Origin of the sequence: Thiomicrorhabdus sp. Milos-T2 (assembly GCF_000702325.1) — a bacterium.
In the GTDB taxonomy this organism is placed as follows: Bacteria; Pseudomonadota; Gammaproteobacteria; order Thiomicrospirales; family Thiomicrospiraceae; genus Thiomicrorhabdus.
Genome location: NZ_KL370891.1, coordinates 1,631,306 through 1,688,976, shown reverse-complemented (window position 1 = coordinate 1,688,976; position 57,671 = coordinate 1,631,306). Strand labels below are relative to the sequence as shown.

Sequence of the window (57,671 nt, the reverse complement as noted above, 5' to 3'; positions counted from 1 at the left end):
CTGAAATTAAGTGTTCAGCACCTACATGTTGTGCCGCAAAAGCATCGGCTTCAAATTCGTGTTTACGACTTTTAAATGCACCAATAGGTCCCAGAAAAAAGAACATAACCGGTATCGCGGTCATAAATAATAATAGAGCAATAGCGGGTGATTGACTGACCATTCCTAAGCCTGAGTAAAACTCGGGTAATTGAATGAGCCAGCCCAATAACGCTAAACCAATTAAGCTATAAGCGGTACCTTCAATTAAACGTTTACGAATATGACCATGCTTAAAATGCCCTAATTCGTGTGCAAGGACGGCCTCTACTTCTTCAGGTGTAAGGCTTTCTAATAAGGTATCAAAGAAAACAATACGTTTGTTTTTACCCATGCCGGTAAAGTAGGCGTTACCATGACCCGAGCGTGATGAACCATCCATAACAAAAATACCATTAGACTCAAAGCCTGTTCGTTCTAATAAGTTGGTGATTCGTCTTTTCATTTCCTCATCTTCAAGCGGTGTAAATTTGTTGAATATAGGCGCAATCCATTTTGGGTATGCCCACATAATAATTAACTGAAAACTCATCCAAACAACCCAAGTATAAAACCACCAGGCCTGGTCGATAAATTGAGTCATTATGCTTAATATCACCCATATTAATGGTAGGCCAATTACCAATATTAGTACCCATTGCTTGAATAAATCACTAATAAATTTCATTGGAGTGGTTTTATTAAAACCGTACTCAGCCTCAATTTTAAAGGTACTTAATAAAGTAAATGGAAGGTGAAGAATAGACAAAATCCATAAGGTGGAAAGCAAAAAACCAACTTCTAGCCAGATATTTTCAAGTCCGCTTTGTAGCCATGCAGAATAGATACTTTGAAAACCTCCCCCTAAAGTCATTAACCATAAAATAGCGGCATCATAAAATAGCCCTAAACGGCCAAGTTGTAATTTTGCACGGCTATAATCAGCGGCTTTTTGGTGTGCCTCTAAACTTACTGTTTGACTAAAGTCTTCAGGTACTTGATTACGGTTTTTTCCAATATGAAATTGATTTTTAATGTTTAACCAAACTTCAATAAAGAGGTTAATAAATAGTGCGCTTAAAAAGAGCGTGGTAATCCAATTCATAATCTGCCTATTTCTATGTTTATATCTGTTTTTTGATGATTCCTGATTGTGGGAATCAATGTGTTTTCTGTTTAAATTCTACGTTAAGATAAGCGCATATTGTATGTTAAGAGCTAGTGTCGTGATAGGGAATCCTTTAAAAAAAGCGTAAAGCTTCTAATTTGAGACCTCTGTAAGAGTCAAAGAATGGTTAAAAAGATTATAGTTCTTTGTCTTACATCCCTCGACTCGTGCAAAAGTCCCTATTTCAACCGCCTTTAAAGCTCTACTGAAGTGATGAGAGATAAAAAAATGAAGTCAGAAAACAATTTAATTTGGATTGATTTAGAAATGACCGGGCTTGAGCCTAAAACCCATAAAATAATTGAGATAGCGACGGTTGTTACCGATAGTGAGCTGAATGTTTTGGCGGAAGGTCCTGTTATTGCCGTTAAAACTGAACAAGCTGAATTAGATTTAATGGATAACTGGTGTGTGACTCATCATGGTAAATCGGGACTAACTCAACGAGTGCAAGAGAGTCAGGTTTCAATGCAAGAAGCTGAACGTCTTACCATTGAGTTTTTACAGAACTATGTTCCTGCGGGGAAATCTCCGATGTGTGGCAATAGTATCTGTCAAGACCGACGTTTTATGGTTGAACAGATGCCTTTATTAGAAAGATTTTTTCATTACCGAAATTTAGATGTAAGCACCCTTAAAGAACTTTCGCGTCGTTGGGCTCCAAAAGTGTATCAATCACATAACAAGAGTGGGGCGCATTTAGCCTTGGCAGATATTATGGAATCAATTGATGAGCTAAATCACTACCGTAAATATTTGCTAAGACCTGAGTATCAAAAATAATAATCCTTATTTAATTTTAAATCCTTAAAGTGATTGATAATCATAATAATGAAATGAGTCTTGAGCTGCAATTTAATGCCAAAAATAGGTTAAAGACCTATTAACGAGAGCGTTTATATTGCAAGTAAGTATTAAAACATTAATATTTAAGGCTCTTTTGTCACAAAAACTGTCTAAAAGTCTTTAGTTGTGGTTCTAAAAGGTTACAAAATCTTATATAATTCCTCCCTTCCCGCTTTAAAACATTAAGTGGTGATTTTTAACTAATATTAGGTATTTTTCTGCGTTTGAATTCCAAGATTTTATCTTGCTATTTCTAACCATAGACCTTTGCAGCTATTCTTGTGTAAAGCTCTTAGTTTGTAAAAATACCCCATTACTAAGAGGAACTAAGTTGTGGAAATGACTGGTGCCCAAATCCTGGTACATTATCTTCAGGACGAGGGGGTAGAGCATATATGGGGTTATCCAGGTGGTGCAGTATTGCCCATCTATGATGCCCTTGATACTGACGGTGATGAGTTAAATCATATTTTAGTGCGTCACGAACAAGCAGCAGTTCATGCTGCTGATGGTTATGCGCGTTCTACAGGTAAACCAGGAGTGGTCCTTGTAACTTCGGGTCCTGGTGCGACCAATGCCGTTACAGGTATTGCAACCGCTTACATGGATTCAATTCCAATGGTATGTATTACTGGTCAGGTGCCTACGGCATTGATTGGTTTGGATGCATTCCAAGAAATTGATACCGTTGGGATTACAAGACCAATCGTAAAACACAACTTCTTAGTTAAGGATGTTAACGAACTTGCTGATACGCTCAAAAAAGCGTTTTATTTAGCAACAACGGGCCGACCTGGCCCAGTTGTAGTTGATATTCCAAAAGATATCCAAACCGCCAAAAGCTCCTATGTATATACACAAGAAGTTGATATGCGCTCCTATATGCCTGTAACAAAAGGCCATAGCGGACAAATTAAAAAAGCTGTTGAAATGATGCTTTCAGCTAAACGTCCTATTTTATATTCTGGTGGAGGTACTGTTCTAAGTGATGCTTCGGCTGAACTAACAAAACTAACCCACAAATTAGGTTTCCCAATTGTGCAAACCTTAATGGGATTAGGGGCTTTCCCAGCTTCTGACAAACAAGCGTTAGGAATGCTAGGAATGCACGGGACTTATGAAGCAAACCTTTCAATGCATAACAGTGATTTGATTATTGCTATTGGTGCTCGCTTTGATGACCGTGTAACCGGTAATTTAGAGAAGTTTTGTCCTGACGCTAAAATCATTCATGTAGATATTGATCCGGCATCAATTTCAAAAAATGTGATAGTCGATATACCGATAGTTGGTCCAGTTAAGCAAGTGTTAACTGAAATGAATGCCATTTTAGATAAAACTGAGCTTAAATCAGATGAAGCGGCGTTGGCTGACTGGTGGACGCAGATTGAAGAGTGGCGAGCAACTAAGTGTCTGCGTTATGACACAACAGGCTCTAAAATAAAACCACAAGCTGCGGTTGAAGCGGTATGGGAAGTCACTAATGGCGACGCTTACGTTTCTTCAGATGTTGGGCAACATCAAATGTATGCTGCTCAATATTATCCATTTGATAAACCTCGTCGTTGGATTAATTCGGGTGGATTAGGAACAATGGGCTTTGGTCTGCCTGCAGCAATGGGTGTACAAATGGCTTTTCCTGATGCTGTCAGTATCTGTGTAACGGGTGAAGGCTCTATTCAAATGAATATTCAAGAGCTGTCAACTTGTCTACAGTATGGTTTACCCGTCAAAATCATTTGCTTAAATAATGGTTTTCTAGGTATGGTTCGTCAATGGCAAGAGTTCTTTTATGAGCGTCGTTATTCAATGTCATACATGGACTCGTTGCCTGATTTTGTCAAGTTAGCCGAGTCTTACGGGCATGTTGGTGTTCGAATTGATGATCCTAAAACAATGAAAGAACAACTTGCAGAAGTTTTCTCTGATAAGAATAAAGACCGTTTGGTTTTTGTTGACATCATGACGGATCAACAAGAAAACGTTTACCCAATGATTCCTGCTGGTGCAGGTCTTAATGAAATGATTTTGGTATAGGTGTAAAGCAATGAAACATATTATTTCAATGTTAATGGAAAATGAATCAGGAGCGTTGTCTCGTGTTTCCGGTCTGTTTTCAGCACGCGGCTATAACATTCATGCGTTAACTGTTGCACCAACTGAAGACGATTCAATCTCTCGATTAACGTTAGTAACGAGTGGAACGGCGGCTCAGATTGAGCAGATTGTTAAACACTTGAACCGCTTAATTGATGTTATAAAAGTACTAGATTTAACGGAAGGAGCGCACATTGAGCGTGAACTCATGTTAATTAAACTTTCTGCAACAGGTCAAATGCGTGATGAGTACAAACGTTTAGCAGATATTTTTAGAGGCGATATCGTGGATGTAACGGCAACCACTTACACCGTGCAAATGGTGGGTGAATCTAAAAAGTTAGATGCTTTTATCAGTGCAATTGATCCTGTGTTGATTTTAGAAACGGTACGTTCAGGTACTGTTGGCGTTTTACGTGGAGAAAAGTGTTTACACGTATAGCTAAGTCGTTGATAATGCCCGCATAACTTTAATGGGCATTTCAAACCCTCAATTTTTTAATTTTAAAAGTAAATATTAATTAGTAACAAGCAATACCTTTTTAAAGGTGTGCAATTAAAGTAAGGATATAACAATGCAAGTTTATTACGATAAAGACTGCGATTTATCAATCATTCAAGGTAAAAAAGTAGCTATCATTGGTTTCGGTTCTCAAGGTCACGCTCATGCAGCTAACCTACAAGATTCTGGTGTTGATGTCACTGTTGGTCTTCGTGCAGGTTCTTCATCAATCGCTAAAGCAGAAGGTTACGGTCTAAAGACTGCTGACGTTGCTACTGCGGTTGCAGGTGCTGACGTTGTTATGCTTCTTACTCCAGATGAATTCCAATCAGTTCTTTACAAAGAAGAAATTGAGCCTAACATCAAGCAAGGTGCTGTTTTAGCTTTTGCACACGGTTTTGCAATCATCTATAACCAAGTGGTTCCTCGTAAAGATTTAGATGTAATCATGGTTGCTCCAAAAGCTCCTGGTCACACAGTACGTTCAGAATTTGTTCGTGGTGGTGGTATTCCTGATCTTATCGCCGTACAGCAGGATGCTTCTGGTAATGCTAAAGCAATCGCTCAATCTTATGCTTCAGGTATTGGTGGTGGTCGTACAGGTATCATCGAAACCACTTTCCGTGATGAGTGTGAAACTGACTTATTTGGTGAGCAAGCGGTTCTGTGTGGTGGTGCTGTTGAACTTGTTAAAGCTGGTTTTGACACACTTGTTGAAGCTGGATATGAACCAGAAATGGCATACTTCGAGTGTTTACACGAGCTTAAGTTGATTGTTGACCTAATGTTCGAAGGTGGTATTGCTGATATGAACTACTCAATCTCAAACAACGCTGAGTATGGTGAGTATGTTACTGGTCCACAGGTTATCAACGATGAGTCTCGTGCGGCAATGCGTCAAGCACTTAAAAATATTCAAACAGGTGAATACGCTAAGCAATTCATTCTTGAAGGCCAGTCTGGTTACCCATCAATGACTGCTGCGCGTCGTAACAACGCTGAGCATGGCATTGAAGTAGTTGGTAAGAAACTTCGTGGCATGATGCCTTGGATTGCGAGTAATAAAATCGTAGACCAAGACAAAAACTAAAAAGGTTTAGTTTGTTCGATTTCTGTGTTGCTTCCTGAGTCGTGTACTTTAGGTACACTTCCCCAGAAAGCGCCTTGAACTCGAACAAACTAATTCCTTTTTGATTAAGAGCCAGCTTTACGCTGGCTTTTTTGTTTTTATGGGCTTGTTTTGCCAATCTCTGCGTTGGATTCAAACTCGTTTACTTGTTGTAAACTTCGTTAGAATCCGCCTTGACCTTGACAAAAACGCTCGCTAAAAATGGTTTGTTTTAAAACCCTGTAAATCTTTTAGGTTTATGGGGTTTTTTATTGCCTTGTGGTTAGGATTTGAAAATTGACAAGCCTGCTTGTTTTGCGAATTTCTGCGTTGTTTTAAGCGTCACTTAGTTTACTAAGCTTTAGCATTAACCGCCTTGACCTTGACAAAAACGGTCGCTAAAAACTTTAGTAAAAGAGAACCGGCTTTCGCCGGTTTTTTTGTACCTGATTTTTGCGTTTTTTTCTGAGTCGGTATACAAAGTACACTGCACTCAGCAAGTGCATTGAACTAGAATAAACTATTTCCTTTTTAGGCACAGGAGCCAGTATTTTGCTGGCTTTCCTTGTTTTAAAGAGTCATTAGGCCTGGTGCTGAATAAGTAGTTCAAATGATTATAGCGAGGGCGTAAGGTTGGAGTATTCTATGAATGGAAGCAGTTAATGACAGCTTGAACCGCTTCTTCAGGGTTGGTTAACTCGGTTGTATAGGCGTTAATTTGATCTTTAGCCAAACGTTGTTTTAAACCGTCTCCTAAGCCTTGGGTGATAAAGGCGTTAATACCGTTTAAAGGATGTTGAGGGTTCTTTGATAAAGGGCCTGAAAAATTTTTGAATACTTGTTCTTTACTAAGCTTAATATGGTACTGATTCATAATTTCACCATCTTCAACTTCAAAAATTAAATAACCAGGGCATTTACCTGCATGACCTGCGATTGTTTTTGCATTAGGGCTTGTGATAGCTATTTTCATATTTATATCCTTGTGTATTTTAGAACAGTGCGTCTAGAGGGCTGTTGCGAAGTGGTTTGTTGTCATTACCTATGGTAACAACGGTAGTTTTTGCAATCGCCATCAGTGCCTGTGTTTGTGTGTTGTATATTTTCTGTAGAAAACAAACTTTTAACCGAGATATTTTTTCTGGCTCAACGGTAATTTGAAATTGATCATGCGCTTTTAAGGAGGCTTTATATTCAATCTCTATTTTTGCGACCATTAGATAGATACCTTGTTTCGCTAACACTGCAAAATCAATATTGTGATGCAGTAAAAAACGGTGGCGAGCATGCTCAAAATAGTGCTGATAATGAGCATTGTTCACCACGCCTTGAATATCACATTCATGGTCCCGAGCATCCATTTTTAAACTGAATATATTAGTGTTTGTCATTACAAATCTGCTTCAGATATACGGCTTTTACCGTTTTAGCTAAGAAGTTGAGAATTAAAACAAACAGCACTACATGGATGGCTATGGCGATATAAAGATAAAAATTGGAATGTGCGACTTGCGCCATTTTATAACTGGCAATTGCCATTGCTGCTAAGGGGAAGGTATATGCCCACCAGGACAAAGCAAATGACAGTTTAATAAATTTTCCAACTGATACCATCATGAGTAAAGTCATAGATAAGCCAAAAAAGTATAAGACCATTCCAAACTGATTAAGTTCGTGATTGTTTAACGCTAAGTAGGAGATAAATCCAACCGCTGGCGGTGCAATAAAGATGAATAGTGTTGGAATTAATCTTTCTTGTATGGGGGCGTGAAAAATAATTCTATTCACTAATATTGACTTAACAACCAGCCAAAAAATGATTCCGATAGAGAAAAAGAACCAACTTAATTCAATGGGAGCATGGTGAACACCAGCAATTGGCACAATGATGTTACCAACAATTGGGATGAACCAGGCCGGGTTAGAGTGCTCTGGCGTAAAGAAGTCATGATGTACCCAGTTATAAAGTACCCAGTAGGTTAGTGAAAGTTGTAATGCTGCCCCGATAATCCATGTGTATTGAGATATTTCAATGTAACCCAAAGCATAAAAAGCGATACTCAATAACAATAAGCTAATGCTGATTGTTGGAACAAAGTTCATTTTAACAGGGTGTTCTAATTCAGCAATGACTTCTTTAGGAAAGCGCATGACTTTATAGCTGTACATTAAAATTAAAATCACCATTAACACTAAAGTAAATACGAATGAAATTTTAGAAAATATTGCCGTGGTTTCATAAACTTGAGCTAAGCTTATAAAGGCAATGCTTAAGCCTGTTAGCCCCATAATCATGCCAAAAAAACTAGCAGGAAAGTAGGCTAGGTTTTGTAATCTTTCAATCATGTTTCTTCCTTTGTTAAAGTTCTTAATACTGCGTTTTGTTTAGTAGTTTTGCTTTAAAGACAAAACTACCAAATGGGATGAGTGAAGCGATGAAACCTATTAAGCCATGGCTTGCTTTTAGTTGAGATTTAGCCACTGCAATAACGATTGTTAAATTAAAGACTATAAACAATATACCGTGGATTGGTCCAATTATGGATACGGCTTCTGGCATGTCTAACATCCGTTTTAAAGGAACGGCAATGAACAGGAGTAGTAAGAGGGATGAGCCTTCAAGTAAGGATAAGGTTCTTAATGTTTTCATAGGATTCTCATGTTTGTAAATCGTTTAATAACCTTATGATTAGAAAGGCATTATCAGGGGTTATAACCAAAAAAACCTCTCAAAACAGTTGTTCTGAGAGGCGACTTTTAGGAGAGTCTAGTTGAAGCGAGTGTAAATAAATTTAAACTGCAACTACCGTCATGGTACTTAACCACCACATTAATGCAATTGAACCAAACGTTAATATTAGACCCCAAATAATTGCTTTGATACCATTCATAACCTTGTCCTTTTATTTACTTAGAGATGCATAGTAATCCGCAAGTGCATGGATTTCTTCATCGGTTAAGTCATGGGTAAACTGCCCCATACCTTGGTTAATATCGTTGGTACGATGTTTGATTTTATAGGCTTTCATGGTGCGAATAAAGTAATGGGCAGTCTGTCCCGCGAGAGCAGGTGTGATTTCATTACCTTCACCATGAACACCGTGGCAGGATGCGCAGGGTGTAATCATTCTTTTCACATCGCCTTTTCTGACCAAACGCTCAGTTGAAGAGGATAAAGCCTGTGCTGGCGCTTTAGACTGCAAAGTTTGTTCGGCATAAAAATAGGCTAAGTCAGCCATATCCTGCTGTGTCAAACTTTGGGCTGCGGCAATCATCACTGCAGATTTACCATGACCTTCATTACGTAAACCAGATTGATAGTCCTTTAAGGTTTTAAAGGTGTAGTCAATGTTGTTCCCTGCAAGGCTTGGCGCATTACGTGAGGGGGCGACACCGTTTTCACCGTGACAAGTCATACACAAGGCTTGTTTATGTAATTCTGCCCCTTTTGAAATATTTCCATTAGGAATATTATTTTGTGTTTGGTGCCACTGTTGTAATGTCCATGCTTGCGCTTGTGGCGCGGCGTGTTCATTGGCAGATGCTAATTGGGTAAACCCAGTTGTGAGTGCTAAGGCACTAATTAATAAAGTTTTCTTCATTTTGTGCTCCTTAGCTATAGATGTCTTTACGGAAAGTACGTTGCCAGTTTTTCGCCACTTCAGCACGAATATGACGATAAAATGGGTTTTTTGTCGGATCAGACATGATATAGCTTTCTTCAAAAGGCTTGTTGTTCCCCGCATATCGGAAAGTTTCTGCAACGGTCATTCCCCAATCGTCTGCAGCCAACGCCACACAGTTATTGGTAATAAACGGCGTTCCAATATCTTTGCCTGTCAATTCAGCGTGAATTGCTTTAGTGACGACCTTGGCTTGGTTACTGGCAATATAGCCTGTTTTAGGCATGGGGTCAGCGGCGGCGGAATCCCCAATGATATACACGTCTTTATCCCGTTTAGTTGAGAAGTCTTTTGAGTTAAATGGTGCCCAATCACCTTCAGACAAGCCATTCATTCGCACGAAAGAACCGGCCATTTCTGGTGGGATGATATTAATGACATCCCCTTTGTGAACCTGTCCGTTAGCCGTTGTTAGGGTACGGTTTTTGGTATCTAATTTGGTGACATGACCACCCGATTTTTTAGAAATCCATTCGATGCGCGCATCAGGAGTGCCTAGTCCATGCATTTTTTCCCAGTAATCAAGATAGACGTCATGGAAAATAAAGTCATCTTTTGAATCTAAAATAATCACCTTAGCCGTTGGGTTGACGGTTTTTAATTTATTAGCGATAAAAGAGGCACGCTCGTAAGGGGCGGGAGGGCAACGATAAGGGTCAACCGGTGAAGTAATCAACACGGTGCCACCTTGTGGAAGCGCGTTAATTTGATCTCTTAATACCAGTGTTTGTGGTCCAGCGTGCCAAGCGGCAGGGAAGTTGCCTTCTGCCAATTGTTTACTGAAGCCTTCAACGGCATCATATTTAAAGTCTGGGCCAGGAGAGACGATTAGCTTGTCGTAAGATAAAACATCTCCTTTGGCGAGTTTCAGCTTTTTGGCCGCATAATCAATTTCAGTCGCTCGATCTTGAATGATATTGACCGCATAGCGTGATTTCAAGGTGTTGAAATCAACCGTTAGACTTTCAAGAGTATCAAAGTCTGCAACCACTTCATTACTGCCTGGACAAAAAATGTATTTTGGCTCTGGTTCAACAATGGTGATGCGAACGTCAGGGTTAAGTAATCGCATATATTTGGCGGAAGCCGCACCCCCCACACCACCTCCAACAATAACAATGTGTGCACTTTTACTGGCAAAGGCCAAGCTTGATGCACCCATTAAGCCAGTACTCAAGGCTGTGGTACCAAAAAGTTTAATCAGGTCGCGTCGTGTTATTTTATTCATGACTGTGCTCCTCTGCATGCTGCTTGATTGACTTGTTCCAATCTGGACGAGTCCATTGTTCAGGTTTTTGCTTGGCAAAGAAATCTCCCATTGCCTCAATCTCTTCATCAGAAAAAACGTGGGCGACGTCATGCATCACAATCGATGGAAACTTATTTTCACGATATTCTTTCATCAATTTGATGAAGTTGTTCTTGTCCATACCGGCTAGAGGCGGCATGGCTTCATTAAATTCTGCGCCGTTAGTCCCGTGGCATGCTGAACAGTTATCGCCCAGCATTTCTGCTGAAGGCATAGGGTATTCAGCGCGTAGCTTTGCGTTTTCTTCTGCAGAAATGCCGCCCGTTAGCGCAAAGCTAGCCGGTGCTTGCAGCATGCAAGTAAGACCAGTCACGGCACTTAATAATAGTAATTTTTTCATAATCCGTTCCTTTTCCTATCTTGCCCACACATAAAAACCAACAACAAAGAACTGCAATACCCAAAGGGCAACAATCCAGATGGAAAGCGTTCCCAGTCTGTTAACAAAGGCACTTGGTGTATAGACACCCACCGTTTGACCGGCTTTCCAAGCAACGGTTAGGAAGTAAGAAAGTACCACGCCACCCACAATGGCAAAGGTTAAGAAGAACATTCCTGTTGAATACCAGTCCATTACAATTTTATAATCCATGAAATCGTAGTGGAAGAAACCATTTAGGATGTCGTAACGTAGCATTTCGCGAACGATTGCAATGGTTAAGCCAGCGACCAATGCAATTGGCAGCGCCATGTAACTACACATGTTGTATGAGCTACCATTAAGACGAATGGCTGACCAAATAGCAGGTAGAAGCACAGCAACACCGCCTAAGATTCCCCAAAGAGACGTGGCAAAATTCCCTGCTGTTTCAGGAACCGTCATCATCCATGCAACATAAAAAACGAAGGCAATAACCGAACCAATGGCAATCCATTTTTTACCCACATTGGCAGCAAAGTCTAGGTATTCCATATCGGCATCAGCACGTACCATTTTAAAGCGACGATAAGTAACCAACATGCCACCTACCACAGGAATCGCCATGCTGATAAAGAATGCAAAACGCCATAAGTTATATGCATGTAATTTTGTACCAGAATAATCAAGCACGCCATTTTGTTGGTACCAGTCTTTCCAAAGTTCAGGATGCAACATTTGTGATGATAGGCTGTGCATAATAAACCCAACCGTTAGCAACAAGGCAACACTAATCAGCATCCAAGCCTTACCTTTAGGTTCTTTGGTTTTATCTTTTTCTTTGCTATTCATGAAGTAATAACCATACATCGCCCAGTAGGCAAAGATAAGAATAACGATAAACGCGATGACCCATACCGCTGATAAAACGTTAGAGGCATACCAGTTTGGGTCATACACCACTTGCACAAACAGCAAGGGTGCCACGCCAATAACAATGGCTACCGAAACGGAAATCTTAGAAATTTCTAGCATTGCGGCCCCTAAACGACGCCATTTTGCATCATTTTTAAAGGCGCCAAAAATGGTAATGGCTGAAGTTCCTAACATGAGTTGAACAAATAAAATATGTAACGCAAACGTGAGTACCCCTAACCCAACAAAAAGAATGGGGTAAGTGGGGACACCTGCTGGATTACGCAGGGCGTAAAGCATATCAGTGACCTGAGTGACTTGAGAAGCATCCATTATTTCACCTCCTGTGAGATATTTGCAGAGGCAACTTTATCCATTGACATTTTTTCAGCCAATGCACGATTACGGTCGTTCACTTCTTGCTTGATAGCAGCAACGACAGCACCTTGCCCTTGATTTTTATTCATGACTAAATAAGCTGACAATGCTTCGACTTCTGAATCCAGCATTGGCATTTTAGGCATATAAGCGATATTACCCGTTGTTAAAACACCCTTAACATAGTTTTCCATTCGTGCTTGTGTAATGCCTTCTTGGAAGTAACGGTGAAGAGGACGAATCCCTGTTTTACTCGGTGAGTGACAATTAGAGCAGTAAACCATCGCGATATATTGACCTGCTTGGATTTTATTATCAGCAGTCACCGTTTTTAGAGCGTCAGGCGTAAAAGGGTGGGCTTTTAAAATCCCAACTTTTTCAATGGTGGGCAATTGTGATTTAATGTTCATACCTGGCACGTCTCTACCAATCACCTGGTTAGAGTAAACATACTGACCCGCAACCCAAGGTTTACGCATAGATTCACGAGCCGTTTCTTCAGGCCATAAACCGGCAACCAGAATAATCACGGTCATTGCACCGGCAAAGCCTTCAATCAAGACTTGAGGGCGAAGCATGGTAATCACAAAGTAGGTTAAGGTTCCTGCTAATACAGCCATAATACTGGGCACAAAATAGCTTGGTAGACGGTTTTCCATCACCAATAAAGCTTGATCAGGCACGGCGGTTAAATACCATTGGAATAAAAGGGCGCCGGTCACCGTTGAAACAATCCCTAACCAACCCAATTTACGAGCCATCTCTTTCTTAAATGCAGGGTCTTTAATGCCTGCGACAACGATTCCACCGACAACTGCCGTCATGGTGAACATAAAGGCGACACGCATCCCCATTTGAATAAAGGTATTTGTGCCGTAGAAACCGTTTAGATAACCGCCTTCCGTAAACCATTGTTCTTTTCCAGGCAGCATCATGAAAGACAGAATACCCACAATGATAATCATGGTGGCAAAGGATGAAATACCGAAAATTACAGAAATTTTCATATGGGTTTTCTTATCGACTTTACCGACGAGATACACAATCATGTAAACACCGACAACCTCGATAACAAAGAAGACCCATTCAGTCGCCCATTTCCAAACGAACGAATGAATTAAGGCGCCAATTCCATTCGGGCTGGCTACAGTAGTGGAATACCATATGCCTGGGCCCGTAATCGAACCGGCAACATAGGTAAAGACCATTAAGAAAAGACCGTATTTCTTAATAAAATCAATCAGGTCATCACGATCTTCTCGGTAAGCTTTATGAGAGAGATACGCAAACAATAGAGCTGCACCCACTGATGTGTGAGAGGCAAGTACGTGGAATGTTGCAATCAGCGCGACAACCCAGCCAGAACCAACAGTCGGTTCAAACCACGTAGGATAAAGACTAATCAAATCCATGTGAATTTCCTTATTATTAATGGGGTTTATGTAGCATAAACTAAATTTATGTCAGGCGCTGATTGTAAGGAACTAAATGGTAAAATAAAATTCAAAAAAATTTATTGTTGATGATATTAAAATACTTATGATGTTGATTTTTAGTCATTATATTTTAAGAGTGATGCGAAAAAATCACGAGTTTTGAGATTGTTAATTGAATTTAGTGTATTGAAATCAACGAAAGGTAACTTGATTGTAAATCTTTGATATGAAGTCTTTTTTTGAGTAGGAATTGTAAACAAAAGGTGAAAAAATGTTTAGACTTAGCCTAAAAAGTCCGCAACTATTGGGCGGATTTTTTAGGCTGAAGTTAGAGGTTAATAGCCTTTTTGAGTGATAGCCTTTTTATTCATTCATCAGCTCTTGAAAAGGTCTAAATATATTTGGGTAATGTACTATAGGTTTAAATAAAAACTGTTTCATGTTTAAAAAGTAAACTTTATTTAAAAAGTAAACTTTGAATTAGAGTGGGATGAAATTAATGGTTTTAAATCTGTTTCAAATAAGGTTTCAGTTTCCCACTCTTGGTCGCTAATACGAGTAATGACTTGAGCGGTCATTGCTGGGGCATTACCTGTAACAATGGCAAGTCTACCACCCAAATTAAGTTGTTCTTTGTAGCTTTGTGGAACAGTAGGGGTTGAACCTGTTAGTACGATAACATCGTATTTGTGTCCATCTTCCCAGCCATTAGCGGCGTCACCAGACAGGAGCTCAATGTTTTGGTAACTCGCTAATCGGGTTTTTGCATGATTTAAAATATCTTCGTATAGTTCGACACTGGTAACTGATTTACCTAAATTTGCCATGAGAGCTGTTAAGTAACCAGAGCCTGTACCAATTTCTAAGACACAATCATCTTCATCAATATCTAGAGCTTGCAACAGACGGCCTTCAATCTTAGGCGCCATCATGAATTGTTCATGACCAATAGGGAGCTCAATATCTGAATAGGCAAGTTCTTCATTGCCAGCTTCTACAAATAGGTGACGAGGAATATCCATGATTAAATCTAGGATTTTAGGGTCCAAAACATCCCAAGGGCGGATTTGCTGTTCTACCATGAAAAAGCGCGCTTGATCTAGATTCATTGTGTATATCCTTTAGTTAATCTTTTTTTATGGTGCAAGGTTAATCGGTTGATTGAAAGTAACCTTAAAATTAAAACCGAATGATTATATCTAATTACGTCAATTTTATAAATGTTTGTTAGATGAATTACCATCGTATTCTCTATAAAATAGATGTTTTTATGGGTATCATGACCAAATTACCTATTCAAAATATATTAAGAGACGGTTAAATTGAACCAAAACTATATTGATTATAAAAATCAAAAATCACCTTTTATAAGCTATAAAGAGTCTGATTTAAAACCTTATCAAAAACTTGAAAAAATGCAAAAACTACCAGGCCTGTATGAAGACAGTAGTAGTGATATTTGGTTAATAGAGGGGCTTGAATATATTGATAGATTGAAAGGTGTGAAGTCTGCCGTTGTTAAAGCTTATAACAAGCAAGCTACGGCGACTGATTTTTGGTTGGGTATGGATGCGTTATTTGGTTTGACTTTGTGTCAGTCCTACCAAAATGCGCATTTTAGTTATCCATATTTGTCGCAAATTACTCATTTACGTATTCCTTGTGTCTTCGATTCTCTAAATAGCAAACAAGCCTGTGCGGTGGTTTTGGAAAAACTTCCTGGAGAATTTTTATCGGGTACTAGGGTGAATAATGATACGGTCAAACAATTGAGCCAATTTATGGCTGACTCGCATAGCCATGCAGTCGAAAATATTGGTTTGATTTCAAGTAGAGAACATTCAGCAAACACTCGTAATCAATTAGAAGATTGGCAAGCACGTATAAAACTCACAATTAATAAGCTGGCTAACTCGCTAAATGATAATTTTGATTCGACATCAAAAAAGGCAGGATATATAAAAGAGTCTATAGAAGGGGTTAGTAATATATCGTTAAGTAAAATTGTACCGTTAATGATGGATTTGAGATGGGATCAGTTTGCTGAAGAAAATGGGGTTGTAAAGGGTATCTACGATTTAGATTGTTTCGTGTTTGCTCCGATAGAATTAGATTTTATTATTTTAGAATATTTATTAACGACCGAGCAGTTAACAATATTTGTTGAGCAGTATGCTAAAGCAATGAACGACAAGGCTTATATTCCTGATTTAACTGAGGTACGAAACGTTTATAGAGTGTTATTATTTTTAATGAATGTTTTAGGTGAAGAAGATATTGAAAAATGGATGGCTCAGCCGTGTTTTTTTAATGGAAATCACGGCTAAGTGGCTTTAGGTTGATATTTAATGAATTTGCAGTTTCTTCCAGTTTAAATACCCATAAACAGCAAGTATTAGATATACGCCAAACATAATGATGGTGACATAAAATCCTGTCTGCCAGTAAAGTGCAATAGCAAAACTATCAATCACTATCCAATAAATCCAATTTTCAATCACCTTACGAGCCATAAGTACGGTTGTCATGACTGAAAACACCATAACAATGGCATCTAAATAAGGTAACCGAGTATCCGCAAAAGAAGCTGAATAATAGCCAATTAATCCAGAAGTTACCAGGCCTGATAGAATGTAGATAATATGAAACTTTAAAGGACGACGACTAATCTCAACCGTATTATCTTCTTGCCCATTTTTTCTCCATAAAATAAAGCCATAAACCGCCATCGCCATATAGTAAAAATTCAAAAGGGCTTGCATAGGAAGTTGGCCTTCCCAAAACAATACCGTATAAATAACCGTGCTAGCTAAAGCCGCAGGCCAACACCAAATAGACTCTTTAGCCGCTAAAATGACATATAAAATCCCCAAGCTTGCTGCTAACCATTCCCAACCCGATTGAGCTAAAGCCGCTTCAATGATTGCAGTGAGTAATGAATTATCCACAAGAATCAATTACTGCCTTTTCACGGTCAGTACCAATTAACTTAATAACAAAAATGGTTTCAGGAATTTGTTCTAATACGTTTAAAATTTCAGTATTAAGCGTGCTCATCACATCTTGGTATTCTCCGTATATATGAGTTGACATACTGTTACGTTGTACAGAAACATTAGGATGTTGTTCTAATGCATCGATAAAATCGATAATCGGTTGGCAGTATTCTTCACGGAGAGGGTACATACTAATATCTACAGAGGTTTTCATATTTGTTCTCTTTATTTTTATTAGACTTTTTGTCTTTTAGAAGTTTAATCTCAGAAGGTTAAATTTTTAATTTTTGCGCCTTCACGACGACAAAGGTGCCTTGGTCATGGCCAGGTAAAATATCGGTGGGGGCGTGTTTGTCTGAAGAGGGTAACACAGTCTGCACCGATTCCATGATTTCAAATTCAGCGGCCTTTAAAAATTGGCTGATGTCGTTAAAGCCATAAAAAGTGGCGTCACAAAAAAAGGGATCATTGTGCTTATTGGCTTCATAGAGTTTGCCCAATTCAGAGTTTTTTTCTAAATAGGCAATCACAATCGCACCTTGGTCGCTAATGACTCTGGCCGCTTCTTGATAAGCCCTTTCAGGTTGGTCCAAGAAACAAGTCGAGGTCACAAAGACAGCGAAATCGAATTCATTGTCCTCAAAAGGTAAGGTTTCCGCCACCCCTTTGACCATATTTAGCCCGCGGTTTATTGCTATTTCACGCATGGCATCAGCCGGTTCTAACCCGGTGCGAATATCAAGTGGCAGGGTAAAACGCCCGCTACCGGCGCCAATTTCAATTCCTTTGCCAGATGGAAGCAATCTTTTTAAAGCATCAATTTCCGCTTGATAAAGCGCTGGGTTTTCATCAAACCAAGCATCATAACTCGAAGCATTGGCTTCATATCCTTGGGTATTTGGCATCATGTACTCCTAAATTTTAGGGAAAAATCTAGAGATCTTTGCACGAGCATATTCTCGTGTAAAGGTCTCTTAGTGACACCCGCCAGACAGCTTAATCACAAAAACACTTTTGGGTATCACCCGTAAAGTCTTGCCCATTTCAGCTTCTAATAAGGGCATGATGACACCATAATCCCCAAAAATAAAACTACTCATCTTGCCATACTCCACTTCAAGCGAAGGGTGTTGACTTAAGCGAGTTAAAAACTCTGAAATAGGTTGACGATATTCCTGGCGTAACGGGTAATAGCTAATTTCAACAGAAATTTTCATGGGGGCATCCTGAAATAAAAAATCACCTTAATTGGTGATTTTTTAATATTTAAATAACCTTGTTTAGAAGAAGGCTCTAGCCGTGATTCCAAATTGTCTAGGGTCACCTAATTTTATATAGGTTTCTTCTATGCTATAAGTCGGTTCATTGGCGAAATGAAAACCTCTAGTCGCATAACGCTCGTCAGTTAAGTTTTTGCCCCAGAGGTAAACTTCCCAGTCATTTCCTTCATAGCCCACTCTTGCATTGTAAATGGCATAGGCAGAAGACTTTTCAGGATGGGAGTTGCTGAAATAAAAACTGTCCATGCCCTGTGTGTCGACTCTAAGGAAAATGCCTTGGTTGCCTCTATATTGTGCGCCAAGTGTATATTGATAACTGGGGGCGTGGGCTTGGTCTCTATCAGATATTTCTGTCAGAACGCCAGATTTTGAAGTGCCTTTGATATCAGTTTGTAACAAGCCTAAAGCGGCAAAAATTTTGTAATTGGGTTTGGGTGTCCAATCTATACTTGCTTCTAAACCATAGTTGGTAGCAGAATCAAAATTTTCTTTATAGAAAACATAGTTAGTACCAACGTATGTATAGCCATCAAACTGTGGGTTCTGTCTGTCCATGTAAAATAAGCTGATGTTTGTTTTTAGCTGGTTGTTGGACAAGCTGGCTTTATGACCAATTTCGTAGTTCATAAGGGTTTCACTTTCGAACTGAATTAAGTTGCTCTCTGTTGGAGCTAACCCGGTGTTAAAACCGCCAGCCTTATACCCACGAGAAATGCTCGCATAGGCTTGGCTGTGATTATCGATTTGTTTGCTAAGACTTAATCCGCCACCCCAAAGCACGTCATCAGGTGAATAGTTTTCATTGTTGTTATCAGAATAGGTCATGCTTTGTTTTTCAATTCTAAGGCTAGGAGAAAGTGTCCAGCCTTTTTGAAAGTCTATGTCTAACTGACCATAAGTCGCCATTTTATTTAAGGTATAGTCACTGATTAAGTTTGTACCGTAATTGTCTGTTGTGTGATTGTTTTCGTCGAGTTTGGAACCATAAAAACCAATTAACCAGTTTGTTGTTTGATTAAAAATTCGAGATTTAGGGGTCGAGACAAATCTTAAATCCTGAGTGAGGGTTTGACGTTCTTTTTCGTTCGCAAAAAAGTAGGTGTTGTCTCCCGTAGTATGATAACCCGGATAAACCCAGTCGCCATCATAACTATATAACATGTCAGAATTTGCAATCGCGGTGGTGCTTTCAATTAAAAAGTTGGGGTTTGCCTTTGATTTTAACTTGAATGCTGCCGCAGAACTTCTTTGGGTATCTTTTCCAGGTTCATCTGACAGCGTCGTCAAGGTATTGTCTAAAGACCAAGCATCATAGCCATTGTCTAGATTGGCGTGCATCAAGGTTAAGTCAGCTTGTGTATCGTCATCTGGAAAAAAACGAAACTTGGCTCGGGCATTTAATTCATCATGACCGTTGGTATCACTTTTCCCAAGGGTGGCATTATGTCGAAAACCATCATCCTGTGTTTTTTGAATCGCGATTCTATATTGAGGTGCCTTGTCATCTTTCGAAAATGCCCCAGTTGTCATGATCCCCACTTGGCGAAGGCTGTCTTGTCCAACCGTTGCTTCAACCGAGCTTTCTCTTTCTGCTTGGGGATCGTTGGTTTGGATGTTAATTAAACCGCCCAAAGCACTCGCGCCATAGCGAGTTGATTGAGGGCCTCTAAGTATTTCAACTTGTTTGGTATCAAATAGATTACCTGTCATTCCTATACCACTAAAATCAATATCGTCAATGGCAAAGCCGATACTAGAATTTGGTGAGCCAGTATATTCACTTCTTTCACCAATACCCCGAATTTGAATATGTCTGGCACGAGAAGATTCACCAGAAATATTAACATTTGGCGTTTTCAGTAGAATATCTTCAATGTGCTCCGCACCTTGGTCTAAAATTTCAGGTTCTTCGGTCACTGAGACGCTCGCGGCAATTTCTTGAGTAGAGGCGTTGCGTAAATCTGCACTCACCGTAACAGGTTTTAGTTCGGTTGCCGCTATGGCAGGTTGAGAGAGGGCGAGGCCGATGGCCAATGAAAGGGGCTTGCGTTGTAGCATTTTTGTTCCTTTTAAAATGTTTAAAAGGACAGGACTCACAGGGAATTTTTGCAGCTGCCTAAGTTTTTTAAACTTGGCAAACAGTCCCTGTAATCAGCCTGTCCCTACGCCAGTATTAACTGGATCAGGTTCATAGGGTTGTTTAAAAAACTCTCAGGCATACTTAATAATTTAAGCAACCACCCCTAGGCAATTGCAAGTTATTATGCCTGTTTTCGCTTAAAAATCAATCTTATTTTTATAGGCTTATAAAAAAATGGGGTTTTACTGTGTTAGGAGTTTTAGGTTGATTTCGGGTTAAAAACAGAGGAATAAACTTGCGGATGTTTGTAGAGGTGGGTAGTATTTCTTATTAATTGTATTTATTTGTATTTTTTTACGGCTGTTTTTATTGTCTCCAGCGCTAATTTTAAGTAAATTTTATATAGGATTTTTTATGTCAGCCACAGCTAACCCCAATGTTAGTCGAGCCATTATAGAAAGGCTTAAGGCTCTGGATGATTTGCCACATTTTCCAGATGCCTTGGTTAAGCTAGAGCGTGCAATTTCAAGTGATGAAGCCCTAGAGCTTAAAGATATTGTTCAGCTTATTGCGCAAGACCCTAGGTTAGCCGCGGGTTTAATTGGTGTGGTGAACACGGCTAAATATTCAACAGGGGTGCCAATTGCAGATTTGTCTGAAGCCATTGTTAGGGTTGGGATTAAAGATGTTCGTGTGATGGCGCATGCTATCAACTATAAATCTTCATTTAAATCCAAGCCACCATTTAGTGAAAAGCATTTTATGAAGCACGCAATGCTTTCAGCGTTTGTGGCTCAAAAGTTAGCTAAAAACCTTCATATTGATACAGGGGAGGCTTTTTTATCAGGGTTAATGCGAGATATTGGTATTTACTTGTTGGCCATTGAAGATCGTGAGAAATATTTAGAGGTCATTAGATTGGCTGATTACCAAATAGATAAGCTACCCCAGTCTGAAAACAAAGTGTTTGGTACTTATCATGCATTGATGAGTGCTCGGTTGTTGCAACAGTGGAAGTTTCCTAAAGGTGTGATTATGGGGGTGGCTTTTCATCATACTCCATCTAAAGCGGAACCCGCTTTTCAGGCAAATGCCTATTTAACCTTTTTATCAGAACAAGGGGTTTTTAGAGCAGGTTATGAGAATGGAATAGCTGATCTTACGGATGAAGAGCGCGAGGCACCTTCAGAAGCATTATTAAATGCGTTGGAGTATTTTGGGTTAGCAATTGAAAGTTATGATGAATTAATTCATGAAGCGATTGATGAGGCTCAATCAATGGGGATGTAATATGTCTCTAATGAAAGGCGCTTTTCAAAAGTTGGTGAATGTATAAGAAATTTAGAAGATTATTGCCTAAATAAAGTTAAACCGTTTTACTGAAATTTTGTTTTACGCTTGATTTGTATAAAGTTCTTAGTTGATATTAATTCTTTTAAGTCATTAATTTAAAGCACCAGGCCTGGTGCTTTTTTTGTTTATAAGGTTTTAAATTGAGTTTTAATTGATTAAGGCGTTATAAAAGTTTTATGCCTGGGCTAAAAATTTATTTATTTACGTCAGTAAAATGCTAAAATAGCGGGCTTAATTTTTTAACGATGTAATTATCACAGATAAGAGAATAAATCGATGCCAATCATTACGTTACCAGATGGTTCTACTAAACAGTTCGACGACGCTATTTCAGTTATGCAAGTGGCTGAAAGTATTGGAACGGGACTTGCAAAAGCGACGGTAGCGGGGCGTGTTAACGGCCAGTTGAAAGATGCGTGCGACTTGATTACAGAGGATGCATCGTTAGAGATTGTTACCATGAGAGATGAAGACGGCGTTCATATTATGCGTCACTCTTGTGCGCACTTATTGGGGCATGCATTAAAGCAATTGTTTCCCGATGTAAAAATGGCAATTGGACCGGTTGTTGATAACGGTTTTTATTATGACATTGATATGGATTACAAAATTACGCCAGACGATTTAAAGCAAATTGAAAAGCGTATGCAAGCCTTAGCAAAAACTAAATATGCTGTTGTTAAGAAAATGCTTTCACGCGAAGAAGCCATCGCAACCTTTGAGGCTCGTGGTGAAGACTATAAATTAGAATTAATTCGTGACTTACCAGATGAAACAGAATTTGGATTTTATTTTCACGAAGAATACGTTGATATGTGCGTAGGGCCTCATGTTCCTAACATGGGTTTTATCAAAGCACTTAAGTTAACCCATGTGGCGGGAGCTTATTGGCGTGGTAATTCAGATAACAAAATGCTGCAACGTATTTACGGTGTGGCTTTCCCAGATAAACAATCATTAAAAGATTACTTACATATGATGGAAGAGGCTGAAAAGCGTGACCATCGTAAGTTAGGTAAAACATTAGATTTATTTCATGTTGAAGATTTAGCTCCAGGGATGGCTTTTTGGCATCCTAAAGGTATGACTTTATACCGCATCGTTGAAGAGTATATGCGTGGGCAGTTAGTTGAAAATGACTATGACGAGATTCGTACACCATTTATTTTAGATCGCTCGCTATGGGAAAAATCAGGTCACTGGGATAAATTTAAAGACAATATGTTCACGACAGAAACCGATAACCGTGATTATGCGGTTAAACCAATGAACTGTCCTGGACACATACAGGTATATAACCGTCACTTAACGAGTTATCGTGATTTACCAATTCGAATAGCAGAATTTGGTACTGTACATCGTAATGAGCCTTCTGGAACATTACACGGCTTAATGCGTGTACGTTCGTTTACACAAGATGACGCTCATATTTTCTGTACAGAAGAACAGATAAAAGAAGAGGTTCAAGCCTGTATTGATTTGGTGTTTGAAACCTATGCTGATTTTGGATTTGATAACATTGCGGTTAAATTCTCAACACGCCCAGAGCAACGAGTAGGTGCTGATGCGGTATGGGATTTAGCTGAAAAAGCACTTGAAGATACTCTTAAAGATGCGGGTCTTGATTATAAATTACAGCCTGGTGAAGGTGCGTTTTACGGCCCTAAGATTGAATTTCAATTAAAAGATTGTATTGGTCGTGTTTGGCAGTGTGGAACGATTCAGCTAGATTTTTCAATGACTCAAGCAGAACGCTTAAATGCTGTTTACATTGGACAAGATAATGAAAAACATCATCCTGTTATGATTCACCGTGCAATTTTAGGTTCACTTGAACGTTTTGTTGGTATTTTAATTGAACATTATGAAGGACGTTTCCCAACTTGGTTAGCTCCAGTTCAATGTGTTATTGCTCCAATTGCCGACGTCCACAGTGATTATGTGGTTAAAATGACTAAAAAATTGAAAAAACATGGGTTTAGAGTCGAATCGGACTTGAGAAATGAGAAGGTAGGGTTTAAAATTCGCGAACACACAATGCAACGTGTTCCATATATTTTGGTTGTAGGAGACCAAGAAATGGAAAATGATACTGTCAATGTTCGTGCAAGAAACGGAGAAAACCTAGGATCTTATGATTTCGAAGCACTTGTTAGTATGTTAACAACAGACATTGCACAACTTGGTCGAGTCATTGAAGATTAGAAATAATCTTGCTCGAACAAAAATGCATTGAAAAGATTAAATTAACTGGAGGATATAGCTATAGCAATTAGAAGAGGTCGTGGTAGACCGCAACAACCAGAAGCACCAAAAGACAGAATTAACAAAGCAATATCAGGCACTCCTGAAGTGCGACTGATTGATGCGCAAGGCGAACAAGCCGGCGTTGTATCAATTAAGGATGCATTAGCTCAAGCAGCTGAAGCGGGTTTAGATCTGGTTGAAATTACTGCGAAAGCTAATCCACCTGTTTGTAAAATCATGGACTATGGTAAATACCTTTACCAGCAGCAGAAAAAGCAGCATGAAGCTAAGAAAAAGCAGAAGCAAGTCCAGGTTAAAGAAGTTAAGTTTCGCCCAGGAACTGAGGAGGGAGATTATCAGGTCAAACTACGCAACCTGATGAAATTCCTAGAAAAGGGAGATCGTGTCAAGGTAACTATATGGTTCCGTGGCCGCGAAATCACTCATAAGGAACTGGGACTTAAAATGTTGGAACGTGTTAGGGATGATATTCAAGAGGTTGCAACCGTTGAACAAATGCCTAAGATGGAAGGCCGTCAAATGCAAATGATGGTTGCTCCAACAAAGAAAAAGTAATTTTAAGTCGTTTATAACGTTTTAAGTTGCTACACAACAGCTGGGGTTTGTTTATGAGTTTAAACAAATTTCTGGTGCAGCTCCCTCAGTGCTGTTCGTTGTTCCAAGAATGAATCTAAAATAATTTCGGTTATTTGGGTTTAATATAAAACTGAAGTGGCTCAATTTATTGAGTGACACTTAAATGCGGAGTTTCATGCAATGCCAAAGATGAAAACAAATAGTAGTGCTAAAAAGCGCTTCTCAAAAACTGGCTCAGGTCGTTTCAAATGTAAACAATCTCACCTTCGTCATATTCTGACTAAGAAGTCGACTAAGCGTAAGCGTCAACTTCGTTCTGGAAGTATGATTCACGATCACGATGTAGCGATGGTTCGCCGCATGCTACCGTTCGCTTAATTGGAGATTTGAGAAATGGCAAGAGTTAAAAGAGGTGTCATCGCACGCCGTAGACACAATAAAGTATTAAAAGCAGCTAAAGGTTATTACGGAGCGCGTAGCAAAGTATTTCGTGTTGCTAAGCAAGCAGTAATCAAAGCAGGTCAATATGCATACCGTGACCGTCGTACTAAAAAACGTCAGTTCCGTCGTTTATGGATTGCGCGTATTAACGCAGCAGCTCGTATGAACGATATGACATATAGCCGTTTTATTAACGGACTAAATGTTGCCGGTATCGCAGTAGATCGTAAAGTACTAGCTGACATTGCAGTTCATGATGCAGCAGCCTTTACTGCAATCGCTGAAAAAGCAAAAGCAGCATTAGCTTAATTTGCTTACTGGTTTAAGCCAGTAATTTAATAGGGGACTTTGGTCCCCTATTTTTTTTATTCAATTAAGTTTTAACAACTTGAGACCTTTGCACGAGATAGGTGCGAAAGAAAAATAGACGTAAGTACCCCTTGAGGGTAAAAAATTTGCCTGATTCTCGACTTACCCCTTCGGGCGTCGAGTTCTTCGTTTGCGGCGGAAAACGCAGGGAATAGCTAGCTATTCGCAAGGTTTCCAACAAAAATCAGGTGAATTTTAACCATTTTTACTCGTGCATACTCTCGTGCAAAGGTCTCAACTTATAAAATCAGTAGCTAAGTAAGATTTTATTAATCACATGAATTACTTTTCATTTGATTAGTGAAATGTTTCCTATCTATTAAACCGTTTTGGGACATTTATTAAATGCAAGAACGCCTTCAAAATATACTTTCTCAAGCGCAAGAAGCGGTTGCAGAAGTAACTGAATTAAGTAAATTAGACGAGCTTCGAGTTCAATTCCTTGGAAAAAAAGGTGGATTGACCGAAATGATGAAAACATTAGGAAAACTCTCTGCAGAAGAGCGCCCTAAAGCTGGTCAAGTCATTAACGAAGCAAAACAAGCAGTACAAAGTTTATTAAACGCTAAAAAGAAAGAGTTGGATGATGCCAAACTTGCTCAAAAATTAGCGGAAGAAACGATTGATATTACGCTACCAGGTCGAGATGCTGATATTGGAAGTCTTCATCCTGTTACTCGTACTTTAACGCGTATTGAGACTTTATTTGCTAATGCTGGGTTTGATGTTGAAACCGGGCCAGAAATTGAAGATGACTGGCATAACTTTGAAGCGTTAAATATTCCTGAAACGCATCCAGCCCGCGCAATGCACGATACCTTCTATATCAATGAAAACACAGTTTTAAGAACGCATACCTCAGGTGTGCAGATTCGTACAATGGAAAACAAGCAACCTCCTTTAAGAGTGATTGCTCCAGGTCGTGTTTATCGTTGCGATTCTGATCAAACTCATACGCCTATGTTTCATCAGGTTGAAGGGTTAATTATTGAAAAAAATTCAAGTTTTGCACAGTTACGCACCTTAATTATTGAGTTTTTACGTAAGTTTTTTGAAGATGATGAACTTAAAGTTCGTTTTAGACCTTCTTATTTCCCTTTTACAGAGCCATCTGCAGAAGTTGATATTGCCACCAACCTATTTGGTGATGGTCGTTGGATTGAAGTGTTAGGGTGTGGAATGGTTCATCCAAATGTACTCAAAAATGTAGGGATTGACCCTGATGAATATACTGGACTGGCCTTTGGATTAGGTGTTGAACGTTTAGCAATGCTACGTTACAACGTTAAAGACCTACGTCAATTCTTTGAAAACGATTTACGTTTTCTTCAACAGTTTAAATAACCAGGCCTGGTGAGAATAGAAATATGAAATTTAGTGAAAATTGGCTAAGAGAGTGGAGTAATCCACAATGGAACACTCATGAATTGTCTGAAGGATTAAGTTTAGCAGGCCTTGAAGTTGATGGTATTGAACCTGTTGCTGGTGAATTTACCAATGTGGTAGTCGGTCATGTTCTTTCAGTTGAAAAACACCCAGATGCAGACAAATTAAACATTACACAAGTTGATGTTGGTGAAGAAGAACCGGTACAAATTGTTTGTGGTGCTAAAAATGTGGTTGCTGGCATGAAAGCTTGTTGTGCTAAAGTTGGTGCAGTGCTTCCAGGTAACTTTAAAATCAAAAAAGCTAAGTTACGTGGCGTTCCTTCGCACGGAATGTTATGTGGTGCCACTGAAATTGGTTTACCTGATGATGGCGTTGATGGTTTATTGGTTTTACCAAACAATGCCCCTGTAGGCCAAGATGTTCGTGAGTACTTAGATTTAAATGATTCAAGTATCGATGTAGATTTAACTCCAAACCGTGCGGATTGTTTTAGTATTTTAGGTTTAGCACGTGATGTTCATGCGATTAGTGGTGCGCCTTTTAATCAACCTTTTGAAGATAAAGAGTTGGCTGGCACTTCAGCTTGTTCTCAAAACATTGTGGTTTTACAGGAGCAAGCGTGTCCTAAATATTTAGGTTGTGTGGTTTCTGGTTTTGATACAACGGCTCAAACACCTTCTTGGATGGTTCAAAAACTCCAACGTTCAGGTCTTCGTTCATTAAGTTTAGTGGTGGATATTACCAACTATGTATTAATGGAACTTGGTCAGCCTATGCATGCTTTTGATTTGGATAAGCTTCAAGGCGATATTCAAGTTCGTATGGCCAATGCGGGCGAAAAGTTGGTGACTCTAGACGAAAAAGAAATCAGCCTTTCAGATAATACCTTAGTGATTGCTGACGATAGTGGTGCGGTTGCCTTAGCGGGTATTATGGGCGGTCTATCAACATCAGTGACGGATACAACGAGTAAAATCTTTTTTGAATGCGCTCACTTTTCACGTTTAGCAATTACTGGCCAAGCACGTAATTATGGATTACACACGGATTCATCAATGCGTTTTGAACGTGGTGTTGATCCAATGCTACCTGAGCGAGCATTAAATCGTGCGCTCCAATTGTTTACTGAAATTGCCGGTGGTGAAGTTTCTGCATTTAACTCTGTTATTTCAGAAGATTATTTACCAAAACCTGCGGTTATTGAACTGCGCCGTGAGACTATTGCCAGTCGTTTAGGGGTTGCAGTCGAAAATGAGCAAGTAGAAAAAATCTTTGTTGATCTTGGTTTTGAGATTCAAATCAGTGATTTAGGTTGGACAGTGACTTCTCCATCATTCCGTTTTGATATGGCGATTGAAATGGACTTAATTGAAGAAATTGGTCGCGTTTATGGTTATAACAGCTTACCAGAAACGCCGGTTATGGCACCAATGACACTAAATGAGCTACTTGAATCTGAACAGTCTTTGAACGCACTTAAAACAGGCTTAGTACAACGCGGTTACAACGAAGTGGTGACCTACAGTTTTGTTGCTGAAGACAAGCAAAAATTAATTGCTCCTGATTTACCGTATGTTGTGCTTAAAAACCCAATTTCAGATGATATGAAAGCTATGCGTACCACTCTGTTTACCGGCTTGCTTCAAAGTATGGCTTACAATCAAAATCGTCAGCAATCTCGTGTACGTTTGTTTGAAACGGGTCTAGTCTTTTATAAAAATGATGCTGACTCTACGGGTGCAACGCAAGTTCCTATGTTTGGTGGTGCTATTGTTGGTTCAGCAAACATTGCTGGTTGGGATGTAGAAAATCGTAACGTTGATTTTTATGATATGAAAGGGGATGTTGAAACCCTTCTAGGCATGAGCCATAAAGCAGATAAAGTAAGTTATGAAACCTGTACTAACCCTGCATTACATCCAGGGCAATCAGCCTCTATTACTCTAGACGGTAAAGAGATTGGAGTCATGGGGCAATTACATCCTCAGTTAGTCAAAACCATGGGTGTGAGTGGAACGGTATTTATGTTCCAAATACGTCAAGATGCACTCCTAAATATGGATGTACCTAAGGCATCTGCAATTTCTAAATTTCCAGAAGTTCAGCGAGATTTAGCTTTTGTGATGGATGAATCTCAATCTGTCCAATCTTTAATTGACTGTGTAAATTCTGTTAAATCAGATATTTTGCAGTCGATAGATATTTTTGATATTTATCGTGGCCAAGGGATTGAGGATTCACAAAAAAGTATCGCAATTACTTTGCGTATACAGCACCAAGACAGAACTTTACAAGATGAAGAAGTCGAGAACTTAGTTTCTGAAGTATTAACGGCGGCCAAAGCCATTAATGCCGAACTTCGATAAATAGAGACCTTTGCACGAGACTATGTGCGAGTAAAAATGGTTAAAATTCACCTGATTTTTGTTGTACCCCAAGGGCACTTCCGTTGGGCGACAACTTGCGAATAGCTAGCTATTCCCTGCGTTTTCCGTCGCAATCAGGTAAATTTTTTACCCTCAAGGGGTACTTACGCCTATTTTTCTTTCGCACCTATCTCATGCAAAGGTCTCAAATATAAAATAAACGAACAAATAAAATAAACGTAATAGGAAAAAATATGACGTTGACCAAAGCTGACATAGCGCAAGACTTAGCAGAGACATTTGGCTTTAATAAGCGAGAATCTAAAGAGTTAGTAGAACAGTTTTACGATGAAATTAGTGATGTATTAGTTTCAGGTGAGCAAATAAAATTATCAGGATTTGGTAATTTTGAATTACGTGACAAAGCACCTCGTCCAGGACGTAACCCAAGAACGGGTGAAGATGTTCCCATTTCTGCGAGAAGAGTGGTAACATTTAAGCCTGGACAAAAATTGCGTGCTCAAATAGACAATCATGGTCAAGCCTAAGAATCAGAGTCAATTTGCTGAGCAACTTGAAATAGAGTTGCCAGATAAAAAGTACTTCACCATTGGTGAAGTCGCTGACATTTGTCAGTTAAAATCTCACGTTCTGCGTTACTGGGAGCAAGTTTTCCCTCAGCTTGAACCCAGTAAGCGCCGTGGCCGTCGCTATTACCAAAAAAATGATGTTATTTTGGTACTAGAGATTAAAAGCTTATTGCATGATCAGGGATTTACCATTCCTGGAGCAAAATCCCGTCTTTCTAAAAGAGATGTGGATTTGTCAGATGCTTCTTTAAATGTTGAACAAAAGACTACGGTTGAAGAACTTCAACAAATGAAAAACGAATTGATAGAATTCAGGAATTACATTCAAAAGCGTTATTAGTTTTGAATGATTTTAGAATTTAATTGATTCTAAAAGTAACCAGGCCTGGTAAAATAACGAACTTCAAAAAACACACCTAAAACTTTTATTTAGCCATCTTTTATTCACTAAAAGAACAAAAAAGAATGTTAAATAAAATTCTATATCGGAATGTAGCGCAGCTTGGTAGCGCACTTGTCTGGGGGACAAGTGGTCGCAGGTTCAAATCCTGTCATTCCGACCACTTATTTTCTCAATATTCAAATAGAGACCTTTGCACGAGAGTATGTACGAGTAAAAATGGTTAAAATTCACCTTATTTTTGTTTTACCCCAAGGGCACTTCCGTTGGGCGACAACTTGCGAATAGCTAGCTATTCCCTGCATTTTCCGCCGCAATAAGGTAAATTTTTCCTCATTTTTCTTTCGCACCTATCTCGTGCAAAGGTCTCAAATAAAAACAACTAGTTAACTTTTTCTAGCCACTTTCGGGCAGTTTTAAGTCAATTAATGACGACTTTTTTTCTGTTCAATTTCAAGTTGAATCATATCTTTTAAAAGTGAAGACGCAAGTTCTTCATTATGTTTTAAACTGGCGTTTAAAAGATGTTTCCACGTTTCACTGAGTTTTTTCTCTAACTGTGAATTATCCATAACTAAACTCCTTATTTAAGTTATTTAGTTATATTTTATTACTATTTACTGTAAATATCAAATTTTTCTATCAAGAGTGATAAGTCTAGGTAGTGAATACGATCTTAGAGGGTGCAAAATATTCCTAATTTTGGGGTTGATTTTGTACTGAAAATCAAAACTATTTGTTTATTGAGACCTTTGCACTAGATAGGTGCGAAAGAAAAATGAGGAAAAATTCACCTGATTGCGGCGGAAAACGCAGGGAATAGCTAGCTATTCGCAAGTTTTTCAACAAAAATCAGGTGAATTTTAACCATTTTTATTCGCGCATACTCTCGTGCAAAGGTCTCTTATTGTTTATTTATTTTGATTGTTGATAACGAGAGATTGTGCGCAAGCCTCATTAGTTATTTGTTAAATACTTTTTAAGCTTTTGGGGACTTTGTTTAAGGTAGTTCCATTGAGTTATTAAACCAATTATTAACAGTAAACTACTGCCTGATATCAAGCTCAGTAGCCAAACGGTTAGGTCTACTGTTGGCTCTGTTTTAAGTAAATAAACGCTAATCAGTAAACTCGCAATTTGAGCAAAGCTTGCGGCTAAGATTCCTGCGAGGCCTCCTAAAAAAACAAATTCAGTTAACCCTATTTTTATAATCTCTTTATTTTGAGCGCCAAGTGTTCTGAGAAGTAGCCAACTTTGTATTCGGGTTTGTTGACTTGCTAGTGTGGCAGTAAATAGTACGCCTACACTGGCGAGTAGAGTAAAAAGGTAAAGAGCAGAGACTGCCCAACTTGCTTGATTCATTACATCTTGTATTTGCGTCATAATTTTTCTTACATCTATTAGAAGAACGCCCGGCGTTTTGATAGCGAGTTGTTGCGTTAAGTGTGGGGCGATTTCATTATCATCAACGGGTAAGTAAAAGTTGCTTATATAGGTAAAAGGAAGACTTCTAGTCTCTACAGGCTCAATGATAAAGAAGAAGTTGAGTTTAAAACTTTGCCAGTCAACTTTACGAATACTGGTGACTTGGTAGTTAAGATTTTGTCCAGAGATATTAAAGGTTAGTGTATCACCTAGCTTAATACCAAATAGTTCAGCGATACTTTGTTCAACCGATACGAAGGGTTGTGAAGGGCTGTGATTTAATTTTGCAACGATTTGATTGTGGCTTGGAATGGTATCCAAGATCGCAATATTGGATTCACGTTGTAATAGCCGTTTGCCACGTTCATTTGCTTGTTGGCTGGCTAGTACCGTTTGGTTGTTAATTTTGACTAAGCGACCTCTAACCATGGGGGCTTCGCTTTTGTTGGGTATTGTTGTAAAGAGCTTATCCACAGCCAGTTTTTGTTCTGGCTGAATATTCATTACAAAGGTATTGGGTGTGTTCTTTGGTAAGGATGCTTGCCAGTTACCCAGTAAATCATGCCTTACAAAAGTCATTAACATTAATACAAATAACACCATGCCCACTGAAATTAATTGTATTTGTACCAGGCCTGGTTCTTTGTTTAGATTAGATAAAGCAATCTTAAACCAGCCTCGACTCTGGCTTTGTAAAAAATTGAGAAATTTAAGCAGTAGCATTGAGGCTAAAAAGAGCAATAGACTAAATATTAGAATACCTATGACTATCCAAATGATGCTTTTAATATTGAGCATTAAACTGACTAAAGTCAGGAGTAATAAAAAGCTGATTAACCAGTTTACATACCCAGCTTGACTTGGTACCGACTTTAGAATTTGAATGGGAGCGGTTTTTAAGGCACTTTGAAAGGCTTGCCAAGCAAATGTCCATAGCACCAAAATACCGCTAAAAAAACCTATCGTCATTGCAGTGATGGGGTTTGCAGTGACTAATGGGGTAAAAAAGTTGGCTAAGAAAGGATGGATGATTAGAGAGATAATGTAGCCCAATAAAACCCCAATTAAGCTACTAAAAACCGCAATCCAAGTCAGTTGAAAACCAAAGAGACGAGTCATTTTTCCATTATTAGCACCAAATGCACGCATTAAGGCCATGCTATTTTTCCAACGATTTAAGTAGAATCGGCTGGCAATAAGAATGGACATTCCCGCAACTAAAATTGCCGATAAGGCGGATAAGTCTAGAAACAGCCAAGCAGTTTCTAAAGTGTTTCCTAAGTCTTCTGAAGGGGCTTTTGCAGAAACCACTTGCCAGTGAGGTGTTGGTTTTTGTTTAACTAGTTTTGCAAATTGTTTAATGGCTTTATCAGGGCCAGACACGGCTAATGAGTAATTAACTCTACTGCCTGGGCCTATTAATTTTGTTTGCTTAAGAACGGATAAATCAAGCCAAATTTGTGGCGCAAAACTCGCCATTGGGTTTATCACTTGGGGACTTTCAATGGAGCCAGCTATGCTAAATTCTTGAGAACCTAAAATAATTTTAGAGTTTTTATCAAGTTGCATTAATGAAACTAATTTAGGTTCAACCCACACACTATGTTTATTGAGCTTTTTATAAGGCAAAATATTATTAGCCGTGAACTTACCCCGTAAAGGTTGATTAGCAGAGATTCCTTTAAGTTGTATTAATTGAAAAGTCGGTTCTTCATTGTCTTTTTGCGTAGCCGCCATAGTGACTAATGCGGTGCTTTTAAAGGTTTTTAAACCCAATTGAATGGCTTGTTGTTGCCAGTGTTGCTCAATAGGGCGAGAACTTTTAATAACTAAGTCTGCGCCAATGGATTCAGAGGCTTTTCTTAGCATGCTTTGTTGTACAGTTTCACCGAGTTGTTTAACAACGGTTACCGTACTGCTCGCAATAATTACGGCAATAATCAGCCACAACCAATCTCCTTTTTTTAGGCTTCTAAAAAACCATTTAGAGGCCGTAATCGCTTCATTTTTAATGGATTTAAGCATGCGTGGCTTCCGTAGTGATTTGCTCAAGTAAATGTCCGTTGCTTAAGTGGTAACTTTTTTGACAACGCTGCGCAAATTCTAAATCGTGAGTGACCACAATAAGAGTCGTTTTGATTGTTCTGTTTAATTCAAATAATAGATCTTGGATTTGTGCTGCGGTTTCTTCATCTAAGTTTCCTGTGGGTTCATCTGCAAATAGAACCTTAGGTTTTGTTACAAAGGCTCTTGCAATCGCTACACGTTGTTGTTCACCACCCGAAAGCTCTGCGGGCCTATGATGAGCTCTATTTTCTAGCCCCACTTGTTTTAAGGCTTGTAGAGCTTTTTCTTGAGCGTTTTCAATTTCAAATAACTCTAATGGCATTAAGATATTTTCCAACGCCGTCATACTCGGCATTAATTGAAAATTTTGAAAAATAAAGCCGACTTGTTGTGCACGAATCTGGGCTCTTTCATCCTCGGAGCAATGATTTAAAGTATGGCCAAGTAAATTCACATTACCAGAACTAGGTGATTCGAGTCCTGCCATAAGTGAAAGCAGGGTGGATTTACCCGAACCAGATCGCCCTACAATCGCAATAATTTCTTTAGACTGGACACTTAGGTTGCAGGCTTTTATGATATCTAAAACTTCAGAATCAGAAGGGATCTGATAATGCACATCTTGCAATTCAATTACAGTGGTAAATTTATCGACGTTGGCAGTCATTTGTTAACAGTTCTCTTATCAGTACTTATTACAGTGAGTATGATTTTTCATCCTAGTCTAAGCTATGCTCAACCGCAAGAAGCAATTGCTGATAAAGCTTTGAAACTTAATGAAGTTTCTTCTTGTTCAAAAGACTGTAACGCTATAAAAGATACCAGGCCTGGTAAGATTTTAAATATCTTAATAATGGGTGATAGTTTAAGCGCAGCTTATGGTTTGGATATTGAAAAGGGGTGGGCGGCATTATTAAAAAAACGTTACTCTGATATGAATGTCATTAATGCGAGTATTAGTGGAGAAACTACCTCAGGTGGTAAACAACGATTACCCAAATTATTAAAGCAGTATAAACCCGATATTATGATACTTGAGCTTGGTGCCAATGATGCATTGCGTGGCCAAAATTTAAAAGTTACTCAAGCCAATTTACAAACTATGATTGAATCCTGTTCACGTGTTAATAAAGCCTGTAACGTTATTTTACTTGGCGTACAGCTGCCTACAAATTACGGACCTTTATATGACAAAATGTTTCAAAAAATGTACCGAGACTTAGCGCAAAAAAATAGCCTGTTGTTTGATCCATTTTTTATTGAACCCGTTGCATTAGACCCCGGTTTAATGCAAGAGGATGCATTACATCCCAATTCAGCTGCACAACCCATTATATTGAAGAGAATTGCACCCTTAATTGATAAAGCCATTAATCGGTAAATAAGGGTTTGAGTTAAGTCTATTTGATACGGTTTTATATAAAACATATTCACTACATTTTGTAGGTTAAGTATATAATTGAAATCCTATAAAAACACACGTCGCTTGAGTTCATTTCACGCGAGTTTATTTCAAGTAAGTTCATGTCACGCAAGTTCGTAGTGTTAAAAAAGTGATTAAAGATTATTAGGAACGCTTCTTAGTTATGCAGCAAAAATTTCAAAATGCTATGAATGCCATTCGTGGTCAATCTATCCCTGAGTTGCCAGATGAAATTTTACTTTTAGAAAAAGAAATTACGAGTAAGTTTGCAAGTATTGCTGTTGTAGCTGAAATTATAGAAAAAAATGCTACGCTTTCTGGAGCGGTGTTAAAAATTGTAAATTCTCCTGTTGTCAAACTCGCTGAACCCCTTAGCTCAATACGTGAAGCCGTTAATATTTTAGGTTTAGATAATATTTATAACTTGGTGGTTGCGGCAGCCGTACAAAATTTATTTGGCGGACAAGGCTTGCTCAAGGATATTATGGATTACAGCGTTGATGTGGCTTTTTGCATGGCAGATATCTCAGAGTGGGTGGCTGATGTGAGCCGTGATGAAGCTTATATGTTAGGCCTGTTTCATAATGTTGGAGCTATGATGTTGGCTTCACAAGATGAAGCCAAATATGATGGTTTGTTTAGAAGTTCAATGTCTATACCTATTTTATCGCTAAAAAAAGAAGAAGCTATTTATGGTTCAAATCATGCCATTATTGGTGTGCTTGTTGGTAAAAAATGGCATTTGCCAACTGAAATGCTAAATGCCATTATGCTGCACCATAATGAGAAGTGTGAGCGTATTAAAAATGATAATGTTAGAGCCATGGTCGCTATGATTAAAGTCGCTAGTGGTATCGTGTCCGAGATTTCATTAGGCGCTTATCGTAGCGCTGAAATGCGTGATTATGAAAAAGATGGAATGCAAGAGTTAATGTTAGAGGATCATGTGGTTAAAGAGATTCGCACCGCTTTAATGTCTTATACCTTTAAAGATTAACTTAAGACTCATATTAAGCGGCCTTGTAAAATCGTAAAGGTCTCTATTAGGTTTGCAGCTTTCTACTAATGATGGTCTGTTTAGGATGGGTTACTATTTCTTTCTTTTTAGAACCCATCGCCTTAGTCCCAGATTTAATGCAATGGATTAGACCCCAATGCAGTTGCACAACCCATTATTTTGCAACGAGTTACGCTTTTAGAGGAATGAACTCTAACAAGAGCTCAAAGCACGTTAATCTTTTAAAGCGCTAGGGTCTTGGTAGAAATTTAAAGCTATTCACAGAGTTTTCTAGTGCTTGCATTTGACTGATGATATTCACCGAGGTCGAGGCAATTTCTTCTACCAATGCCGCATTTTGTTGAGTGGTGTCGTCTAGTGAATTAAAAGCACGGCTAATTTCTTCAATACCTATCACTTGCTGTTCTAGATTTTTATGCATGATGGTAATCATTTCAGAAACTTCTTCTACAGACTTTTGATTGTGAGAGAAGGTTTGTGTGGTTTTTTGACTCAGTTCTAACCCAGCTTTGACTTTACTTAAGCTAGTTTCAGAAACGGTTTTAATTTGTTTTGCAGCATCAGCAGAACGTCCCGCTAAATTTCTTACTTCCCCTGCGACTACAGCAAACCCACGCCCAGCTTCCCCAGCTCTCGCGGCTTCAACAGCGGCATTAAGCGCTAATAGATTAGTCTGAAATGCAATACTATCAATGACTTCAGTAATGTTAGATATTTCTTCACTCGCCCTAGAGATTTCATGCATAGCATTGTCCATTTGGGTAACGATTTTACTTCCTTGCTGAATTTTTGTTTTTACAGAATCACTCAATATATTGACATCTTTAGCTTGCTGTAAAGATTCAGTGATTGACATGGTCACGGTGTCCATGTTTTGAGTGGTGTCTTGCAAAGCAGACGCTTGCACTTGAACTCTTTCGCTTAAGTCTTGGTTACCAGTACTTATTTCATTAACGCCGTGCACAGCGTCATGAGAAGCCTGTTTAACTGAATGAAGCATTTGACTCATATTATTGGCAACTAAATCCATGTTGTCTTTTAATTCGTTTAAACGACCATCAAATTGAATGCGTGTTTGATATGAGAAGTTTCCTTGTTGATAGTGATCTAAAATCTGATTAGCGGTTTCAATTGTTGACTCTAGCGTGTTAAGTGAGTTATTTAAGAACGCTTTTAATTGACTATATTCACCTGGTAAATCAACTTCAATGCGATGGCTAAACTCTCCATTACTCATATTTTTCATAACATCAATAATTGATGAAATCGACGTTTTTTGAATATCGATTGCACTTTGTAAATTATTCATCACTTGATGGTAATCGCCATTAAATTTGTGTAAATCTATTTGAGTGTTAAGGTCTCCATTGGCAAGCGCTTTACTGGCTTGGTCAATTTCAGACAAAGTATCTTTTACTTGTAGAAGCGTGCTGTTGAAATTATCCTTTAAGCTTGCAAGCTCTCCTTGATAATTGCCGTTTACTTTGGCAGACAAATCGCCTTCTACTAAAGATTTACTGACCTGATTTATTTCATTGGTTACAGAGCTTACGGAATTAAATAGCATCTGGATACATTTTCCAATGTCCACTAATTCATTTTTACCTTCCGGAGAGGTCCACTCCTTGAAGGTTCCATTTTGTGCCACATTTAGCACTTGTTTTCTCATTTTTGCTAATGGCTTAGTAATTGATGAGACGATAAGTAGTGTTATAAGCATTGAAATGACCAATGCTACGATACTGATAAAAGTCACTTTCTCTAGAACATTGGAACTTAATAAGTTTAGATGATTAATTAGATGGTCGGTTTTTTTGTGGGTTTTATCTACACGTTTTTGTAAGATGGAGGTCGCAGATTTTGATAAGTCACTAATGGTAATGTTATTTTGTTCAGTGGTTGTCATGTAGTCTTTTAGGTCATTAAAAGATTCTTGATAACCATCACGAGCTTCTACAAGGGTTTCATAAGTTTCTCTGTTTTCAAAATCCCCTTCAAAAACTTCGCTTAACGATTCAAGTAGTTTGTCAGCGCTATCGCCTAAACCTTGTTGGTCAAAACTTTTCTTATGTGAAAGATCATTACTAGATACCATTTTAACCATGCTATCTTGAGATTTTTGTAATCTAATGGTTAGCTCATTGATTAAATTAATCGTATCTTCATCTAGAGAATCGATATCTAGAAGCGTCTGAATACTTTCTTTTAATGTTTTTGCAGAAGGATCTATGCCATAGAGAATGGTTTCTTGTATTTGGCGTTTTAAAAAAACCAAAGAATTGGCTGATTTTTTAATGTTCATCAAAATATCAGTCATCTTTAAAACATCGGCTTCAGTGGAATCCTTTTGAGATTGGTTAATAGTCAATTTAGGGGTGTTTTCAGGAGATTCAATCTCATTTGTTGTGACTTGGCTAATGGTTGATGGTTCGGTTTTTTCAGCATTTTTACCCTCTAAGCTTTCATTTGTCTCTGATTCAGCAGAAGAGTTAATTTCTGGTTGGTTAGTTTGCGAAAGATTAAGTTGTTTAAGCGTTTCAATTTGAGCATTAAACTCTTCACCATACTGCTTTTGCAGTGTTAAGGTGTAGTTGTTCATGCTTAGTAAGGTATTAGAAAATTGTGTTTGGAACTCGGAAATTTTTGCTGCTTCGGATGTCTGTAATCTTTCAAGTTCTGAAGTGTCTTGGTTTACCACCAATAGGGCATCCCGAGAAGATATAAATATTAAGATTAGAAAAGAAACAACTATGAAAAGGTTTAGCCATAATCGTTGTTTAATTGAAAGTTTATTTAATATATTCATAATCTTTTTACTCAAAATATCCTGCTATTTTGTAATATCCTAAATTATGAATATGACACGAATGTTAAAGGTTCTTCGCGTGATGAGGCCTATATGTTTCGCCGATTTCATAATTCAGGTGATTAGATGTTGGTCTCAATTAATGAAGAAAAAGCATGGCAGCCTGTTTCGGAACTCGATCTCTTTGCCAGCCTTATATCAGGCGAAAAATTAGCAGTTTTTGTGCCAAACCACGCAACAATTGGTCTGCTTATTGCCTAAAAGTGGCATCTGCCAGTTAATATGCTGAATGCGATTGTATCTGAAGTTTCTCTGGGTGCTTATCGTGGTGGGGGAATGCAACGTTATGGATAGGATGGATTGAAAGAGTTACGCATTCAAGATGAGGTAATTAGCGATGATGTGATTAGCGAATTTCGAACGGCGCTTATGTTTTATTTAAAGAGACCTTTGCACGAGATAGGTGCGAAAGAAAAATGAGGAAAAATTTGCCTGATTGCGGCGGAAAACGTAGTGAATAGCTAGCTATTCGCAAGTTTTTCAACAAAAATCGGGGAAATTTTAACCATTTTTACTCGCGCATACTCTCGTGCAAAGGTCTCTTAAAAGATTAAATGAGTAATTAATTAAATAAAGCTTAACTTAAGCTTAAATTAGTCTTAAATTAAGCTTTAAAGCAGCCAGGCCTGGTAGATTTATAACTTAACAGGCCTGGTGAAACAGGATTTTCAACTTTTTAGGTATTTTAAGTCAAACAACAAGCCAACTGCATTAGCTTAATTAACCACTTTTAATGTTGAGTACTAACTTCTTGTTCAGCAGCTTTTTGTGCAAGAAACGTTTTTAACGCTAAGGACTTCGCTCGAATGTTAAAAGTCAATCGTGCAACATCATCAAAATGTTTTGCAAAGTTTACGGTCATACCTTCCTGTAAATAATCCGGCAGTTCTTGATAATCTTTACGATTATCTTCCGGCAAAATTAACTCTTTAATGCCAATGCGTTTGGCAGCAATGACCTTTTCACGAATTCCTCCAACAGGCAAAACTTGCCCCGTTAGACTCAATTCGCCGGTCATGGCTAGAGGCGTTTTAATCGCTTCATCTCTTGCTAAAGACAGCAGGGCGGTTGCCATGGTTACCCCAGCACTTGGACCATCTTTAGGGGTTGCGCCATCGGGAACATGTAAATGCACAAAGGCTTTATCAAAAAATTCAGGATCAGCTTTATATTTATCTAAATTAGAAGAGATAAAACTGTAAGCAATTCCCGCCGATTCTTGCATGACCTCTCCAAGTTGACCCGAAAGCTTAAACCCCCTGTTTAAAGTATGGACTCGGCTAGCCTCTATCGTTAAAGTTGCACCACCCATTGATGTCCATGCTAGACCGGTAACCGTTCCAACTTGTTGATTGATTTTTTCGGGTGTAAAGCGAGGTTGTCCTAGCATCTCTTCAAGTTCATTGACGTGGATTTTAGTACTGTTTAAATCGGTTGTTACGAACTTTAAGGCCAGTTTTCTAACTAATTTAGCTAACTGTTTTTTTAAGTTACGTACACCAGATTCTCGAGCATAACCTTCAATGACATGGCGAATGGTTGCAGGGGTAATTTGTACTTGTTCTCTGGTTAAACCCGATTCAGCTAGTAGAGCTGGCCAGAGATGATGTTTGGCAATTTTGATTTTCTCTTCAGTGATATAGCCTGATAGACGAATTACTTCCATTCGATCTAGAAGTGGGCCAGGAATGGTATCTAAGGTATTAGCGGTGCACACAAACAACGCTTTAGATAAGTCAAAGCGAACGTCCATGAAGTGGTCCATAAATTCATGATTTTGTTCAGGGTCTAACACCTCTAATAAGGCGGATGCAGGGTCGCCTTGAAAAGAGGCTCCAATTTTGTCAATTTCATCAAGCATAATAACCGGGTTAGCGGTTTCGCAATCTTTTAATGCTTGTACAAACTTGCCCGGCATCGCACCAATGTAAGTGCGTCTATGACCTTTAATCTCTGCTTCATCACGCATTCCTCCAACAGAGAAACGGTAGAACTTACGCCCTAAAGATTCTGCAATCGAGTGGCCAATAGAGGTTTTACCAACACCTGGAGGCCCAACTAAACAGATAATGGAGCCAGACACTTCACCTTTAAGTGCGCCTACGGCTAAAAACTCTAAAATTCGGTCTTTAACATCTTCTAAACCATCATGACCTTTATCAAGCACCTTTTTAGCACGCTTAAGGTCGAGTAAATCTTCGCTATATTTACCCCATGGTAATTGGGTTAACCAATCTAACCAATTTCGTGCCACATTATATTCAGGTGACTGAGGGTCAAGTAGACTTAATTTACTGAGTTCTTCTTCCGCTTTTTTGGTGGCTTCTTCAGAAAGCGTCAGTTTTTCAATACGCTCTCTAAAACGATCACTATCTAAGGTTTGGTCATCCTTAACCATTCCAAGTTCTTTTTGAATCTCATTAAGTTGTTGACGTAAAAAGAATTCACGCTGATGATCCGAGAGATTTTCTTCAACACGCTCACGTATATTGAATTGTAATTTAGTGACTTCAATCTCTTGTTTAAAGAGCGCCAACACCTTTTCCATTCTTTCAGACAGGTTGAGTGTTTCTAATATATCTTGTAGTTTGTCATTTTCAGCGGTGGTTAAGCTTGCAGCAAAGTCAGCCAGTTGAGACGGCTCACTGGCGCTGTATCTGTTTAAAAAATATTTTAATTCTTCGCTATACAGTGGGTTTAGAGGTAGCAGCTCTCTAAAGGCATTCATGATGGCTAAACCATAAGCTTTTAACTCTTGCTCTGAACCGTCAATAATGTCTTTTGGATAATTGACTCCCGCTCGATAAGGCGCTTTGTCTGAAATCCAATTGTTTATTTCAAAACGTTGAATCCCTTCAGCGATGAGTTGAATATAGTCTTCTTTGACTTTAGGGTCGTGAATTTTGACTAAGGTACCCATTTGAGTAAAATCGGTAGTCAGTGCTTTTTCGTGATTTTCTGTGTTGACAAAGATAATCCCGATGTATTTGCATTTGCGAGCTTTAATGGCTTCATAGGTTTCTTCCCAATTCTCTTTATTGAGCAATACAGGAAGCTGTTGACCTGGAAAAAATGGACGTTCCTTAACCGGAAGCAGAAAAATCTCCTTGGGAATAGTGAGTTCAGGTTTAGCTAAATGCCCAAAAATACTCCCCGGATTTGCCTCAATATGTTCGCCCTCAAGTATGGCATTAGCGGTATCAATTAACTTTTGAGCAAGCGCTTCATTGACTTCAATTTTTATTTGGTCGGTATCGACATTTTCTTGAATGTGGTTTGAAGTGTCGATGTCATTTAAATCAGGCTCTTCATCTTCATCAATATCATCAGCTAAAACAATATCCTTAGCTTCGCCGTAATCGGCAACTTGTAAAGTTTCGCTTAATTCATTTTCAGTTACTTGAGCTGCGGTTTGTTCAATTTCTGGCAAGTCATTGTTATTGGTTTTATCGGTCATATTTTTTTTAGGTATCGTCTAAATATTTGTAAGAATACGGTATTATATGCGGACATAAATTAATAGATTCAAGAGTAGAAGATGCAAAAAAGTGAAATTAAAATTGGGTTTGTAACCGTATCTGATCGTGCTAGTCGTGGAGAGTATGAAGACTTGGGCGGCCCAGCTATGCAAGAGTGGATTTCTAAAGCTTTAACCAATGAGTGGACAGCCGTCGCTAAGGTGATTGAAGACGAGCAAACATTGATTGAACAAACCTTAATTGACATGATTGATAATCAGGGATGTGGGCTTATTTTAACAACCGGAGGCACCGGGCCTGCTAAGCGCGATGTAACCCCTGAGGCTACCGCAAATGTTTGCGATAAAATTTTAGATGGCTTTGCTGAGCAAATGCGTGCGGTTTCTCTAAAGTATGTGCCGACAGCAATTTTGTCACGTCAAATTGCGGGTACTAGAGGAAGTTGCTTAATTATTAACCTTCCTGGAAAACCTTCAGCAATAGGTGAATGTTTAGAAGCCGTTTTTCCTGCGGTTCCTTATTGTGTGGATTTGATAGAAGGGCCATATCTAGAAACTGACGATAGTTTTGTTAAAGGTTTTAGACCAAAACACGCTAAAAAACCAAACGCTTAAAAATTTACAAAAAAGTTTTTGAGAGCTTTGCATGCCCATAGTGCAAAGGTCTCTTAATTAAAAAGGCTCGCTACGATGACCAATATTAACTATCAGCATGAAGGTTTAGAGAACGTTACCGATTTTATTCGTTGGGGCGGCAGTCTCTTTAAACAAGCGAATTTATTTTTTGGTCATGGTACCGATAACGCTTTTGATGAGGCTAAAGTGCTGGTGTTTTTTGCTTTGCAACTACCTCAAGATGTGCCTGAAAGGTACTGGCAGGCCAAATTAACTCAGCCAGAAAAGCAGAAAGTGAGTGAGTTGTTTCAACGCCGAATTGAAACCCGTAAACCGGCCGCCTATTTAACCGGTGAAGCTTGGTTCTCTGGACTACGTTTTATTGTTAATGAAAATACACTTGTGCCACGCTCACCCATTGCAGAATTGATTGCACAAAATTATTTCCCTTGGATAGAAAATCCAGAAACGGTTACTCATGTTTTAGACCTTTGTACGGGAAGTGGTTGTATTGGCATAGCTTCTTTAAAGGCGTTTCCTAATGCAGAGGTAGATTTAGTTGATATTTCGCCAGAAGCTTTGGACGTAGCGCAACAAAATATTGACCAATTTGGCTTAAATGAATTTGCGCATGCCATAGAATCGGATTTGTATTCGAGCTTACAAGGCAAACAATATGATTTGATTGTTTCAAACCCTCCTTATGTGGATGAAATTGAAATGAATGCCTTACCTGAAGAGTTTAAACAAGAGCCGGCTTTAGGCTTAGCCGCAGGGCATGATGGTTTAGACTTGGTTCGCAAAATATTAGCCGAAGCCCCTAAATATTTAAAAGATGATGGTGTGTTGATTGTTGAGGTTGGAGTTTCGCAATATTTTGTAGAACAAACTTATCCAGAATTACCTCTTTACTGGTTTGAATTTGAACATGGCGGAGAAGGGGTTTTTGCTATCCAAAAATCAGAGCTAGAAATGTTTCAAGATGTTTTAGATGCCCAACTTTAGAATGTTTTAACTTTAATAGCAGTAAGCTTTACCAGGCCTGGCAGATTTATTGCTTTTAAAGTTTTTTAAACATAAATGTGTAAAAAAATTGTCAGTTTTATGATATGGAGACCTTTGTATGAGATAGGTGCGAAAGAAAAATGAGAGAAAATTTGCCTGATTGAGGCGGAAAGCGTAGGGAATAGCTAGCTATTCACAAGGTTTTCAACAAAAATCAGGTGAGTTTTAACCATTTTTACTCGCGCATACTCTCGTGCAAAGGTCTCATACATACTTTCTTTGGAGTCATCAATGAAAAAGTTAGCTTTAAAAACCTTACTTATCGCTTTAAGTTTAAGTTCAACACAAGTTTTATCTGAATCACACGGAACAGAAAAATCACATGCACCCCTGGTTGACTTGGGTGCAGAGCTTAAAGCTAAAACAGGTAGTCATGATGGCTCTCATTCAACTTCTCATTCGCCAAAAGCAGAGCCTGCTCAATCGCATAACAAAGAGACTCAGAACACTGCTAAGCACGATATGGAAAAAGAGCACCACGCTGTTCATTGGGGTTACACTGGAGAAGGTGGCCCAAGGCATTGGGGTGATTTAGCGCCAGAAAATATTAGTTGTAAGATTGGTAAAAACCAATCTCCAATTGATTTACGTGATAAAGCGGCGGTGGGTACGACGGGTTTACCACAGTTAGATATTCATTACCGCGATGTGCCTCTTAAAATTGTAAACAATGGTCATACCTTGCAAGTTAATTACCCGCTAGGGAGTTACATTAAAGTGGGTGGGCATCGTTATGAGTTATTGCAGTTTCACTTTCATACGCCTAGTGAACACAAAAAAGAGGGCTTCAATTACCCAATGGAAGCACATTTAGTGCATAAAGATGGCGATGGTAACTTAGCCGTTATAGGGGTGATATTTCAAGAAGGTGAAGAAAATCCTCAAGTTCAAACGTTATTAGATAACTTACCTAAAACCATTGGGAAACAAGAAATTCATCGTAATGCGAGTTTAAATCCGGTAATGTTTTTTCCAGGAAATACTGAATTTTACAAGTATAGTGGCTCACTTACGACTCCTCCTTGCTCAGAAGGGGTGTATTGGATGGTGTTTAAACACCCTATTGAAGCTTCAGCAGAGCAACTTGAAGCAATGAATGAAGTTTTGGGTGAAAACGCCAGACCCACTCAACCGGTTAATTCTCGTGCCATGTTAAAGTCTTGGGCTGAGCAACTTCAAGAACCTTCTCTATATGAGTTTTATTAGTTTTTTTATATACACAGCCAATTAAATAATTAACCAGGCCTGGTAAAGGATAACAGTTAATTACGATTCTAATTTAATAACAAAGCATAATAAGATTAGAATTATTTTTCATTTTATGATGCTTAATATTGAAGCTTGGACAAACGCCTTAAGTCCCCTTGTAATAAATGGTGCAAGGTTCTTAGTGTAGTGAACGTTAAAGAAACGCTGCTGTTTGAGCGAAGCGAGTTCAGCGTTTTCAGTTCACAAGCTTAGAACTTGCCCATTTATGGAGTGGGGTTTGTTTTTTGGTTACTTTTTGCCAAACTGCAAAAAGTAACGGGAAGCCTGTGTGACAAAAGTTAAGGCAAAGTATAGTATTTAAAAAGGCTTCTCAACTTCTGTGCTATCTGATTTAATCTAAGCTCTCACATATTAGTAAATAGGTATTGATAATAGCTACTGGCAATTTTTAATTGGCTCTTTGTTCCTATGGCGTCAACTATTTACATCTTGTTTTCTTAATCAACGTTGTAAAACACTCTCTTCTCGGTACAATCTATCTTCTTGTTAAAATTGTTCATCCCCTAAGCTTCACTTTGAATGGATAGGGTGATGAATAATTAAATATTTATTCGTTTAACCCGCTTTTATAAAGCTCTTGTTTGATTAAGGTGCATGATTTTGCGTTATTTAAAGTATTTTGTATTAATTGTTTTAGGGCTTTTTATTCAACTGATTGCTCTGTTGTTTAAAGGCACGCGCAAAACGGTAGATATTGGCGTGGATGCTTATAAATCCGTAAAACATAGCGAAAGTTTTGATGAAGCTTATAAAAATTTTACCAGTAATCAATACGCCAAAACTCGCATGAGTGTACCTGAAGAAATTATTGCGTTAATGGCAAAAATCGCCAAAAGCGATGGCAAAATCAGTGAGCTTGAAATTGAGTTTATGAGCGACACCATTAAGTCTATGGCGCATGCAATGAAGTCAGCAGGTTTACCCGATGTTGTTGTTGCATCGGCTAAGAAGCGTCTTTTTGCATTAGCGAATAGAGCCAAAAAAGATCAAAATCCAACCTCTTATTATTGCCAAACATTAAGCGAATCTGGTGTTGAAGTGCGCGCAGGCGCTTTAATGCAAATGATTAGCTTTGCTTCATTAGACGGTTTATCTGATAACACCTTGCAACTTATTTTTGAAATAGGTCGCTTAATGAATTTCAATGATGAACAAGTTCAACAGTTAATTGACCAGGTGAACGGGCAAGGCGGTTCTAGCTATTCCAAGCCGGAAATGGCAAAAGATCCGTATGCTATTTTGGGATGTAAAGAGTCGGATGATTTTTCTCATATTAAAAAGGCTTATCGCAAAATGGTTAAAGAGCATCATCCCGATTTTATGCACGGAAAAGGAATGGATGATGCTGAAATCAAAGCGGCAACGGAAAAAATGCAGGACATTAATGCTGCGTTTGAAGACATTAAAAAACGTACAGGCAACTAGTGATTTACCTGATTATTAAATACGTGATGAATGTTGAGACTCTTGCAAAGGCCTCATGTTGTTTTGATTTCTACCAGGCCTGGTAAGTCTTAAAAAGGATAAAGAGTGCCTAAAAAGAGTATTTTATTTTTGTTAGCCGCCTGGATATTTGGTTTTATAGGCCTAATACTTGGTTTTTTTATTGATCCAATGTGGTTTGCCCGTTTTGGGAGTTTAGTGGTATTACTTGCGATTGTGACAGAATATATCTTATTGCATTCTGAATTAAATCGACTTTATATCGGCCTGGACAAGGTCGATCATGATACCGATATTCCCGATTTATCGCCCTCAAAATGGCACAATAAAAAAGTGTGGATAGCCCATTTTACCGTAATTGGTGGAACCTTTATTTGGGGGTTTGGAGACCTGATTTACCAATTTCTTTAAATGCGTGGATTTCAATACTTAAGTATTTCAATACCTAAGCATTGCCAGCACTTCCAGCGTTGATTTGATAGGGTTCAATAAATTCGCTTGGAATTTTTCGCGGTTGGTGATTTTTTAAATCAATACAGACATACGTGGCGGTTGCGGTAAAAACTGTTTTTTGGTCTTGTTCACGAATAATTTGAAAATGACGTTTTCGTAAACAGCATCCTTGCTGTTCGCCAATCCAGGTAGCAATCAAAAGGCTATCGTCTAAATAGCAACTAGCTTTATATTGCATGCAGTTTTCATAAACAGCCATTATGCGGTTGAGTTCTCTCTGCTTCTCGTGAGTTATGCCGGCAGACTTGGCATGTGCCCAAGCGACTTGCTCCATCCAAGCTAAATAACTTTTGTTATTTACATGCCCCAAAAAATCTAAATCTTCTTGGCTAACGATGTGTTTGTAAATAAATGGCGGTTGCGGGGTATTCCAGTTCAATGAATTCATTACTTTTAGCTGATTTTTAGATAGAATACCCAGATTATAACGAATATTTGAGAACGGTTTATGTCTGGTAATACATTAGGTCAAAATTTTAGAGTCACTACTTTTGGCGAAAGCCATGGTTTGGCATTGGGTTGCATTGTTGATGGTTGCCCTCCAGGTCTAGAACTTTGCGAAGCCGATATTCAAGCTGAACTTGACCGCAGAAAACCAGGCACATCAAAACACGCTACCGCTCGTAGAGAAGATGATGAAGTGCAAATTTTATCTGGCGTGTTTGAAGGCAAAACCACAGGTACGCCGATTGGTATGATTATTCATAATAAAGACCAACGTTCTAAAGATTATTCTAAAGTAGCAGAAACTTTCCGACCAGCGCACGCCGATTATACCTATACCCAAAAATATGGTTTTCGTGATTATCGTGGTGGAGGGCGTTCATCCGCTCGTGAAACAGCCATGCGAGTTGCTGCTGGTGCCATTGCTAAAAAATATTTAAAAACTCGCTTAGGGGTTGAGGTTAAAGGTTATCTTTCTCAACTTGGGCCAATTACGGTAGAGAACGTTACCTGGCCATTTGATAACAGCAATGAATACTTTTGTCCCAACCCTGAAAAAAGTGAAGAGATTCGCCAGTATATGGACAACCTACTCAAACAGAAAAATTCTGTTGGGGCTAAAATCACTATTGTGGCTAAAAATGTCCCCGTGGGTTTAGGCGAGCCTGTTTTTGATCGTTTAGATGCGGAATTAGCGCATGCATTAATGAGTATTAATGCGGTTAAGGGGGTTGAGCTTGGGGATGGTTTTTCTGTAGCGGGGCAGTTAGGCACTGAGCATCGTGATGAAATGGCTCCAGAAGGTTTTTTATCAAACCATTCAGGCGGTATTTTAGGAGGAATTTCAACCGGGCAAGATATTGTGGCTCATATTGCGTTAAAACCAACTTCAAGTATTATGACGCCAGGTAAAAGTATTAATGCTGATGGTGAAGCGGTAGATATGGTAACTAAAGGTCGTCATGACCCATGCGTGGGCATTAGAGCAACTCCAATTGCTGAAGCGCAAATGGCGATAGTTTTGTTAGATCACTTTATGCGTAACCGTGCGCAAAATGGTGATGTTGTCCCGCCAATTATGGATTTAGCTCACGTTGGTGAATAATCTTTCAATCTAAGAGCTAAAACGGAGTATGTTAGTGAACCTACATACTCCGTTTTTTGTTTCAATAAATTAAACAGGGGCCTTTAATCCTTCAGAAAGCAAAGGATGCAAAGGTTTCTAAAAACAAAAAATAGTCGGTTCATTAAAACAACCAGGCCTGGTTGTTATATTCTTTTACGAGCGTTCATTTTCTTAAGCTTCTATCTCGTGTTTACGCCCTTGGGTACAAAGGTCTCTTATTTATGAAAGATTGTTCATATCAAACTGCGTATAAAAAGCTTTCTCTGCATTATTTTTTGTATTTTGCTGTGTTAGGAACCACCGTTCCTTACATGGGTTTATATCTACAATCTTTATCATTCTCGGCGATTGAAATTGGACAATTACTTGGCATTATGATGTTTACCAAAGTGGTTGCTCCGAATATTTGGGGGTGGTTGGCAGATAGAAGTGGTCGTTCTATTTTTTGGGTGCGCCTTGCTACGGCACTGGCTGCTTTGGCATCAATGGGTCTTATCTATTTTGAAAACTATTGGGCGGTGTTTTTAACCTTAATGGTGTTCAGTTTCTTTTGGCATTCCTCTTTACCGCAGTTTGAATCCTATACTTTTCAATGTTTAGGAGATGAGAAGCATCGCTATGGTCAAATTCGCCTTTGGGGTTCAATTGGATTTATTGCCGCTGTGGTTGCCATAGGCTGGCAAATTGAGCATTTTAGTGTTGGCTTAGTACCGATTGATTTAGTGTTTATTTTACTGATTGTCTGGGGAAGTAGTTATCTTGTAAAAGATGGAAAACGTATTCATGAAGAGGGTGTTAGTCATGATTTTATGACTATTTTAAAACGTCCAGAAGTCGCCAGTTTACTTGTGGTAAGTTTTTTAGTGCAGCTTTCTCATGGTGCCTATTATGCGTTTTATACGATTCAATTATCGGCATTAGGATATGATAAAACTACAATTTCACTGTTGTGGGCGTTAGGAGTTTTGGCTGAGATTGCGGTATTCTTTTGGATGAGTCAGTTATTTAGAAACTATGCTGTACGGTTTTTAATTTTAGTCAGTATTGCTTTAACTATTTTACGTTGGCTTTTAATTGGTAACTTGGCAGACTCTGTATTTTGGATGTTATTGGCTCAATTGTTACATGCGGCGAGCTTTGGATTATTTCATGCCGCGGCTATCTATTTAATTGATACCTATTTTAAAGGCAAAAACCATGGTAAAGGCCAAGCCATATTTGCCGCTTCCAGCCACGGCTTAGGCGGCGCTTTAGGTATGCTGCTAGCAGGTTACAGTTGGACAGCCGGTGGTGCGGAATTCGCCTATGGTTTAAGTACCATTATGGCGGTATTTGCATTTATGATTGCTTGGCGCTGGACAAAATGAATACAATAACGAACTAATCAAAATTGAATAAGAGGTAAGCACTATGCGTTTATTACACACTATGTTAAGAGTCGGCAACTTACAAAAATCAATCGAATTTTATACCAAAGTAATGGGGATGCAGCTGTTACGCCAGAAAGAATATCCACAAGGAGAGTTCACATTGGCGTTTTTAGGTTATGGCAATGAAGAAGAAAATACCGTTTTAGAGCTTACTTATAACTGGGGTACAGACCGTTATGACTTGGGGAATGCTTATGGTCATATTGCAGTGGAAGTGCCTGATGTTTACAAAGCGGCAGAAGCAGTAAAAGCGGGTGGTGGTAAAATTATTCGTGAAGCAGGGCCAATGAATGCAGGCACAACCATCATTGCGTTTGCCGAAGACCCAGATGGTTACCAAATTGAATTTATTGGCGAAAACCATATTCGTAAATAGTAACAAGGCCTTTTATATGATGTTTCCAATTGAAGATACCGCAGTTAATACCGTATCTCATTTAATTCAACTCTCAGTTGCGCCAGTTTTTTTAATTGCAGGCGTTGGAGCAATTTTAGGGGTTCTGTCACAGCGATTGGCTCGAATTACTGATCGTATTGAGAGATTGAACATTAAAATTAATCAAGCTGTGAGTGATGAAGGACAGAATAGAAGAGGGAGTGATATATCTGCTGAAACGTCGACATCGTTAAAAAGACAAAGGCATTATTTGCAGATAAGAGCCAAGAATATGAATGCAGCGATTTTGTTTTGCATTTTGACAGGTTTATTAGTGGCTTCTGTGATTATGATTCTTTTTCTAAGTTCATTTTTTGAATTTGATGGAGGGCTGTTGATAGCTTCTCTTTTCATTCTAGGAATGGGCGCTTTCATGGCATCATTGAGCTTATTTATTAGAGAAATATTTATGGCAACGTATTTTATGCAAAGAGCTCAAGACAAATAGATGTAAAATACGCCAAAAATTTTGTATAACAGGTTTTGGAAAAGGAAATAAGATGTCTAAGTTTGAAAATGTAACGGTTTTAAAAGAAGCTTCTGTATACTTTGATGGCAAGGTAACTAGCCGCACTGTTATTTTTGCAGATGGTAGCAAAAAAACACTGGGTATTATGATGCCTGGCGAATATGAGTTTGGTACTGAGTTAGCTGAAAATATGGAAATGGCATCAGGTGATGTAGAAGTTTTATTACCTGGTGAAACAGAGTGGAAAGCGATTCCAAATGGAACGAGTTTTGATGTACCTGCAAACTCAAAGTTTGGAATTAAAGTGAATTCTATTGCGGATTACTGCTGTTCATATACCGCTTAATTAGTATTAGCCAATTTACACATTAAAAGCCCAACCTACCAGGCCTGGTAGGTTGGGCTTTTTTGTTGTATTTGGCTAATCGGAAGGTATTGAAGATTCTTTAACTTTATTTGCGTTTTGTTTATTTTTTTTCATCTTTTGATATTTAAAAAGAAAATGTAAGCCAAAGTGAATCAAAATAAGTAATACAAAAAATCCTATGGCAATTTCGCCAATATGGTGAATCCACATAAATATTTTCCTATGTTTGTCTTAAAAGTACGTTGGGGTAACTAAGGTATTGAATATCCCACAATTGTACTGCGTTTTTGTTAGAATTTGCACTCTTTCAAGTTTAGGAGCTTTTATGAATCATACCAAGCCAGAACAGCCATTTCATTGGCGAACTTATAAAAATGACACTTTGTCAGGTATTACCGTTGCTTTAGCATTAGTGCCTGAAGCGGTTGCCTTTGCTTTTGTAGCCGGTGTTCATCCATTAGTGGGGTTATATGCCGCTATTATTGTGGGAATGATTACGGCTATTTTTGGTGGCCGTCCTGGCATGGTTTCTGCCGCGGCAGGTTCACTTGCGGTCGTTATGATGCATTTAGTTATGGAGCATGGTGCTAGCTTCTTATTTTTGGCAGTCATTATGATGGGCGTGTTTCAAATATTTATTGGTGTGATGAAGTGGGGGCGATTTATACGCATGGTGCCAAGCCCGGTTATGCTTGGGTTTGTTAATGGTTTAGCGCTTATTATTTTATTTGCGCAGTTTACTCAGTTTAAAGATGCTTCAGGTAATTGGTTAAGTGGTGATACCTTAAACATCATGATTGTGATTATTGCGGCAACCCTGGCAATTATCTATTTATTACCTAAAATTACCAAAGCCATTCCCTCTGCATTAGCGGCCATTGTATTGGTCTCATTAGTGGTTATTTTCTTTGACATCAATGCCATTACGGTTGGAGATAAGGCTTCCGTTTCAGGTACTTTAGAATCTCTGGTTTACGGTGATGGTGTTGAGGGTGGTTTTCAAGGATTAAGTTGGTTTACTGCGTTACCTGAAGGGTTTTGGTCTTTAGAGACTCTGTGGATTGTTCTTCCTTATGCTGTGATTTTAACGATTATAGGTTCGGTTGAGTCGTTGTTAACGATGACCTTAATTGATGATATTACCGAAACTCGTGGTAAAGCGAATAAAGAGTGTATTGCGTTAGGTGCGGCAAACTGCACTGCTGGTACGTTTGGAACGATGGGTGGCTGTGCCTTGATTGGTCAATCAATGATTAATGTGAATTCTGGTGGAACCGGTCGTTGGTCAGGTATTACAGCTGCTTTAGTTTTATTAATGATTGTATTAATTGCTTCGTCTTGGATTGAAATGGTTCCCATCGGGGCGCTGGTAGGGTTGATGTTTTTTGTGGTTATTGCTACGTTTAATTGGTCTAGTTGGAACATTATGCGCGGTATGTCTAAAGCAGATACCTTTATTATGGTTTTAGTGACGGTATTAACGGTTATGTTTGACCTTGCTGTTGCTGTAATTGCAGGAGTTATTGTTTCTGCATTGGTCTTTGCTTGGCAACACGCACAGCGTATTATGTTGCAAGAAACCACTGATGAGGTTAATGGCAAAGTCATTAAAACCTATAAAGTTCAAGGTCCTCTGTTCTTTGCATCGGCTAAAAACTTTGTGGATAGTTTTGACCCTAAAAATGATCCTGACTGTGTAAAAATTGACTTTAAACATTCTCGTGTCTATGACCATACAGGAATTGAAGCGATAGATGGATTAACAAAAAAGTATTTAGCTGTAGGTAAAAAATTAACACTTAAACATTTAAGCCCTGAGTGCCAAAAATTGTTGGAAAGTGCGAAAGATTTGATAGAGGTAAATGTTTCAGAAGACCCTCATTACCATGTTTCTATAAGTGGTAAAGAAGAGGCTTAAGATATATTTAGGCTAACGTAAGTAAAGAGAGCACCTTCGGGTGCTTTTTTTTTGAAAATCGTACTCTAATGAGATGATTTTAATTGTATATTGTGGCTTAATTGAGTTTAGTGAATTTTGTGGATACAAAAGTTGAAAAATAAAAAAAACCTCATTCAAATTTTGGCATTAGGACCGGTTGTTTTAATACCTGTTTTGGTGTTTATTATTGCCTCTTTTATTGTGGATGCAGAAAAGGCATCTTATGAATTAGCCATGAAGCAAATTAGCCAAGATTTCTTAGAGACGGAAAAATCACGTATTCGTTCTAAGGTAAATAATATGGTTAATTTGGTTTCTTATCGCCAGTCAATCATTGACCAAAAATTACATGCTCGTATTAAACGTAGGGTTGATGATGCACAGAAAATAGCTATTGGGCTCTATAATCAGTATAAAAATACAATGGGCGAAGATGATTTAAAAAAGTTGATTATTCAAAGCTTAAGAACTTTGGTTTGGAATGGTGGAGAAAGTTTTATATGGATTTTAGATTTTGATGGTAAATTTCAATTAGCGCCAAGTTATCTGCGTCACTTGGAAGGCAAGTCTATTATTGACTTTGAAGATGCCACGGGTAGAAAAGTAATTAAAGAAGAAATCGCAATTGCCAAAAGCCAGGGACAGGGGTTTTTGTGGGATACGTTTACAAAGCCAAATGAGCCAATAGATAAACAGTTTAAACAGTTAGCCTATGTTAAAAACTTTGGTATTTATGATTGGTATTTAGGGTCGGGCGAATATTTAGATACAGCAACAAAGTTAACGAACAGAATGTTGCTAGAAGCGATTAATCAAATAAGTAAAGGTGAACCTGATTATTTCTTTGTGATAGATACACAAGGCAATTTATTACTTAATTTTGCTAGGCCAGATATGGTTGGTAAAAACATTTTTGAAATGCAAGATTCTAATTTACGTAAACTTTATCAATCAATGGTTAGAGCGAGTCAAAGCACCTCGGTTGATTTTTTACCTTATAATTGGATAAATCCTACAACAGGCAGGTTAGATTCTAAATTGGCTTATGTTAAGAGCGTACCAGGAAGCGATTGGATTATTGGAAGTGGTTTTTACCCAAATTCATTAGCCAATGGTTACGGGGTGCAAGAGCAAAGACTGAGCAATCAACATAATCAAAAAGTTAGACATATCAATACATTGACATGGTTAGGAGTATTGATTTCAATTTTAATTTCTTCAATTATTTCACTTGTCTTTTATAGAATGTTGTCGCAATATCAAGAAGACCTTGTGATTTCAAATAATGAATTAAAAGACCTTAATATTGAGTTAGAGAATAAATTGCTTGAACAAATTGAGGCTTCAAATAAAGAACACAAGCAATAACTAGAAGTGTTGTAATTCAATAAATTTAAAGGGGGTCAAGTGAGCGCTGAAAAAAGACAGTTTTTTCGTTTTGATGTGAGTTTACCCTACTTTATTGAGCCTTTAGATAATAAAGGCTGCTGCTTTCAAGTTACAAGAAATCAATTGCTTACCACTCAAGAGCTTAAACTCATTACTTTAGAAACTCAGCAACTTAATAATTTGTTTGAAGATAGTAAGCATATACAAAATGGCAGCGTTAAAATTTTTGAAGGCTTAAATCACAAACTGGATTTTATGGTTTGGCTACTCGATTTAATATTAGAAGGCGTCGAACATTCTAAACTTACGCAATTAGATGATAAAAAAGAGCAAAACCATCGAATAGTCTTACCTGAAGTAAAAGAATCATCAAAGGTTTTTCCGTTACTTAAAGCTTATTTTATTAGAGTTGATGAGTACATCGCTGAACTAATTGATGTGATAGAACATAGTGTTCGCGGTAATGTTTTTATGTATCATAAGCCTTTGTTAAAGCCCCTAAAGCTTGAGAATTACATAAAAGGTTTACCTGAGTTGGCTAAAAAAGGTAATTGGTTAGCTCGAGTTATTACGCTTTTAGTTAGTAAGCTAAATCATTATGAAAAACTTATTATTAAGTTAAAACAGGCTTATGAAAAAATTTCAGATTATGAAAAGTGGCCTATAGAAAAAGTTAATTTAGGTGAAGGTGGTTTTGCGATTTTTACCTCTAAAACGTTTGGTGACGCAGATAAAATTTGTGTTTTATTTAGAATGGATGATGAATTTGTTTTTGCCAAAGCGCGTTGCGTCTATCAATCTAATAAAAGCAAGGTAAAAGAACCCATGCGTACAGCTTTTGAATTTGAAGAGATTCATTCAGAAGATAGTGCCCATATTGTACGTTTTTTAATGGCTCAAGAGCTAGCGTTTCGTCATAAAAATTAGCAATAACCCACTCATTAAGTTGGGTATCCGTATTTTGTGATTGATTATCCAGTATTGTAAAAATTAACCACGAAGACACAGAGGCACGAAGATTGAAAAAACAAATAAAAGTGATTCGAAAATCATAGCCTAACGATCTTAAGTCATGCCTATAAGTTCTGCATTTGTAAAGTGTAAAAGCGACTAATTTATTACGTTTAGTTTGGTTATTGGTTAAATTTAAGTTGGTATTAGATATTAGAAATCTTCGTGCTTTCGTGTCTTCGTGCTTTCGTGTCTTCGTGGTTAAAAGATTTGTTTAATCAATCATAAAATACATATACCCATTAAGTTTAACAGTAGTTAGGTTTACAGTAATTTGGTTGACAGTATTTAGGTTTATAGTAGTAAGGCGAAATTATCTTGATAGTTTATTTTTGGCAGAATGTATTTTATGACTAAAGAATCCAGTAAAGAATTACCAAGAGAATTGACAAGAAATCTCGATAAAAACCTCTGTGTTTGTTATGACGTAACTAAACAAGAGGTAATTGACACCATTAAACAGGGGGCAAAGACGTTAGAGGAAGTGAGTAACCTAACTTATGCGTGTCAGGGCAGTGGGTGTTGTGTTCGTCAAGTGGAACGTTTAATAGAAATATTACACCCTGCTGAAAATGTATCTGATGAAGATGTATCAGCTGAGGATGCTGACATAAAGAGTACAGATAAAACCGAAATAACGACTGAAAATACGAGTTCCTGATATACGAGTTTTTTATACAAGTTCTAATGTATAAGACTGATTAGTATAAAACGAACGGACACTTCTCACGCTTAACCAGGCCTGGTAGCATTAAATTATGAAAAAACTAACGTATTCCAGGGTAACTGATTTACCCATAAAATTGGTTGTCTCAGACCTTGATGGTACTTTATTGAATCTTGAGCATAAGGTAACTCAAAAAACAATTGATGCTGTTCAAACCTTAGTCTCTAAAAATGTGCAGTTTATGATCGCCACAGGTCGGCACTATCAAGATGTGTATTTAATTGCACAGCAATTGGGCGTGGATATCTATCTCATTACATCAAATGGTGCTCGTGTGCATAATGCAAAGGGTGAGTTGTTATATGAAGATCATATGCCTGCTGATTTAGTCAAAACGGTACTTGAACTCTCTAGTGGTTTTGGAATTCATCGCAATCTTTATCAGCAAGATTTATGGTTAGTTGAAGAACCTCATGAAGAGCTTTTAGCGATGCATCATGAGTCTGGTTTTGAGTACCAAATTCAGGATTTTTCTACAATCGATTGTAGTCATATCGACAAAATTTACTTTACAGCTGAACATAGCCGCTTATTAAGCTTAGAATCGTTATTAAATGAACATTTAGCGGGCAAGCTTTATATTACCTTTACCTCTCCTGAATATTTAGAAGTGATGAATATCGGGGTTTCTAAAGGCCATGCCTTACAAATGATTTTAGAACAAAGTGGCATTTTAGCCAACGAGGTAATGGCTTTGGGAGATGGTATGAATGATATTGAAATGCTTCAACTTGTTGGGCATGGAGTGGTTATGGAGAACGCCAGTCAGCAAGTGAAAAGACTGCTTTCAGATTTACCCATTGCTCAATCTAATGCAGAGGATGGGGTGGCTAAATATATAGAGAAAATCATTAAATAGAGAACTTTGCGGTTTAAATAAAAACTACCAGGCCTTATATGTTGAAAGTGTTCTCCAGAAGTGGAGAATTTATTAAGGACGCTTAGTAAAGGGATAAAGAGATCTTGCTACCAGGCCAATGACACCCAGAGTGATCCAGGTTATCAGATTAAGACCTTTATCCCCACACACTATAAACTGAACGGTATCTTAGGCAGGACAAGACTCCTAGCCTGTATTCATAAGGTTAGTATAGCCATAGTGTGAACTTACTAAACGAAATTAAATCCTAGCATAAAATAGGTATTTCGAACATGAAAATATACATCGGCATAGACATCAGCAAAGACACCTTTGACGTAGCGGTTTCAACTCAAAAGCAAAGTG

At 38.3% G+C, this 57,671-nt stretch carries 54 protein-coding genes, 1 tRNA gene and 1 riboswitch (1 of these 56 cut by a window edge); of the genes, 33 read left to right on the top strand and 22 right to left on the bottom strand.

Annotated elements, in window-relative coordinates:
* A protein-coding gene (locus tag BS34_RS0107730) for a M48 family metallopeptidase (protein WP_029407954.1) crosses the window boundary here: on the bottom strand, window positions 1-1,123 show its 5' portion. Its footprint begins 143 nt before the window's first position; 1,123 of the gene's 1,266 nt are visible here — the first part of the coding sequence; the start codon lies at window positions 1,121-1,123; the stop codon falls past the left edge of the window.
* A gap of 291 nt (window positions 1,124-1,414) precedes the next feature.
* Between BS34_RS0107730 and orn the strand changes: the two genes are divergently transcribed.
* The 4 genes from orn to ilvC all read left to right on the top strand — a co-directional run bounded on the left by orn (window position 1,415) and on the right by ilvC (window position 5,721).
* On the top strand, window positions 1,415-1,969 hold the full coding sequence (gene orn / locus BS34_RS0107725; protein ID WP_029407953.1) for an oligoribonuclease: 555 nt from the start codon (window positions 1,415-1,417) through the stop codon (window positions 1,967-1,969).
* 396 nt (window positions 1,970-2,365) lie between these two features.
* The gene (locus BS34_RS0107720; RefSeq protein ID WP_029407952.1) at window positions 2,366-4,069 is read left to right on the top strand and encodes an acetolactate synthase 3 large subunit; all 1,704 of its coding nucleotides are present in this window, start codon (window positions 2,366-2,368) and stop codon (window positions 4,067-4,069) included.
* 10 nt (window positions 4,070-4,079) lie between these two features.
* Window positions 4,080-4,571: an acetolactate synthase small subunit gene (gene ilvN, locus BS34_RS0107715; RefSeq protein WP_029407951.1), complete on the top strand. Its 492-nt coding sequence runs from the start codon at window positions 4,080-4,082 to the stop codon at window positions 4,569-4,571.
* A gap of 133 nt (window positions 4,572-4,704) precedes the next feature.
* Complete coding sequence (gene ilvC / locus BS34_RS0107710; protein WP_029407950.1) at window positions 4,705-5,721, top strand: ketol-acid reductoisomerase; 1,017 nt, start codon at window positions 4,705-4,707, stop codon at window positions 5,719-5,721.
* A gap of 661 nt (window positions 5,722-6,382) precedes the next feature.
* On the opposite strand, the gene BS34_RS0107705 is transcribed toward ilvC, so the two are convergent.
* The 10 genes from BS34_RS0107705 to BS34_RS0107655 all read right to left on the bottom strand — a co-directional run bounded on the left by BS34_RS0107705 (window position 6,383) and on the right by BS34_RS0107655 (window position 14,927).
* A complete protein-coding gene (locus BS34_RS0107705) occupies window positions 6,383-6,712 on the bottom strand; it encodes a NifB/NifX family molybdenum-iron cluster-binding protein (RefSeq protein WP_051640743.1) in 330 nt (109 codons plus the stop codon).
* Window positions 6,713-6,731: 19 nt separating this feature from the next.
* A complete protein-coding gene (locus tag BS34_RS0107700; protein WP_029407948.1) occupies window positions 6,732-7,130 on the bottom strand; it encodes an acyl-CoA thioesterase in 399 nt (132 codons plus the stop codon).
* Window positions 7,117-8,085: an SLAC1 anion channel family protein gene (locus BS34_RS0107695; RefSeq protein ID WP_029407947.1), complete on the bottom strand. Its 969-nt coding sequence runs from the start codon at window positions 8,083-8,085 to the stop codon at window positions 7,117-7,119. Before BS34_RS0107695 ends, BS34_RS0107700 begins: the two co-directional genes overlap by 14 nt.
* Before the next feature lie 22 nt (window positions 8,086-8,107).
* Window positions 8,108-8,389, bottom strand: a complete 282-nt coding sequence (locus tag BS34_RS0107690; RefSeq protein ID WP_029407946.1) for a DUF3817 domain-containing protein — start codon at window positions 8,387-8,389, stop codon at window positions 8,108-8,110.
* A 253-nt stretch (window positions 8,390-8,642) separates the two neighbouring features.
* Window positions 8,643-9,341: a c-type cytochrome gene (locus BS34_RS0107680; protein ID WP_029407945.1), complete on the bottom strand. Its 699-nt coding sequence runs from the start codon at window positions 9,339-9,341 to the stop codon at window positions 8,643-8,645.
* Between the two features lie 10 nt (window positions 9,342-9,351).
* Complete coding sequence (locus BS34_RS0107675; protein WP_038126319.1) at window positions 9,352-10,650, bottom strand: FAD-dependent oxidoreductase; 1,299 nt, start codon at window positions 10,648-10,650, stop codon at window positions 9,352-9,354.
* A complete protein-coding gene (locus BS34_RS12975; protein ID WP_158660990.1) occupies window positions 10,643-11,026 on the bottom strand; it encodes a c-type cytochrome in 384 nt (127 codons plus the stop codon). The genes BS34_RS0107675 and BS34_RS12975 overlap by 8 nt, the downstream gene beginning before the upstream one ends.
* A gap of 60 nt (window positions 11,027-11,086) precedes the next feature.
* Window positions 11,087-12,337: a hypothetical protein gene (locus BS34_RS0107665; RefSeq protein ID WP_029407942.1), complete on the bottom strand. Its 1,251-nt coding sequence runs from the start codon at window positions 12,335-12,337 to the stop codon at window positions 11,087-11,089.
* On the bottom strand, window positions 12,337-13,794 hold the full coding sequence (locus BS34_RS0107660; protein ID WP_029407941.1) for a c-type cytochrome: 1,458 nt from the start codon (window positions 13,792-13,794) through the stop codon (window positions 12,337-12,339). The genes BS34_RS0107665 and BS34_RS0107660 overlap by 1 nt, the downstream gene beginning before the upstream one ends.
* A gap of 485 nt (window positions 13,795-14,279) precedes the next feature.
* Window positions 14,280-14,927 (bottom strand): protein-L-isoaspartate O-methyltransferase family protein, encoded by a 648-nt coding sequence (locus BS34_RS0107655; protein ID WP_029407940.1) that lies wholly within the window; start codon window positions 14,925-14,927, stop codon window positions 14,280-14,282.
* Window positions 14,928-15,140: 213 nt separating this feature from the next.
* Here BS34_RS0107655 and BS34_RS12615 point away from each other — a divergent pair, with 213 nt between their 5' ends.
* Window positions 15,141-16,145, top strand: coding sequence for a hypothetical protein (locus BS34_RS12615; RefSeq protein WP_029407939.1), 1,005 nt, complete (start codon window positions 15,141-15,143; stop codon window positions 16,143-16,145).
* An 18-nt stretch (window positions 16,146-16,163) separates the two neighbouring features.
* On the opposite strand, the gene pnuC is transcribed toward BS34_RS12615, so the two are convergent.
* From pnuC to BS34_RS0107625, 5 genes are all read right to left on the bottom strand, one after another.
* On the bottom strand, window positions 16,164-16,766 hold the full coding sequence (pnuC, locus tag BS34_RS0107645) for a nicotinamide riboside transporter PnuC (RefSeq protein WP_051640741.1): 603 nt from the start codon (window positions 16,764-16,766) through the stop codon (window positions 16,164-16,166).
* The gene (locus BS34_RS0107640) at window positions 16,759-17,028 is read right to left on the bottom strand and encodes a YkoF family thiamine/hydroxymethylpyrimidine-binding protein (protein WP_029407937.1); all 270 of its coding nucleotides are present in this window, start codon (window positions 17,026-17,028) and stop codon (window positions 16,759-16,761) included. The genes pnuC and BS34_RS0107640 overlap by 8 nt, the downstream gene beginning before the upstream one ends.
* Window positions 17,029-17,086: 58 nt before the next feature.
* Complete coding sequence (locus BS34_RS0107635) at window positions 17,087-17,719, bottom strand: class I SAM-dependent methyltransferase (protein WP_029407936.1); 633 nt, start codon at window positions 17,717-17,719, stop codon at window positions 17,087-17,089.
* A 69-nt stretch (window positions 17,720-17,788) separates the two neighbouring features.
* Window positions 17,789-18,031 carry a hypothetical protein gene (locus BS34_RS0107630; protein ID WP_029407935.1) on the bottom strand — a complete coding sequence of 81 codons (243 nt, stop codon included), beginning with the start codon at window positions 18,029-18,031 and terminating at the stop codon, window positions 17,789-17,791.
* A gap of 63 nt (window positions 18,032-18,094) precedes the next feature.
* On the bottom strand, window positions 18,095-20,152 hold the full coding sequence (locus BS34_RS0107625) for a TonB-dependent receptor (RefSeq protein ID WP_029407934.1): 2,058 nt from the start codon (window positions 20,150-20,152) through the stop codon (window positions 18,095-18,097).
* A gap of 83 nt (window positions 20,153-20,235) precedes the next feature.
* Window positions 20,236-20,349, bottom strand: a riboswitch (TPP riboswitch).
* Between the two features lie 239 nt (window positions 20,350-20,588).
* Here BS34_RS0107625 and BS34_RS0107620 point away from each other — a divergent pair.
* The 10 genes from BS34_RS0107620 (at window position 20,589) to BS34_RS0107580 (ending at window position 30,089) form a co-directional block, all read left to right on the top strand.
* Entirely contained in the window at window positions 20,589-21,464 is an 876-nt protein-coding gene (locus BS34_RS0107620; protein WP_029407933.1) for an HDOD domain-containing protein, read from the top strand.
* Window positions 21,465-21,803: 339 nt separating this feature from the next.
* Window positions 21,804-23,732: a threonine--tRNA ligase gene (thrS, locus tag BS34_RS0107615; RefSeq protein ID WP_029407932.1), complete on the top strand. Its 1,929-nt coding sequence runs from the start codon at window positions 21,804-21,806 to the stop codon at window positions 23,730-23,732.
* Between the two features lie 66 nt (window positions 23,733-23,798).
* A complete protein-coding gene (gene infC / locus BS34_RS0107610) occupies window positions 23,799-24,350 on the top strand; it encodes a translation initiation factor IF-3 (protein ID WP_199774096.1) in 552 nt (183 codons plus the stop codon).
* Window positions 24,351-24,551: 201 nt separating this feature from the next.
* Complete coding sequence (gene rpmI / locus BS34_RS12855; protein WP_081696406.1) at window positions 24,552-24,749, top strand: 50S ribosomal protein L35; 198 nt, start codon at window positions 24,552-24,554, stop codon at window positions 24,747-24,749.
* A 15-nt stretch (window positions 24,750-24,764) separates the two neighbouring features.
* On the top strand, window positions 24,765-25,121 hold the full coding sequence (gene rplT, locus BS34_RS0107605) for a 50S ribosomal protein L20 (protein ID WP_029407930.1): 357 nt from the start codon (window positions 24,765-24,767) through the stop codon (window positions 25,119-25,121).
* A 405-nt stretch (window positions 25,122-25,526) separates the two neighbouring features.
* The gene (pheS, locus tag BS34_RS0107600; RefSeq protein ID WP_029407929.1) at window positions 25,527-26,525 is read left to right on the top strand and encodes a phenylalanine--tRNA ligase subunit alpha; all 999 of its coding nucleotides are present in this window, start codon (window positions 25,527-25,529) and stop codon (window positions 26,523-26,525) included.
* Window positions 26,526-26,548: 23 nt separating this feature from the next.
* The gene (pheT, locus tag BS34_RS0107595; protein ID WP_029407928.1) at window positions 26,549-28,936 is read left to right on the top strand and encodes a phenylalanine--tRNA ligase subunit beta; all 2,388 of its coding nucleotides are present in this window, start codon (window positions 26,549-26,551) and stop codon (window positions 28,934-28,936) included.
* A gap of 254 nt (window positions 28,937-29,190) precedes the next feature.
* Window positions 29,191-29,484, top strand: coding sequence for an integration host factor subunit alpha (locus tag BS34_RS0107590; RefSeq protein WP_029407927.1), 294 nt, complete (start codon window positions 29,191-29,193; stop codon window positions 29,482-29,484).
* Window positions 29,471-29,866 carry a MerR family transcriptional regulator gene (locus BS34_RS0107585; RefSeq protein WP_029407926.1) on the top strand — a complete coding sequence of 132 codons (396 nt, stop codon included), beginning with the start codon at window positions 29,471-29,473 and terminating at the stop codon, window positions 29,864-29,866. Before BS34_RS0107590 ends, BS34_RS0107585 begins: the two co-directional genes overlap by 14 nt.
* Before the next feature lie 146 nt (window positions 29,867-30,012).
* A tRNA-Pro gene (locus BS34_RS0107580) sits at window positions 30,013-30,089 on the top strand.
* A gap of 262 nt (window positions 30,090-30,351) precedes the next feature.
* Here the strand turns inward: BS34_RS0107580 and BS34_RS12970 are convergent.
* From BS34_RS12970 to BS34_RS0107565, 3 genes are all read right to left on the bottom strand, one after another.
* Window positions 30,352-30,498, bottom strand: coding sequence for a hypothetical protein (locus BS34_RS12970; protein WP_158660989.1), 147 nt, complete (start codon window positions 30,496-30,498; stop codon window positions 30,352-30,354).
* Between the two features lie 385 nt (window positions 30,499-30,883).
* The gene (locus BS34_RS0107570; protein ID WP_029407925.1) at window positions 30,884-33,376 is read right to left on the bottom strand and encodes an ABC transporter permease; all 2,493 of its coding nucleotides are present in this window, start codon (window positions 33,374-33,376) and stop codon (window positions 30,884-30,886) included.
* Window positions 33,369-34,085, bottom strand: a complete 717-nt coding sequence (locus BS34_RS0107565; protein ID WP_029407924.1) for an ABC transporter ATP-binding protein — start codon at window positions 34,083-34,085, stop codon at window positions 33,369-33,371. The genes BS34_RS0107570 and BS34_RS0107565 overlap by 8 nt, the downstream gene beginning before the upstream one ends.
* Here BS34_RS0107565 and BS34_RS0107560 point away from each other — a divergent pair, their 5' ends adjacent.
* Window positions 34,086-34,799 carry an arylesterase gene (locus BS34_RS0107560; protein WP_233993169.1) on the top strand — a complete coding sequence of 238 codons (714 nt, stop codon included), beginning with the start codon at window positions 34,086-34,088 and terminating at the stop codon, window positions 34,797-34,799.
* 205 nt (window positions 34,800-35,004) lie between these two features.
* A complete protein-coding gene (locus BS34_RS0107555; protein ID WP_029407922.1) occupies window positions 35,005-35,838 on the top strand; it encodes an HDOD domain-containing protein in 834 nt (277 codons plus the stop codon).
* 250 nt (window positions 35,839-36,088) lie between these two features.
* On the opposite strand, the gene BS34_RS0107550 is transcribed toward BS34_RS0107555, so the two are convergent.
* Window positions 36,089-38,665 carry a methyl-accepting chemotaxis protein gene (locus BS34_RS0107550; RefSeq protein WP_029407921.1) on the bottom strand — a complete coding sequence of 859 codons (2,577 nt, stop codon included), beginning with the start codon at window positions 38,663-38,665 and terminating at the stop codon, window positions 36,089-36,091.
* A 126-nt stretch (window positions 38,666-38,791) separates the two neighbouring features.
* On the opposite strand from BS34_RS0107550, the gene BS34_RS13155 reads away from it, so the two are divergent.
* Entirely contained in the window at window positions 38,792-38,926 is a 135-nt protein-coding gene (locus BS34_RS13155) for a hypothetical protein (protein WP_255327153.1), read from the top strand.
* A 529-nt stretch (window positions 38,927-39,455) separates the two neighbouring features.
* Here the strand turns inward: BS34_RS13155 and lon are convergent.
* Window positions 39,456-42,182, bottom strand: a complete 2,727-nt coding sequence (lon, locus tag BS34_RS0107535; protein ID WP_038126315.1) for an endopeptidase La — start codon at window positions 42,180-42,182, stop codon at window positions 39,456-39,458.
* An 81-nt stretch (window positions 42,183-42,263) separates the two neighbouring features.
* Here lon and mog point away from each other — a divergent pair, with 81 nt between their 5' ends.
* From mog to BS34_RS0107510, 5 genes are all read left to right on the top strand, one after another.
* Entirely contained in the window at window positions 42,264-42,818 is a 555-nt protein-coding gene (gene mog / locus BS34_RS0107530) for a molybdopterin adenylyltransferase (RefSeq protein WP_029407919.1), read from the top strand.
* A gap of 75 nt (window positions 42,819-42,893) precedes the next feature.
* Window positions 42,894-43,823: a 50S ribosomal protein L3 N(5)-glutamine methyltransferase gene (gene prmB, locus BS34_RS0107525; protein WP_029407918.1), complete on the top strand. Its 930-nt coding sequence runs from the start codon at window positions 42,894-42,896 to the stop codon at window positions 43,821-43,823.
* A 291-nt stretch (window positions 43,824-44,114) separates the two neighbouring features.
* Window positions 44,115-45,089 (top strand): carbonic anhydrase, encoded by a 975-nt coding sequence (locus tag BS34_RS0107520; protein WP_029407917.1) that lies wholly within the window; start codon window positions 44,115-44,117, stop codon window positions 45,087-45,089.
* A 663-nt stretch (window positions 45,090-45,752) separates the two neighbouring features.
* The gene (locus tag BS34_RS0107515; protein WP_029407916.1) at window positions 45,753-46,577 is read left to right on the top strand and encodes a DnaJ domain-containing protein; all 825 of its coding nucleotides are present in this window, start codon (window positions 45,753-45,755) and stop codon (window positions 46,575-46,577) included.
* A 105-nt stretch (window positions 46,578-46,682) separates the two neighbouring features.
* The gene (locus BS34_RS0107510; protein WP_029407915.1) at window positions 46,683-47,006 is read left to right on the top strand and encodes a hypothetical protein; all 324 of its coding nucleotides are present in this window, start codon (window positions 46,683-46,685) and stop codon (window positions 47,004-47,006) included.
* A gap of 34 nt (window positions 47,007-47,040) precedes the next feature.
* Here BS34_RS0107510 and BS34_RS0107505 read toward each other — a convergent pair whose 3' ends face one another.
* Window positions 47,041-47,496 carry an acyl-CoA thioesterase gene (locus BS34_RS0107505; protein WP_051640740.1) on the bottom strand — a complete coding sequence of 152 codons (456 nt, stop codon included), beginning with the start codon at window positions 47,494-47,496 and terminating at the stop codon, window positions 47,041-47,043.
* A gap of 60 nt (window positions 47,497-47,556) precedes the next feature.
* Between BS34_RS0107505 and aroC the strand changes: the two genes are divergently transcribed.
* From aroC to BS34_RS0107450, 10 genes are all read left to right on the top strand, one after another.
* The gene (aroC, locus tag BS34_RS0107500) at window positions 47,557-48,657 is read left to right on the top strand and encodes a chorismate synthase (protein ID WP_029407913.1); all 1,101 of its coding nucleotides are present in this window, start codon (window positions 47,557-47,559) and stop codon (window positions 48,655-48,657) included.
* A 242-nt stretch (window positions 48,658-48,899) separates the two neighbouring features.
* Window positions 48,900-50,045, top strand: a complete 1,146-nt coding sequence (locus BS34_RS0107495) for an MFS transporter (RefSeq protein WP_029407912.1) — start codon at window positions 48,900-48,902, stop codon at window positions 50,043-50,045.
* Window positions 50,046-50,088: 43 nt separating this feature from the next.
* Complete coding sequence (gloA, locus tag BS34_RS0107490) at window positions 50,089-50,484, top strand: lactoylglutathione lyase (RefSeq protein WP_029407911.1); 396 nt, start codon at window positions 50,089-50,091, stop codon at window positions 50,482-50,484.
* 16 nt (window positions 50,485-50,500) lie between these two features.
* Window positions 50,501-50,992: a DUF2721 domain-containing protein gene (locus BS34_RS0107485; RefSeq protein WP_029407910.1), complete on the top strand. Its 492-nt coding sequence runs from the start codon at window positions 50,501-50,503 to the stop codon at window positions 50,990-50,992.
* A gap of 52 nt (window positions 50,993-51,044) precedes the next feature.
* A complete protein-coding gene (locus BS34_RS0107480) occupies window positions 51,045-51,359 on the top strand; it encodes a pyrimidine/purine nucleoside phosphorylase (protein WP_029407909.1) in 315 nt (104 codons plus the stop codon).
* A 346-nt stretch (window positions 51,360-51,705) separates the two neighbouring features.
* A complete protein-coding gene (locus tag BS34_RS0107470; protein ID WP_029407908.1) occupies window positions 51,706-53,298 on the top strand; it encodes a SulP family inorganic anion transporter in 1,593 nt (530 codons plus the stop codon).
* 132 nt (window positions 53,299-53,430) lie between these two features.
* Entirely contained in the window at window positions 53,431-54,687 is a 1,257-nt protein-coding gene (locus tag BS34_RS0107465; RefSeq protein ID WP_029407907.1) for a cache domain-containing protein, read from the top strand.
* A 39-nt stretch (window positions 54,688-54,726) separates the two neighbouring features.
* A complete protein-coding gene (locus BS34_RS0107460) occupies window positions 54,727-55,635 on the top strand; it encodes a PilZ domain-containing protein (RefSeq protein WP_029407906.1) in 909 nt (302 codons plus the stop codon).
* Window positions 55,636-56,104: 469 nt separating this feature from the next.
* Window positions 56,105-56,380 (top strand): (2Fe-2S)-binding protein, encoded by a 276-nt coding sequence (locus tag BS34_RS0107455; protein ID WP_233993167.1) that lies wholly within the window; start codon window positions 56,105-56,107, stop codon window positions 56,378-56,380.
* Between the two features lie 97 nt (window positions 56,381-56,477).
* Complete coding sequence (locus BS34_RS0107450) at window positions 56,478-57,305, top strand: Cof-type HAD-IIB family hydrolase (RefSeq protein ID WP_051640739.1); 828 nt, start codon at window positions 56,478-56,480, stop codon at window positions 57,303-57,305.
* The last annotated feature ends 366 nt before the right edge of the window (window positions 57,306-57,671 follow it).

What these genes read in the sequence shown, in the direction of transcription:
- orn (WP_029407953.1), top strand. Translation starts at nt 1,415, where the DNA reads ATGAAGTCAGAAAACAATTTAATTTGGATTGATTTAGAAATGACCGGG.
- ilvN (WP_029407951.1), top strand. Translation starts at nt 4,080, where the DNA reads ATGAAACATATTATTTCAATGTTAATGGAAAATGAATCAGGAGCGTTG.
- ilvC (WP_029407950.1), top strand. Translation starts at nt 4,705, where the DNA reads ATGCAAGTTTATTACGATAAAGACTGCGATTTATCAATCATTCAAGGT.
- BS34_RS0107705 (WP_051640743.1), bottom strand. Translation starts at nt 6,712, where the DNA reads ATGAAAATAGCTATCACAAGCCCTAATGCAAAAACAATCGCAGGTCAT.
- BS34_RS0107700 (WP_029407948.1), bottom strand. Translation starts at nt 7,130, where the DNA reads ATGACAAACACTAATATATTCAGTTTAAAAATGGATGCTCGGGACCAT.
- BS34_RS0107695 (WP_029407947.1), bottom strand. Translation starts at nt 8,085, where the DNA reads ATGATTGAAAGATTACAAAACCTAGCCTACTTTCCTGCTAGTTTTTTT.
- BS34_RS0107690 (WP_029407946.1), bottom strand. Translation starts at nt 8,389, where the DNA reads ATGAAAACATTAAGAACCTTATCCTTACTTGAAGGCTCATCCCTCTTA.
- BS34_RS0107680 (WP_029407945.1), bottom strand. Translation starts at nt 9,341, where the DNA reads ATGAAGAAAACTTTATTAATTAGTGCCTTAGCACTCACAACTGGGTTT.
- BS34_RS0107675 (WP_038126319.1), bottom strand. Translation starts at nt 10,650, where the DNA reads ATGAATAAAATAACACGACGCGACCTGATTAAACTTTTTGGTACCACA.
- BS34_RS12975 (WP_158660990.1), bottom strand. Translation starts at nt 11,026, where the DNA reads ATGCTGCAAGCACCGGCTAGCTTTGCGCTAACGGGCGGCATTTCTGCA.
- BS34_RS0107665 (WP_029407942.1), bottom strand. Translation starts at nt 12,337, where the DNA reads ATGGATGCTTCTCAAGTCACTCAGGTCACTGATATGCTTTACGCCCTG.
- BS34_RS0107660 (WP_029407941.1), bottom strand. Translation starts at nt 13,794, where the DNA reads ATGGATTTGATTAGTCTTTATCCTACGTGGTTTGAACCGACTGTTGGT.
- BS34_RS0107655 (WP_029407940.1), bottom strand. Translation starts at nt 14,927, where the DNA reads ATGAATCTAGATCAAGCGCGCTTTTTCATGGTAGAACAGCAAATCCGC.
- BS34_RS0107640 (WP_029407937.1), bottom strand. Translation starts at nt 17,028, where the DNA reads ATGAAAACCTCTGTAGATATTAGTATGTACCCTCTCCGTGAAGAATAC.
- BS34_RS0107635 (WP_029407936.1), bottom strand. Translation starts at nt 17,719, where the DNA reads ATGCCAAATACCCAAGGATATGAAGCCAATGCTTCGAGTTATGATGCT.
- BS34_RS0107630 (WP_029407935.1), bottom strand. Translation starts at nt 18,031, where the DNA reads ATGAAAATTTCTGTTGAAATTAGCTATTACCCGTTACGCCAGGAATAT.
- BS34_RS0107625 (WP_029407934.1), bottom strand. Translation starts at nt 20,152, where the DNA reads ATGCTACAACGCAAGCCCCTTTCATTGGCCATCGGCCTCGCCCTCTCT.
- BS34_RS0107620 (WP_029407933.1), top strand. Translation starts at nt 20,589, where the DNA reads ATGTCAGCCACAGCTAACCCCAATGTTAGTCGAGCCATTATAGAAAGG.
- thrS (WP_029407932.1), top strand. Translation starts at nt 21,804, where the DNA reads ATGCCAATCATTACGTTACCAGATGGTTCTACTAAACAGTTCGACGAC.
- rpmI (WP_081696406.1), top strand. Translation starts at nt 24,552, where the DNA reads ATGCCAAAGATGAAAACAAATAGTAGTGCTAAAAAGCGCTTCTCAAAA.
- rplT (WP_029407930.1), top strand. Translation starts at nt 24,765, where the DNA reads ATGGCAAGAGTTAAAAGAGGTGTCATCGCACGCCGTAGACACAATAAA.
- pheS (WP_029407929.1), top strand. Translation starts at nt 25,527, where the DNA reads ATGCAAGAACGCCTTCAAAATATACTTTCTCAAGCGCAAGAAGCGGTT.
- pheT (WP_029407928.1), top strand. Translation starts at nt 26,549, where the DNA reads ATGAAATTTAGTGAAAATTGGCTAAGAGAGTGGAGTAATCCACAATGG.
- BS34_RS0107590 (WP_029407927.1), top strand. Translation starts at nt 29,191, where the DNA reads ATGACGTTGACCAAAGCTGACATAGCGCAAGACTTAGCAGAGACATTT.
- BS34_RS0107585 (WP_029407926.1), top strand. Translation starts at nt 29,471, where the DNA reads ATGGTCAAGCCTAAGAATCAGAGTCAATTTGCTGAGCAACTTGAAATA.
- BS34_RS12970 (WP_158660989.1), bottom strand. Translation starts at nt 30,498, where the DNA reads ATGGATAATTCACAGTTAGAGAAAAAACTCAGTGAAACGTGGAAACAT.
- BS34_RS0107570 (WP_029407925.1), bottom strand. Translation starts at nt 33,376, where the DNA reads ATGCTTAAATCCATTAAAAATGAAGCGATTACGGCCTCTAAATGGTTT.
- BS34_RS0107565 (WP_029407924.1), bottom strand. Translation starts at nt 34,085, where the DNA reads ATGACTGCCAACGTCGATAAATTTACCACTGTAATTGAATTGCAAGAT.
- BS34_RS0107555 (WP_029407922.1), top strand. Translation starts at nt 35,005, where the DNA reads ATGCAGCAAAAATTTCAAAATGCTATGAATGCCATTCGTGGTCAATCT.
- BS34_RS0107550 (WP_029407921.1), bottom strand. Translation starts at nt 38,665, where the DNA reads ATGAATATATTAAATAAACTTTCAATTAAACAACGATTATGGCTAAAC.
- BS34_RS13155 (WP_255327153.1), top strand. Translation starts at nt 38,792, where the DNA reads ATGTTGGTCTCAATTAATGAAGAAAAAGCATGGCAGCCTGTTTCGGAA.
- lon (WP_038126315.1), bottom strand. Translation starts at nt 42,182, where the DNA reads ATGACCGATAAAACCAATAACAATGACTTGCCAGAAATTGAACAAACC.
- mog (WP_029407919.1), top strand. Translation starts at nt 42,264, where the DNA reads ATGCAAAAAAGTGAAATTAAAATTGGGTTTGTAACCGTATCTGATCGT.
- prmB (WP_029407918.1), top strand. Translation starts at nt 42,894, where the DNA reads ATGACCAATATTAACTATCAGCATGAAGGTTTAGAGAACGTTACCGAT.
- BS34_RS0107520 (WP_029407917.1), top strand. Translation starts at nt 44,115, where the DNA reads ATGAAAAAGTTAGCTTTAAAAACCTTACTTATCGCTTTAAGTTTAAGT.
- BS34_RS0107505 (WP_051640740.1), bottom strand. Translation starts at nt 47,496, where the DNA reads ATGAATTCATTGAACTGGAATACCCCGCAACCGCCATTTATTTACAAA.
- aroC (WP_029407913.1), top strand. Translation starts at nt 47,557, where the DNA reads ATGTCTGGTAATACATTAGGTCAAAATTTTAGAGTCACTACTTTTGGC.
- BS34_RS0107495 (WP_029407912.1), top strand. Translation starts at nt 48,900, where the DNA reads ATGAAAGATTGTTCATATCAAACTGCGTATAAAAAGCTTTCTCTGCAT.
- gloA (WP_029407911.1), top strand. Translation starts at nt 50,089, where the DNA reads ATGCGTTTATTACACACTATGTTAAGAGTCGGCAACTTACAAAAATCA.
- BS34_RS0107485 (WP_029407910.1), top strand. Translation starts at nt 50,501, where the DNA reads ATGATGTTTCCAATTGAAGATACCGCAGTTAATACCGTATCTCATTTA.
- BS34_RS0107480 (WP_029407909.1), top strand. Translation starts at nt 51,045, where the DNA reads ATGTCTAAGTTTGAAAATGTAACGGTTTTAAAAGAAGCTTCTGTATAC.
- BS34_RS0107470 (WP_029407908.1), top strand. Translation starts at nt 51,706, where the DNA reads ATGAATCATACCAAGCCAGAACAGCCATTTCATTGGCGAACTTATAAA.
- BS34_RS0107450 (WP_051640739.1), top strand. Translation starts at nt 56,478, where the DNA reads ATGAAAAAACTAACGTATTCCAGGGTAACTGATTTACCCATAAAATTG.